General features: G+C 40.2%; 53 protein-coding genes and 4 pseudogenes. 26 read left to right on the top strand and 31 right to left on the bottom strand.

The features are described 5' to 3' along the window. Nucleotides 1–107 (top strand): annotated as a pseudogene (locus tag FTV04_RS14160) (IS5/IS1182 family transposase); the annotation flags it as partial. 129 nt (nt 108–236) lie between these two features. Here FTV04_RS14160 and FTV04_RS14155 read toward each other — a convergent pair. Beyond that, the gene (locus FTV04_RS14155) at nt 237–1,145 is read right to left on the bottom strand and encodes an alpha/beta fold hydrolase (RefSeq protein ID WP_180090067.1); all 909 of its coding nucleotides are present in this window, start codon (nt 1,143–1,145) and stop codon (nt 237–239) included. 24 nt (nt 1,146–1,169) lie between these two features. Then, complete coding sequence (locus FTV04_RS14150) at nt 1,170–1,709, bottom strand: PadR family transcriptional regulator (protein WP_180005106.1); 540 nt, start codon at nt 1,707–1,709, stop codon at nt 1,170–1,172. Nucleotides 1,710–1,890: 181 nt separating this feature from the next. Here FTV04_RS14150 and FTV04_RS14145 point away from each other — a divergent pair, with 181 nt between their 5' ends. From FTV04_RS14145 to FTV04_RS14135, 3 genes are all read left to right on the top strand, one after another. Beyond that, on the top strand, nt 1,891–3,915 hold the full coding sequence (locus FTV04_RS14145; RefSeq protein WP_180090066.1) for an NADPH-dependent 2,4-dienoyl-CoA reductase: 2,025 nt from the start codon (nt 1,891–1,893) through the stop codon (nt 3,913–3,915). Nucleotides 3,916–4,036: 121 nt separating this feature from the next. Continuing rightward, the gene (locus FTV04_RS14140; protein ID WP_078189187.1) at nt 4,037–4,441 is read left to right on the top strand and encodes a nuclear transport factor 2 family protein; all 405 of its coding nucleotides are present in this window, start codon (nt 4,037–4,039) and stop codon (nt 4,439–4,441) included. A gap of 203 nt (nt 4,442–4,644) precedes the next feature. Further along, the gene (locus FTV04_RS14135; protein WP_180090064.1) at nt 4,645–5,736 is read left to right on the top strand and encodes a YheT family hydrolase; all 1,092 of its coding nucleotides are present in this window, start codon (nt 4,645–4,647) and stop codon (nt 5,734–5,736) included. A gap of 38 nt (nt 5,737–5,774) precedes the next feature. On the opposite strand, the gene FTV04_RS14130 is transcribed toward FTV04_RS14135, so the two are convergent. Beyond that, nucleotides 5,775–6,950 (bottom strand): MFS transporter, encoded by a 1,176-nt coding sequence (locus tag FTV04_RS14130; RefSeq protein WP_180090062.1) that lies wholly within the window; start codon nt 6,948–6,950, stop codon nt 5,775–5,777. Between the two features lies 1 nt (nt 6,951). Then, nucleotides 6,952–7,758, bottom strand: a complete 807-nt coding sequence (gene dkgB, locus FTV04_RS14125) for a 2,5-didehydrogluconate reductase DkgB (protein ID WP_218945807.1) — start codon at nt 7,756–7,758, stop codon at nt 6,952–6,954. Between the two features lie 110 nt (nt 7,759–7,868). Between dkgB and FTV04_RS14120 the strand changes: the two genes are divergently transcribed. Continuing rightward, on the top strand, nt 7,869–8,753 hold the full coding sequence (locus FTV04_RS14120; protein ID WP_180090073.1) for a LysR family transcriptional regulator: 885 nt from the start codon (nt 7,869–7,871) through the stop codon (nt 8,751–8,753). Nucleotides 8,754–8,864: 111 nt separating this feature from the next. On the opposite strand, the gene FTV04_RS14115 is transcribed toward FTV04_RS14120, so the two are convergent. After that, nucleotides 8,865–9,278 carry an internalin gene (locus FTV04_RS14115; protein ID WP_180090060.1) on the bottom strand — a complete coding sequence of 138 codons (414 nt, stop codon included), beginning with the start codon at nt 9,276–9,278 and terminating at the stop codon, nt 8,865–8,867. Nucleotides 9,279–9,507: 229 nt separating this feature from the next. On the opposite strand from FTV04_RS14115, the gene FTV04_RS14110 reads away from it, so the two are divergent. From FTV04_RS14110 to rodA, 6 genes are all read left to right on the top strand, one after another. Next, on the top strand, nt 9,508–11,148 hold the full coding sequence (locus FTV04_RS14110; RefSeq protein ID WP_180022127.1) for a CTP synthase: 1,641 nt from the start codon (nt 9,508–9,510) through the stop codon (nt 11,146–11,148). A gap of 31 nt (nt 11,149–11,179) precedes the next feature. Next, on the top strand, nt 11,180–12,037 hold the full coding sequence (kdsA, locus tag FTV04_RS14105; RefSeq protein ID WP_078188522.1) for a 3-deoxy-8-phosphooctulonate synthase: 858 nt from the start codon (nt 11,180–11,182) through the stop codon (nt 12,035–12,037). Between the two features lie 64 nt (nt 12,038–12,101). Next, nucleotides 12,102–13,391, top strand: coding sequence for a phosphopyruvate hydratase (gene eno, locus FTV04_RS14100; RefSeq protein ID WP_078188521.1), 1,290 nt, complete (start codon nt 12,102–12,104; stop codon nt 13,389–13,391). A 16-nt stretch (nt 13,392–13,407) separates the two neighbouring features. After that, complete coding sequence (locus tag FTV04_RS14095; RefSeq protein WP_078188520.1) at nt 13,408–13,800, top strand: septum formation initiator family protein; 393 nt, start codon at nt 13,408–13,410, stop codon at nt 13,798–13,800. Beyond that, entirely contained in the window at nt 13,763–14,488 is a 726-nt protein-coding gene (ispD, locus tag FTV04_RS14090) for a 2-C-methyl-D-erythritol 4-phosphate cytidylyltransferase (protein ID WP_180090058.1), read from the top strand. Before FTV04_RS14095 ends, ispD begins: the two co-directional genes overlap by 38 nt. A gap of 85 nt (nt 14,489–14,573) precedes the next feature. Beyond that, nucleotides 14,574–15,710 (top strand): rod shape-determining protein RodA, encoded by a 1,137-nt coding sequence (rodA, locus tag FTV04_RS14085; protein ID WP_180007840.1) that lies wholly within the window; start codon nt 14,574–14,576, stop codon nt 15,708–15,710. 192 nt (nt 15,711–15,902) lie between these two features. Here rodA and FTV04_RS14080 read toward each other — a convergent pair whose 3' ends face one another. The 8 genes and pseudogenes from FTV04_RS14080 to FTV04_RS14045 form a co-directional block, all read right to left on the bottom strand. Then, on the bottom strand, nt 15,903–16,349 hold the full coding sequence (locus FTV04_RS14080) for a hypothetical protein (RefSeq protein ID WP_180090056.1): 447 nt from the start codon (nt 16,347–16,349) through the stop codon (nt 15,903–15,905). A 221-nt stretch (nt 16,350–16,570) separates the two neighbouring features. Continuing rightward, nucleotides 16,571–16,873, bottom strand: coding sequence for a cyd operon YbgE family protein (locus FTV04_RS14075; protein WP_078188516.1), 303 nt, complete (start codon nt 16,871–16,873; stop codon nt 16,571–16,573). A 3-nt stretch (nt 16,874–16,876) separates the two neighbouring features. Further along, nucleotides 16,877–16,978 carry a cytochrome bd-I oxidase subunit CydX gene (cydX, locus tag FTV04_RS14070; protein ID WP_002120988.1) on the bottom strand — a complete coding sequence of 34 codons (102 nt, stop codon included), beginning with the start codon at nt 16,976–16,978 and terminating at the stop codon, nt 16,877–16,879. Nucleotides 16,979–17,002: 24 nt separating this feature from the next. Continuing rightward, nucleotides 17,003–18,148, bottom strand: a complete 1,146-nt coding sequence (gene cydB / locus FTV04_RS14065) for a cytochrome d ubiquinol oxidase subunit II (RefSeq protein ID WP_168378622.1) — start codon at nt 18,146–18,148, stop codon at nt 17,003–17,005. Further along, nucleotides 18,145–19,731: a cytochrome ubiquinol oxidase subunit I gene (locus FTV04_RS14060; protein WP_168378621.1), complete on the bottom strand. Its 1,587-nt coding sequence runs from the start codon at nt 19,729–19,731 to the stop codon at nt 18,145–18,147. The genes cydB and FTV04_RS14060 overlap by 4 nt, the downstream gene beginning before the upstream one ends. After that, nucleotides 19,731–19,922 carry a cytochrome oxidase putative small subunit CydP gene (gene cydP / locus FTV04_RS14055; protein ID WP_078188513.1) on the bottom strand — a complete coding sequence of 64 codons (192 nt, stop codon included), beginning with the start codon at nt 19,920–19,922 and terminating at the stop codon, nt 19,731–19,733. The genes FTV04_RS14060 and cydP overlap by 1 nt, the downstream gene beginning before the upstream one ends. 915 nt (nt 19,923–20,837) lie before the next feature. Further along, nucleotides 20,838–20,906: pseudogene (locus FTV04_RS16865) on the bottom strand (hypothetical protein); the annotation flags it as partial. A gap of 56 nt (nt 20,907–20,962) precedes the next feature. Next, nucleotides 20,963–21,112 (bottom strand): hypothetical protein, encoded by a 150-nt coding sequence (locus tag FTV04_RS14045; protein WP_168378620.1) that lies wholly within the window; start codon nt 21,110–21,112, stop codon nt 20,963–20,965. A 308-nt stretch (nt 21,113–21,420) separates the two neighbouring features. Between FTV04_RS14045 and FTV04_RS14040 the strand changes: the two genes are divergently transcribed. After that, nucleotides 21,421–21,639 carry a transposase gene (locus tag FTV04_RS14040; RefSeq protein WP_168378619.1) on the top strand — a complete coding sequence of 73 codons (219 nt, stop codon included), beginning with the start codon at nt 21,421–21,423 and terminating at the stop codon, nt 21,637–21,639. A gap of 138 nt (nt 21,640–21,777) precedes the next feature. Here FTV04_RS14040 and FTV04_RS14035 read toward each other — a convergent pair whose 3' ends face one another. Together FTV04_RS14035 and FTV04_RS14030 are read right to left on the bottom strand one after the other, a co-directional pair. Continuing rightward, nucleotides 21,778–22,497 (bottom strand): UDP-2,3-diacylglucosamine diphosphatase, encoded by a 720-nt coding sequence (locus FTV04_RS14035; protein WP_180090054.1) that lies wholly within the window; start codon nt 22,495–22,497, stop codon nt 21,778–21,780. Between the two features lie 87 nt (nt 22,498–22,584). Continuing rightward, nucleotides 22,585–23,094: a peptidylprolyl isomerase gene (locus tag FTV04_RS14030; RefSeq protein ID WP_078188687.1), complete on the bottom strand. Its 510-nt coding sequence runs from the start codon at nt 23,092–23,094 to the stop codon at nt 22,585–22,587. 168 nt (nt 23,095–23,262) lie between these two features. On the opposite strand from FTV04_RS14030, the gene FTV04_RS14025 reads away from it, so the two are divergent. Next, complete coding sequence (locus FTV04_RS14025; protein ID WP_180090052.1) at nt 23,263–24,990, top strand: glutamine--tRNA ligase/YqeY domain fusion protein; 1,728 nt, start codon at nt 23,263–23,265, stop codon at nt 24,988–24,990. Nucleotides 24,991–25,125: 135 nt separating this feature from the next. After that, nucleotides 25,126–26,037 (top strand): bestrophin family protein, encoded by a 912-nt coding sequence (locus tag FTV04_RS14020; protein WP_180059086.1) that lies wholly within the window; start codon nt 25,126–25,128, stop codon nt 26,035–26,037. A 9-nt stretch (nt 26,038–26,046) separates the two neighbouring features. Here FTV04_RS14020 and FTV04_RS14015 read toward each other — a convergent pair. Continuing rightward, nucleotides 26,047–26,971, bottom strand: a pseudogene (locus FTV04_RS14015) (LysR family transcriptional regulator). 96 nt (nt 26,972–27,067) lie between these two features. On the opposite strand from FTV04_RS14015, the gene FTV04_RS14010 reads away from it, so the two are divergent. Then, nucleotides 27,068–28,129, top strand: a complete 1,062-nt coding sequence (locus tag FTV04_RS14010; RefSeq protein WP_180090050.1) for an aldo/keto reductase — start codon at nt 27,068–27,070, stop codon at nt 28,127–28,129. 83 nt (nt 28,130–28,212) lie between these two features. Beyond that, the gene (locus FTV04_RS14005; protein ID WP_372491103.1) at nt 28,213–28,671 is read left to right on the top strand and encodes an SRPBCC domain-containing protein; all 459 of its coding nucleotides are present in this window, start codon (nt 28,213–28,215) and stop codon (nt 28,669–28,671) included. Nucleotides 28,672–28,810: 139 nt separating this feature from the next. Here FTV04_RS14005 and FTV04_RS14000 read toward each other — a convergent pair whose 3' ends face one another. Next, nucleotides 28,811–29,347 (bottom strand): lecithin retinol acyltransferase family protein, encoded by a 537-nt coding sequence (locus tag FTV04_RS14000; protein ID WP_111883727.1) that lies wholly within the window; start codon nt 29,345–29,347, stop codon nt 28,811–28,813. Between the two features lie 135 nt (nt 29,348–29,482). Between FTV04_RS14000 and FTV04_RS13995 the strand changes: the two genes are divergently transcribed. Next, complete coding sequence (locus FTV04_RS13995) at nt 29,483–30,259, top strand: phosphodiester glycosidase family protein (protein ID WP_257221059.1); 777 nt, start codon at nt 29,483–29,485, stop codon at nt 30,257–30,259. Nucleotides 30,260–30,315: 56 nt separating this feature from the next. On the opposite strand, the gene FTV04_RS13990 is transcribed toward FTV04_RS13995, so the two are convergent. From FTV04_RS13990 to putA, 4 genes are all read right to left on the bottom strand, one after another. Further along, nucleotides 30,316–30,564 carry a hypothetical protein gene (locus FTV04_RS13990; protein WP_180041590.1) on the bottom strand — a complete coding sequence of 83 codons (249 nt, stop codon included), beginning with the start codon at nt 30,562–30,564 and terminating at the stop codon, nt 30,316–30,318. Between the two features lie 263 nt (nt 30,565–30,827). Continuing rightward, nucleotides 30,828–31,052 carry a hypothetical protein gene (locus tag FTV04_RS13985; RefSeq protein WP_168378613.1) on the bottom strand — a complete coding sequence of 75 codons (225 nt, stop codon included), beginning with the start codon at nt 31,050–31,052 and terminating at the stop codon, nt 30,828–30,830. A gap of 252 nt (nt 31,053–31,304) precedes the next feature. Further along, on the bottom strand, nt 31,305–32,387 hold the full coding sequence (gene trmA / locus FTV04_RS13980) for a tRNA (uridine(54)-C5)-methyltransferase TrmA (protein ID WP_180090048.1): 1,083 nt from the start codon (nt 32,385–32,387) through the stop codon (nt 31,305–31,307). 229 nt (nt 32,388–32,616) lie between these two features. After that, nucleotides 32,617–36,348, bottom strand: coding sequence for a trifunctional transcriptional regulator/proline dehydrogenase/L-glutamate gamma-semialdehyde dehydrogenase (putA, locus tag FTV04_RS13975; RefSeq protein WP_180090046.1), 3,732 nt, complete (start codon nt 36,346–36,348; stop codon nt 32,617–32,619). A 133-nt stretch (nt 36,349–36,481) separates the two neighbouring features. On the opposite strand from putA, the gene FTV04_RS13970 reads away from it, so the two are divergent. After that, a complete protein-coding gene (locus FTV04_RS13970; RefSeq protein ID WP_180090044.1) occupies nt 36,482–36,979 on the top strand; it encodes an Lrp/AsnC ligand binding domain-containing protein in 498 nt (165 codons plus the stop codon). Between the two features lie 415 nt (nt 36,980–37,394). Here the strand turns inward: FTV04_RS13970 and putP are convergent, their stop codons facing one another. Beyond that, entirely contained in the window at nt 37,395–38,897 is a 1,503-nt protein-coding gene (putP, locus tag FTV04_RS13965; protein ID WP_180090042.1) for a sodium/proline symporter PutP, read from the bottom strand. 423 nt (nt 38,898–39,320) lie between these two features. Here putP and FTV04_RS13960 point away from each other — a divergent pair, with 423 nt between their 5' ends. The 5 genes from FTV04_RS13960 (at nt 39,321) to FTV04_RS13940 (ending at nt 47,294) form a co-directional block, all read left to right on the top strand. Further along, entirely contained in the window at nt 39,321–40,769 is a 1,449-nt protein-coding gene (locus FTV04_RS13960; RefSeq protein WP_180090040.1) for an aspartate ammonia-lyase, read from the top strand. A 335-nt stretch (nt 40,770–41,104) separates the two neighbouring features. Further along, nucleotides 41,105–41,461: a hypothetical protein gene (locus FTV04_RS13955; protein ID WP_078193486.1), complete on the top strand. Its 357-nt coding sequence runs from the start codon at nt 41,105–41,107 to the stop codon at nt 41,459–41,461. A gap of 179 nt (nt 41,462–41,640) precedes the next feature. Continuing rightward, on the top strand, nt 41,641–45,108 hold the full coding sequence (gene mfd / locus FTV04_RS13950) for a transcription-repair coupling factor (RefSeq protein WP_180090069.1): 3,468 nt from the start codon (nt 41,641–41,643) through the stop codon (nt 45,106–45,108). Nucleotides 45,109–45,331: 223 nt separating this feature from the next. Beyond that, nucleotides 45,332–45,766 carry an HIT domain-containing protein gene (locus tag FTV04_RS13945; RefSeq protein WP_067762788.1) on the top strand — a complete coding sequence of 145 codons (435 nt, stop codon included), beginning with the start codon at nt 45,332–45,334 and terminating at the stop codon, nt 45,764–45,766. 61 nt (nt 45,767–45,827) lie between these two features. Then, nucleotides 45,828–47,294 carry an adenylate/guanylate cyclase domain-containing protein gene (locus FTV04_RS13940; protein ID WP_180090038.1) on the top strand — a complete coding sequence of 489 codons (1,467 nt, stop codon included), beginning with the start codon at nt 45,828–45,830 and terminating at the stop codon, nt 47,292–47,294. 172 nt (nt 47,295–47,466) lie between these two features. On the opposite strand, the gene fdx is transcribed toward FTV04_RS13940, so the two are convergent. From fdx to FTV04_RS13900, 8 genes are all read right to left on the bottom strand, one after another. Continuing rightward, nucleotides 47,467–47,805 (bottom strand): ISC system 2Fe-2S type ferredoxin, encoded by a 339-nt coding sequence (gene fdx, locus FTV04_RS13935; RefSeq protein WP_078188671.1) that lies wholly within the window; start codon nt 47,803–47,805, stop codon nt 47,467–47,469. Between the two features lie 16 nt (nt 47,806–47,821). Further along, complete coding sequence (gene hscA, locus FTV04_RS13930; RefSeq protein ID WP_180090036.1) at nt 47,822–49,681, bottom strand: Fe-S protein assembly chaperone HscA; 1,860 nt, start codon at nt 49,679–49,681, stop codon at nt 47,822–47,824. A gap of 39 nt (nt 49,682–49,720) precedes the next feature. Next, the gene (gene hscB / locus FTV04_RS13925) at nt 49,721–50,236 is read right to left on the bottom strand and encodes a Fe-S protein assembly co-chaperone HscB (protein ID WP_180090034.1); all 516 of its coding nucleotides are present in this window, start codon (nt 50,234–50,236) and stop codon (nt 49,721–49,723) included. Between the two features lie 104 nt (nt 50,237–50,340). Beyond that, the gene (gene iscA / locus FTV04_RS13920; protein WP_078188668.1) at nt 50,341–50,661 is read right to left on the bottom strand and encodes an iron-sulfur cluster assembly protein IscA; all 321 of its coding nucleotides are present in this window, start codon (nt 50,659–50,661) and stop codon (nt 50,341–50,343) included. Between the two features lie 37 nt (nt 50,662–50,698). Further along, nucleotides 50,699–51,085: a Fe-S cluster assembly scaffold IscU gene (iscU, locus tag FTV04_RS13915; RefSeq protein ID WP_078188667.1), complete on the bottom strand. Its 387-nt coding sequence runs from the start codon at nt 51,083–51,085 to the stop codon at nt 50,699–50,701. Nucleotides 51,086–51,189: 104 nt separating this feature from the next. Continuing rightward, the gene (locus tag FTV04_RS13910) at nt 51,190–52,407 is read right to left on the bottom strand and encodes an IscS subfamily cysteine desulfurase (protein ID WP_078188666.1); all 1,218 of its coding nucleotides are present in this window, start codon (nt 52,405–52,407) and stop codon (nt 51,190–51,192) included. Between the two features lies 1 nt (nt 52,408). Further along, nucleotides 52,409–52,882: an Rrf2 family transcriptional regulator gene (locus FTV04_RS13905; protein ID WP_078188665.1), complete on the bottom strand. Its 474-nt coding sequence runs from the start codon at nt 52,880–52,882 to the stop codon at nt 52,409–52,411. Between the two features lie 112 nt (nt 52,883–52,994). Next, on the bottom strand, nt 52,995–53,642 hold the full coding sequence (locus FTV04_RS13900; protein ID WP_180004651.1) for a hypothetical protein: 648 nt from the start codon (nt 53,640–53,642) through the stop codon (nt 52,995–52,997). Nucleotides 53,643–53,849: 207 nt separating this feature from the next. Here FTV04_RS13900 and FTV04_RS13895 point away from each other — a divergent pair, with 207 nt between their 5' ends. From FTV04_RS13895 to FTV04_RS13885, 3 genes are all read left to right on the top strand, one after another. Next, complete coding sequence (locus FTV04_RS13895) at nt 53,850–54,320, top strand: phasin family protein (protein WP_180007822.1); 471 nt, start codon at nt 53,850–53,852, stop codon at nt 54,318–54,320. A gap of 166 nt (nt 54,321–54,486) precedes the next feature. Then, nucleotides 54,487–54,759, top strand: a complete 273-nt coding sequence (locus FTV04_RS13890; protein WP_078188662.1) for an HU family DNA-binding protein — start codon at nt 54,487–54,489, stop codon at nt 54,757–54,759. Between the two features lie 132 nt (nt 54,760–54,891). After that, complete coding sequence (locus FTV04_RS13885) at nt 54,892–56,757, top strand: SurA N-terminal domain-containing protein (protein WP_180090032.1); 1,866 nt, start codon at nt 54,892–54,894, stop codon at nt 56,755–56,757. A gap of 145 nt (nt 56,758–56,902) precedes the next feature. On the opposite strand, the pseudogene FTV04_RS13880 reads toward FTV04_RS13885, so the two are convergent. Further along, nucleotides 56,903–56,989: pseudogene (locus FTV04_RS13880) on the bottom strand (IS5/IS1182 family transposase); the annotation flags it as partial.

Below are 56,989 nucleotides of genomic sequence, written 5' to 3'. Positions count from 1 at the left end.
AAACCTTCAAAATTCTTGCTGAGCGATATCGCAATCGAGGCAAAAGACTAGCATTAAGATTCAATCTAATTGCTGGAATTTATAACTTGGAGCTGAGTGAAAAATGACTTATGAAAGAAATCTAATAACGTTAAATTTGAAATTCAATTTTGAAGCAAACGTTTAAGTAACACCTTTCTGCATAAAACATAGGCTCATTCTTGAAAGTATTGAGCCTATTTTTTTATTCAGTCTTATTAGAGCGCTTGTTTTAAGAACTTGGTGATTTCACGGCTGAATTTGACCGGTTCACTGAGCAATGGCGTGTGTCCCGATTTTTTAAAAATAATCTGCTCTGCATTGGCTAGGCTGTCAGCAATAATTTTTTGACCTTGAGCAGGATAGAGGATCGATTTTGCCCCTGTGAAAAAAGTTGTTGGTGCGGTGAGTGCTGCAATGGCTTCACGATAATCTTCAGTATGGTTCAAATAGTTTTGAATATACCAATATAAATAGGTCACACTTTGTGAGGGTAACATCATCTTCTGTAAAGTTGGTTGTTGGTATGCAAAACGGAAAGCGGATAAAGCATAAGGATTGCTATTTTGTAAATCTATGAACCTTAACCAAGCGTCGACCAGACCTTGACGGTCATGTTTATTCATCTGCTGTGCAAATGGCACGGAGAGGTTGGTTGCAAGTACCTTCGAGATGTCTTCTAAAATACTTAAAAACTCAGTGTGGCGTTTGCCATATAAACCATATTGCCAATCTGCATCTACTCGTATTTTAGGGGTTTGATCGATGTGTAAATAGCGTTTAATTTTTTCAGCAAACTGACCGTATTTTAAACCGTGCATGGTGGTCGTTGCCCCCATGGAGTAGGCAATCACCGTGATTTTATCGTAACCAAGCTGGGAAACTAAGCTGTCAATATCTCGCCAATGGCTTGAAATGGTGTCCGTATTTGGAATTTGACAATGTTTAGAGCCGCCAAATCCACGCCAGTCTGGAATGATAAATTTAAAATGCTTTCGGTGTTGATATAGAAAAGGGTGCCATTGCCAACTTTGCATGCCCAGTCCAGATAAAACCAGGATGGGTTCTCCTTGACCATATTCACGAACATACAGTTGTTGCTGATCGGGCATTGTATAGTGTGGCATGCGGCTTCCTATTTATTTTTTGTTTTAGCGATTAAACTTATGCAACTGTGGAATGATGGTTTCAAGCCATTTGATCCAACCGATTTCCAAATCAATCCCAAGCTGTAAAATCATTTTATGAATGTACAAAGTACGGTCTTCATCATGCGCATGTGCAAAGTCTTTTGCAAAAATAGACTGGTACACTTTTAGTTTTTCTTTGTGAATTTCTAGGTGACGTTCTAATTCGGGTAATACGCCGTTTGTGCCCAGTTGAGCTTCAGCACGTAAACGAACCATTAACTCTTCACGTAACTGAGCCGGAGGGCTTTGCTCAACCATCCAATTGGCTAATTCAACACGTCCAAGCTGTTCAACTTGGTAGGTTTTTTTACGGGTTGTACTGTGGTCATCTTCAATGGTGCTGATCCAGCCTTTTTGCTGCATACCACTGAGTTCACGGTAGATTTGCTGATGTGTCGCATTCCAAAAAAAGCCCATAGAGCGGTCAAAACGGCGTGCAAGGTCAATTCCTGTACTCGGTTTTTCAAGTAAGCTCGTGAGTAAAACATGGGCTAAAGACATATATGGCTCAGTCAAAATAGTTTTGTACTTTTTATTATGCAACATGTTGCATAAAAATCAAATCTCGCATATAAATTAGTGCAACAAGTTGCAAAAATCTTGTATGCGTAGATGGAAATAGAAAGCTCGTATACAAGCGAAGATAAAAATAGCCAGCTTTTCAGCACGCTAAGGAGAAAAAATGTCAAATTATCCAAATTTATTGGCACCACTAGATTTAGGTTTTACAACGCTAAAGAACCGTGTATTGATGGGTTCTATGCATATCGGCCTTGAAGAAGCACCGGGTGGCTATGAACGCATGGCAGCTTTTTACGCTGAGCGTGCGAAAGGTGGTGTAGGTCTGATTGTAACTGGTGGTATTTCTCCCAATGATGATGGTGTGACATTTGCTGGTGGTTCAAAATTAGACTCTTTAGAAGAAGCAGAAAAACATAAAGTGATTACGCAAGCGGTACATGATGCTGGCGGTAAAATTGCGATGCAGATTTTGCATACAGGTCGCTACTCGTATCAAGCCAATAATGTTGCACCTTCATCTATTCAAGCACCAATTAACCCAGTAAAACCGCAAGCTTTAAGCACAGCAGACGTCGAACGCACGATCAATGACTTTGCTCGATGTGCTCAGTTAGCACAAACAGCGGGTTATGACGGTGTAGAAGTCATGGGGTCAGAAGGTTATTTAATTAATGAGTTTATTGCTGCACGTACCAACCACCGTGATGATGAATGGGGTGGCAGTTATGAAAACCGGATTCGTTTTCCAATTGAGATCGTGCGTCGTACGCGTGAATTAGTCGGTGAAAATTTTATTATTATTTTTCGTCTTTCTATGTTGGATTTGGTTGAAGGCGGTTCGACTTTCGAAGAAGTTGTGCAACTTGCAAAAGCTATTGAAAAAGCCGGTGCAACCATTATCAATACCGGTATTGGCTGGCACGAAGCACGTATTCCGACCATTGCAACCAAAGTGCCACGTGCTGCATTTACATGGGTGACCAAGAAATTAAAAGGCATTGTGAATGTTCCTTTAATCACCTCAAACCGTATTAACACTCCTGAAATGGCTGAGCATGTACTTGCTTCTGGTGATGCAGATATGGTGTCTATGGCACGTCCAATGCTGGCTGACCCACGTTTTGTGGAAAAAGCAGAACAAGGTCGTAGTGATGAAATTAATACCTGTATTGGTTGTAACCAAGCCTGCCTAGATCATATTTTCTCGATGAAAATTGCAACATGTTTGGTTAACCCTCAAGCCTGCTATGAAACTGAACTGATTTTTAAAGAATCTGCACAGGTGAAAAATATCGCTGTGATTGGTGCGGGACCTGCGGGTTTAAGCTTTGCAACTTATGCAGCAGAACGTGGTCACAACGTAACGGTTTTTGAAGCTTCAAGCCAAATTGGTGGGCAGTTTAATATTGCGAAAACGATTCCTGGTAAAGAAGAGTTTTATGAAACGCTGCGCTATTTCAAACGCAAAATAGAACTATTGCCTCAGATTAAATTGGTACTGAACCATACGGCAACCTATGAAGAATTAGCTCAGTCTGATTTTGATGACATCGTGGTGGCGACGGGTGTAACACCACGTCAGTTAGATATAGATGGTATTGATCATCCAAAAGTATTGAGTTATTTACAGGTTTTACGTGAACGTCAACCTGTGGGCAAACGTGTAGCGATCATTGGTGCAGGCGGTATTGGTTTTGATACGGCTGAGTATTTAACGCATGAAGGTGAAAGCGGTAGCCTCAATCCAGAGAAATTTTATGATGAATGGGGTATTGATACAACCTATGCACAAGTTGGTGGCTTAAAACATCCAGACGTCGAAGAATCGCCGCGTGAAGTGTATTTATTGCAGCGTAAGGTTAAATCGGTTGGTGCAGGCTTAGGTAAAACCACGGGTTGGATTCACCGTACAGGTTTGAAACACCGCGACGTGAAAATGATTGCGGGTGCAAGCTACGACAAAATTGATGATCAAGGTTTGCATATTACCGTTGATGGTCAACCACGTATTTTAGATGTTGATCATGTGGTGATTTGTGCAGGTCAAGAGCCTTTTACAGCAATGTATGAGCAATTAAAAACTGCGGGTAAATCTGTACATTTAATTGGTGGTGCGAAAGAAGCAGGAGAGCTAGATGCTAAACGTGCAATTCGTCAAGGTGCTGACTTGGCAGCGGTGATTTAATCAGCCTCATACTAAACTATGATGACTATATTCAATTTGATGTGCAGTTGTCGTACTTCCTCTCCCTTTGGGAGAGGATTGGGGAGAGGGAAATGATTCATCAACAAAAAAGGACATAAACATGACTATTGAAATAACAAAAAAATCTGTTGCACGTTGGCACGAAATGCTCGACACACGGGATATGAATATTTTAAATGAACTCTTGGCAGAGGATGTGGTGTTTCGTTCACCTGTCGCGTTTAACCCATATCCAGGTAAGCCTGTAGTAACTTTTATTTTGACCAATGTGATTCAAATTTTTGAAAATTTTACCTATCACCGTGAGTTTTACTCAGAAGATGGTTTAAATGTGGTGCTTGAGTTTTCTGCCAATGTTGGCGAGAAAAAATTAAAAGGGATCGACATGATTCAGTTTAATGAACAAGGACAGATGATTGATTTTGAAGTCATGCTCCGTCCGAAAAGTGGCTTGGAAGCATTGGCGGCGAAAATGGGTGAGCGCATTATGCAATATCAGCCTTGAATCTGCTGATTTTTAAATGCTCATCACAGAATGATAAAAAGCATGATGGATATTGTCATGCTTTTTGCTTATGAGGTTTAAGTAAACAAATATTGCTAGTGAGATATGGTTTTGTAGATACGTTTGTTTAATGGGCCTTGTTGGTCAAAGTGAAAAGATTGAAATGATTTGCTGTAGTGCGAAGCGAGGTGAAGGTAAGGTCAATGAATAATGTGATGCATAAAGGGCGTCAGGCTCTTTTAAATTTTGTAGATCATGCAATCGGTGCAGAATTACCACAGCTTTATTATCATCCTGAAGGGCAAATGAAACATGTGCTGCCGAAGTTAAAGCAACTACATGAAAAATATCGCCCTACGCCTTGGCTGTCGAATACCCACGCACATTTACTATATTTTGATGTCATTAAAAAGCGTCAAGTGAAGCTTAAATATGATGCCATAGAGCAGCTAACCATGGCTGATGGTGGAATCACAGCCATTGCATGGTTAGGTTTAGATTTACCTGCGGCTGTGCCAACTGTGGTGCTCATGCATACGATTACGGGAACGCCTGAAAGTATGCGAGAAGTGGTGAGGGATCTTCATCTATATACAGGTTGGCGCATTGCACTCTGTTTAAGACGCGGTCATGCCAATTTACCTATGCCTGTTGCCAAAATAAATTTATTTGGTTCAACCGATGACCTACGTGAACAGATTGTCTTTATTCAGCAGAAATTTCCTGAATCGAATTTATTTGGCGTTGGTTCATCTGCCGGAACGGGGCTATTGGTCCGCTATTTAGGCGAACAAGGGGAGGAAACACCATTTAAAGCGGCTTTTGCTTTATGTCCGGGCTATGACACAGAGCTTGGCTTTAAAAATGTCCATCCTTTTTACAGTAAAATGATGACCAAGAAGCTCTTTCAGAAATTTGTAGAACCTTATTCTGCAACATGGTCAACAACACCATCTTTAATAGAAGTCCTAAAAAGTAAAGATCTGGCGCAGTTTGAACGTACATATTTTCAAATGGCGGGTTTTACTGATTATGAAAGTTATGCCAAATCCACCAACCCAATTTATGTATTTGAAAATCTTAAAATTCCTTTGATGATTTTAAATGCCGAAGACGATCCTATTTGCCACATTCAAAACTTTGAGCCCTATAAAGAATTAATTCGTTCTTTGCCGAATGTGGTGGTGGTGACCACCAAAAAAGGCAGTCACTGTGGTTATTATGAAGGTCTTGTTGATACCCATTCATGGGCAACCAAATTGATGGCAGATTTTTTAAAGTTATATGCGAACTAAAAAATAGCCTACTTTGGATAGGCTATTTTAAGTGTGTGTTACTCGGCTTGTGCGCAACATGCAGTTGTTTGAGGTTTAAGCTTCATCTGTATCAATACTAAAATCAACGCTATAGCACTCAATGTCGCTCCTGTATAAGATACTGCAGCATAGCTTAGGTTGAGATTGAGCACCGCGGCACCTGCGACTGCACCCAAAGCATTTCCAAGATTAAATGCACCGATGTTCACTGAAGAAGCAAGGCCTGGTGCATCGTGAGCGACTGTCATAACACGCATTTGTAAAGGTGGCACAACGGCAAAGGCTGCTGCTCCCCAGATGATTAATGCAATCGCCGCGCCAATGGTGGTTGTTGCTAAAATTGGAAATAACAGCATCATCAGCATCAGTAAGACTAAAAAGCCAATCAAGGTTTTATCTAAGGATTGATCTGCAAACTTACCACCGTAATGGTTACCGATTGAAAATCCGATCCCGATTAAGACCAACATGAAAGTGATAAGCTCAGGGCTTGCATGGGTAAAGACTTTTAAGCTCGGTGCAATATAGGTATAGAGCGCGAACATAGCTCCAGCACTCATTACCGTGGTGAGCAGTGCTAAAACAACAGGCATGCGTGTTAATACTTTTAACTCTGCTCGTACATCAGGTTTTTCGGTCTGTTGCTGGTGAGGTAGTGCTTTCCATAATGCCAACATGGTGATGATGCCCAGTAAGGTAATAGCGGCAAAAGACATACGCCAACCGATATTTTGCCCCACCCACGTTGCGAGTGGCACGCCGCCAATATTGGCAATGGTCAAGCCCATAAACATCATAGCAACGGCACTGGCTTGTTTATCTTTCGGCACAACACTCGCTGCAACGACAGAACCTAAGCCAAAAAATGCCCCATGATTTAAGCTAGTCACCAAACGTGCCGCCATTAAACCGAGATAATTGGGTGCAATCGTTGCCAAAATATTACCGATGGTAAAGATTGCCATTAGTAAAATAAGGGCAGTACGTTTAGGAAAACGTGCTAACCATAAGGTCATTAATGGGGCACCAATCATGACGCCAACGGCATAGGCACTAATCAGTAAGCCCGCTTGAGGAATGGAAACCGATAAATCTGCTGCGATTTCAGGCAAAAAACCCATCGGTGAAAATTCTGTTGTGCCAATTGCAAAAGCACCTACGGCTAATGCAATTAATGGAAGATTGAATTTCATATTAAATATCCCACACTGGAGCAAGTTCAGGTGGGTTCACTTCACGTGCATTTCTGTCTAGTGTGGCAATGGCCTGCATCTGTTCTGATGTTAAATGAATGTCTTGAGCTTTTAAGTTACTGGTTAAATGTTCACGTTGGGTTGACGATGGAATTACGGCATAACCCTTTTGCAGCGCCCAAGCGAGTGTCACTTGTGCAACTGAAGCTTGGTGTTGTGCTGCAATATCAGAAAGTATTGGGTCATTTAGCACTTTGCCATAAGCCAAGGTCATATAAGAGGTGACATCAATATTTTGCTGTTTTAAGTAAGTCGCAAGTCGTTCATTTTGAAGATAAGGACTCAGTTCAATTTGATTGGTTGCAATCTGCTCAGCACCTATACTGTCAATAGCTTGTTGAGTAAGCTCAATATTAAAATTAGATACACCAATATATTCAGTCAAACCTTGTTTTTTTGCCTCAAGTAAATGTCCCATTAATTCTGGAATATTGACTCCAAGTGCAGGTGCAGGCCAATGAATAAGTGTGAGGTTAACTGCATCCGTCCTTAATTTAATTAAGCTGTCTTTTAGACTGGGTATCAGTTTGTCGGCAGCATAATTTTCAGTCCAAATTTTCGTGGTTAAGAAAATATCAGCTCGATTGACCTGACTTTCATCGATTGCTTGGCCTACTTCTGCTTCATTACCGTAGATTTGTGCGGTGTCTACAGCACGATATCCAACTTCTAAGGCAGTTTTAACAGAATGAATGACAGTGTCACCTGTCAAACGGAAGGTGCCGACACCAAATTGAGGAACAATCATCAGGAATTCTCTTTTTTTGAGTTGATGCTATTGTGCTGCTAATTTTAATGAAGAAAAATGCATGAGTTTGGAATATATTATTGATTAAAAATCACGAATTAGAATATGCAATGAAATCGACCATTGAGGAGCTGCAGGCTTTTACTGTTATTGTAGATAGCGGCTCTATTATCAAAGCAGCAGAAAGACTGGATCAAACAGCATCTGGTGTCAGCCGTGCATTACAGCGTCTGGAATCTAAATTAAATGTAACCCTGTTGGAACGAACAACCCGCAAAATTAAGCTGACGCAAGAGGGGCAATTATTTTTAGCTAAAACACGGCGGATATTGAATGATTTGAGTGAAGCGGAAGATTCTCTGCTGAAATTAGATGCAGATACTTCGGGGTTGGTGCGGGTCGATTCTGCGATTTCGTTTATTCTGCATATGATCGTTCCCTTGATACCAGAATTTAATGCACGTTATCCGCATATACAGATTGAATTGGTGAATCATGATCAAGTGATTGACTTATTAGAGCATAAAGCAGATGTCGCAATTCGCTTTGGAAAATTAAGCGACTCCAGTTTGCATGCAAAACTTATCTACAAGAGTCGACTGTGTTTGGTGGCGAGTCCTGAATACCTTCAGCAGCATGGACGTCCGCAAAATGCTGAAGAGCTAACCGCACATGCTTTACTTGGATTTAGTCAAATTACCCATATGAATACTTGGCCGATCCAAGTCGCAGGGAAGCCCCTGACGATCCGCCCGAACATCAAGGCGTCAAATGGTGAAACGATACGCGAGCTTGCGATTCATGGGATGGGCATCGCTTGTCTTTCGATTTTTATGTTAGAAAAAGATATTGCAGAAGGACGATTGGTACAACTTTTAGACGATCAAATTCAGCCACATGAACAGCTTATTCATGCTGTCTATTATCAACAAGAGCATTTACCGAAACGTGTTCGTTTATTTATTGAATATTTAGCTGAAAAATTACAAGAATAGTTGTGAGAAAAACAGTGCATCGTCGGGTACAGATTTTTATTTACATAGAAACAATAAAAAACCCGACTTTTGCCGGGTTTTTTTGATCATTTGTTTGATAAAACTTCGATCTTAGTTCTCTAAAGCTGGTGTTGCAGCAGCAATGGCAGCAGCTACGGCGTCATCTTCAGACTGTGCAGAACCTGAGTTTTGTTTAGGTTGAGCAGCTTGCGCAGGTTTTTCTGCTGCTTTAGGTGCTTCTGCTTTTGGAGCAGGAGCTTCTGCAGGAGGAGTAGGTTCACGACGAATTTCAGTTGTTGTATTCGGTGTCTCTTCACGAATCACTTCAACATGCTGTTGAGTCGGTTCTTCAACAACTGGTTGTTCTTCAACTGGTTCTAATTGTGTAGGTACAGATGCTGTTGGTTCAGATGCTGCAACTTCAACCTGTTCCTGTTCTTCTTCTTTTGGTGCTTCTTTTTTTACACATGCTGTAAGAAGTAGACCTGTTGCGATTGCACCGCAGATTAAAAGTTTCTTATTCATAATTACACAAAACAAAAAAGTGTGGATTGGATAACTGCATTATAACAGCAAATAAGAATATAGAAATGATAAGAACTTACTCTAAATTTTTATGATAATTGCTGTTACAATAGCCAATTGTTAATTGTTCTATGAATTGATGCGGAATGACTTTGCTTTCTTGGTACAGAGTAAAGTAAAATCGCACAACATTGTAGGCCAATTTAGGCTCCATTGTACGAGAAACTTAATGACCCATTTTATTTTCGTTACTGGTGGTGTTGTATCATCACTAGGTAAAGGTATTTCAGCTGCATCAGTGGCTGCGCTTTTAGAAGCCCGTGGTTTAAAAGTAACCATGGTAAAAATGGATCCATACATTAATGTCGATCCAGGGACTATGAGTCCATTCCAACACGGTGAAGTTTTTGTCACAGAGGATGGTGCTGAAACTGACTTAGACTTGGGTTATTACGAACGTTTCTTGCGTCGTGCGAAAATGACCAAACTGAACAACTTTACTTCAGGACGAGTGTACCAAGATGTCTTGAATAAAGAACGTCGTGGTGACTACCTCGGTGGTACAGTTCAAGTTATTCCACATATTACTGACAATATTAAAGAACGTGTTCTTCGCGCAGGTGAAGGCTATGACGTTGCGATCGTAGAGATTGGCGGTACAGTAGGTGACATTGAATCTCTCCCATTCATGGAATCTGTACGTCAACTTATGGTCGAACTAGGTCATAAGCGCACAATGTTAATGCACTTAACTTTACTTCCATACATTAAGTCAGCTGCTGAATTAAAAACCAAACCAACTCAACACTCTGTAAAAGAGCTTTTGTCGATTGGTATTCAACCAGACATCCTGATCTGCCGTACAGAGCATGATGTTGATGCTGACACTACACGTAAAATCGCGTTATTTACGAACGTTGAAGCACGTGCAGTTGTGGTATGTAAAGATGCGCGTTCAATTTACCAAATTCCACGTACTTTCTATGAGCAAAACGTTGATGATTTAATCTGTGAACGTTTTGGTTATAACGATCTTCCAGAAGCTGACCTTACAGACTGGGATAACGTTGTAGATGCATTACTGAACCCTGAATACACAGTTCGTGTAGCGATGGTTGGTAAATACGTTGAACTTCCAGATGCATACAAATCTGTTAACGAAGCGCTTTTACATGCGGGTATTCAAAACCGTGTGAAAGTTCAAATCGACTACGTCAATGCAGAAGAGCTTGAAAGCCAAGATGTAAACGACGTATTAAAAGACGCAGATGCAATCTTAGTTCCGGGTGGTTTCGGTGAACGTGGTACAGAAGGCAAAATGAAAGCGATTCGTTTTGCACGTGAAAACGGTGTACCGTTCCTCGGCATCTGTTTAGGTATGCAGTTGGCTGTGATCGAATATGCGCGCAACGTTGCGGGTATTAGCGATGCAACTTCAACTGAATTTAACCGTTCTACAAAATCACCATTGATTGGTCTAATCACTGAATGGTTAGATGAGCGCGGCGAAGTTCAACAACGTAATGCAGATTCTGACTTAGGCGGCACAATGCGTCTGGGTGCTCAAAAATCTGAATTGGTTGCGGGAACAAAAACTGCACAAGTGTACGGTTCTGAAGAGATCGTTGAACGTCATCGTCACCGTTATGAAATGAACAACCGTTATATCCCAGTGCTTGAAGAAAAAGGCATGAAGATTTCAGGTTATTCTCCGGTACAACGTCTCGTTGAAACTGTTGAAATTCCTGCACATCCTTGGTTTGTTGCGGTACAATTCCACCCAGAATTTACCAGCTCACCACGTGATGGTCACCCATTATTTGCTGGCTTTATTGATGCTGCTAAAAAACAGTATCAAAAAACCAAGTAATGGCATTGTAGGACTAAACTAGGAAGTTTAAATGTCACAATTAAAACCACAGGAAATTGTACGTTTAGGCGATATACAAATGGCAAATCATTTGCCATTTGTACTATTCGGCGGCATGAACGTACTTGAGTCAAAAGACCTTGCTTTTGAAATTGCTGAAACGTATGTGGATATCTGCAAACGCTTGGATATTCCCTATGTGTTTAAAGCAAGTTTTGATAAAGCCAATCGTTCAAGCTTGAACTCTTTCCGTGGCCCAGGCCTGGAAAAAGGAATCGAGTGGTTAGCTGACATTAAAAAACACTTTAATGTGCCGATTATTACTGACGTACATGAACCATACCAAGCTGCGCCTGTTGCTGAAGTTGCGGATATTATCCAACTTCCTGCATTTTTAAGCCGTCAGACTGACCTTGTTGAAGCGATGGCGAAAACTGATGCCATCATCAACATCAAAAAAGCACAGTTCCTTGCGCCACACGAAATGCGTCATATTTTACATAAGTGTTTGGAAGCAGGAAATGACAAACTGATTCTTTGTGAACGTGGTTCAGCATTTGGTTACAACAACTTAGTTGTCGATATGTTGGGCTTTGACATCATGAAAGAAATGAATGTCCCTGTGTTCTTTGATGTTACACATGCGCTTCAAACGCCGGGTGGACGTGCGGATTCTGCAGGTGGTCGTCGTGCGCAAATTACGACATTGGCACGTGCAGGTATGGCGACTGGTTTAGCAGGGTTGTTCTTAGAAGCTCATCCAGATCCAGAAAATGCCAAATGTGACGGTCCATGTGCGCTACGCATGTCACAGTTGGAACCTTTCTTGGCACAGTTAAAAGAACTCGATACCTTGGTTAAAGGTTTCGCAAAGTTAGACACACACTAATTCGATACACATTGATGCGTCACTTTTGACGCATCATTTTTATTAATCAACTGAGGAATTGTTCATGAGCCAAATCGTTGACATTCGTGCACGTGAAATTTTGGACTCTCGTGGTAACCCTACCATCGAAGCAGACGTAATCTTAGCCTCTGGCGTTGTAGGCCGTGCATGTGCACCATCTGGTGCTTCAACTGGTTCTCGTGAAGCTTTAGAACTTCGTGACGGCGACAAAGCTCGTTACTTAGGTAAAGGCGTTAAAACTGCGGTTAACAACGTTAACACAGTAATTCGTGATGCATTGTTGGGTAAATCAGTATTCGAACAAAAAGACATTGATAACACAATGATCGCGCTTGACGGTACTGAAAACAAAGAAAAATTAGGTGCGAACGCAACTTTAGCGGTTTCTTTAGCTGCTGCACGCGCTGCTGCTGATGAAAAGAAAATCCCACTTTTCCAATACATCGCAGACCTTCGTAATAACAGCATTTTGACTATGCCTGTTCCAATGATGAACATCCTAAATGGTGGTTCACATGCAGACAACAACGTAGACATTCAAGAATTTATGATTGAGCCAGTTGGCTTCACTTCATTCTCTGAAGCTTTACGCGCTGGTGCTGAAATTTTCCATTCTTTAAAATCAGTTTTAAAGAAACAAGGTCTAAATACTGCCGTTGGTGATGAAGGTGGTTTTGCACCGAACCTTCGTTCTAACGAAGAAGCAATTACAGTAATTCTTGAAGCAATTGAAAAAACTGGCTACAAAGCAGGTTCTGACATTATGCTTGCGCTTGACTGTGCATCTTCAGAATTCTACAAAGATGGTCAATACATCCTTGCAGGTGAAGGCAATAAAGCATTCACAAGCAACCAATTTGCTGACTACCTTGCAGGTTTTGCAAAACAATACCCAATCATTTCAATTGAAGATGGTTTGGACGAGTCTGATTGGGAAGGTTGGTCTTACCTCACTTCAATCCTTGGCGACAAAATCCAATTGGTTGGTGATGACCTATTCGTGACGAATCCTAAGATTCTTCAACGTGGTATCAACGAAAAAGTGGGTAACTCAATTCTGATCAAGTACAACCAAATCGGTACGTTGACTGAAACTCTAGATGCAATCTACCTTGCGAAAGCAAATGGTTACACTACAGTAATTTCACACCGTTCTGGTGAAACTGAAGATTCAACTATTGCGGATCTTGCAGTGGGTACAGCAGCGGGTCAAATCAAAACTGGTTCACTTTGCCGTTCTGACCGTGTAGCGAAATATAACCAATTACTTCGTATTGAAGAATTGACTAATGCAGCATATCGCGGTAAAGCTGAGTTCAAAGGTTTGAACTAAGCAGATCATGCTATCTATGTTAAATGTATTTGACTCCAAAGCGAGTAAAGCATTGTTGGGCCTTGCGATCTTTTTGATCGCAGGGTTTCAATATTTATACTGGTTCGGTGAAGGTGGTTATCATCAACATCAACAACTGAGTCAGAAAATACAACAACAAGTCGAACTCAATGACGAATTAAAAGAACGAAATCGCGTGCTTGCCGCTGAAGTATACGATTTAAAAAATGGCGTTGAAGCTATTGAAGAGCATGCTCGTCTTGATTTAGGTTTAATTAAACCGCATGAAACTTTCGTGCAGATGAGTACGATCAGTACTCAGTACAAACCAATTTATATTGATCCAAACGCAAAAGTAGACCTACGTACCAATGAGTCAGAACCAGCCGAACTTCCACCCGAACCTTAAATTGTGGGCTATTATTCCTGCTGCTGGTTCAGGAAGTCGATTTTCTAAAACTGAACTAAAACAATATCAAAACATTGCGGGTCTAACTGTGCTTGAACACACAGTTGCGCGTCTTAACCAATTACCTTTAACAGGCTATGTATTGGCTATAGGCGAGCAAGATAATATTGCTCAGACTTTGGCACTAGCAAATCAAGATAAGGCACATTTTTGTTTAGGCGGTGCAGAGCGTGTGCATTCTGTACTCAATGCATTGCAATATCTATCTAGGATTGCCAATGATGATGATTGGGTGTTTGTTCATGATGCAGCACGACCATGTGTCTCACAGTTGAGTTTAGAAAATTTAGTTCAATCGGCAGTCGATTCAGAGCTAAGTGCGATTCTCGCCATTCCCGTACGCGATACATTAAAACGAGTTGAAACGGCACCACAAATATCAACTACGGTAGATCGTTCAACTTTATGGCAAGCGCAGACACCACAAATTGCCAAATTGGGTGTGCTTAAAAATGCCATTGAACAAGCGCTTGCCGCTGGTGCGACCATCACAGATGAGGCTAGTGCTTTAGAATTTGTCGGTGAGCATGTCAATGTCGTGCAGGGTCGTTCGGACAATATTAAAATTACCTATCCAGATGACTTGGAATTGGCACGTTTAATTTTAGCGTCTCAAGTTAATAGATGATTATTTCAAGGAATATTTAAGGGACAGTGATTTTTACTGTCGCTTTAATCTATAATTCCCGCATCCTTTTTAGATCTGTTTCGCAATGATCCCTTCTCAACAGTATCGTTTTTTACGTCAGTCATTACGCGATGGCCGCAGTATAAAACACGATTCTTCTCGATGGGCTAAACTTCATTTAGACCCGTGGTTACTTTGCTTCTTGGTACTCAATGCAATATTGGGGCTGATGGTTGTCTATAGTGCGACCGCGGAAGATTCGGGAATGGTACTACGTCAAGCCACAAGTTTTGGTGTAGGCTTTATTGTGATGCTGATCTGCGCGCAAATTCCACCCAAAGTTTACCAATCTATGAGTCCGTACTTATATGCCATCGGTATATTTTTACTGTTGTTGGTTCTGGTTATTGGTGAAAAAAGGATGGGGGCGAAACGCTGGATTAGCTTGCCGGGTATCGGCAGTATGCAGCCGAGTGAGTTTATGAAATTTGCCATGCCACTGATGATGGCGTGGTATTTTGCGCGAAAACCATTTCCACCGAAATTTTTACAAATTGTCGGGGCATTAATTTTATTATTGATTCCATTTGCATTGGTTGCTTTACAGCCCGACTTGAATATTGGTTTGATTATTCCAGGTATTTTTGTTTTATTTTTAAGTGGTATGTCTTGGCGTTTAATTGCAGGTGCTTTAACAGCCTTTGCAATTGCAGCACCTGTACTCTGGATGTTTTTTTTGCAGGAATATCAGAAAAAACGTGTACTGACCTTATTTGACCCTGAGTCTGACGCACTTGGTGCAGGTTGGAATATTATTCAGTCTAAAATTGCCATTGGTTCAGGCGGTTTAATGGGTAAGGGGTATACCGAAGGGACGCAGTCGCACTTGGGCTATCTGCCAGAGCATCATACTGACTTTATTATGTCGACCTATGCAGAAGAATTTGGCTTTATTGGTGTATTTCTTTTATTTAGTTTGTTTACAGCAATTATTGTTCGCTGTCTGATTATTGGACTAAATTCTTTCCATAATTTTGGACGACTTTATGCAGGGGCGATGGGCTTAACTTTCTTCTTCTTTGTATTTTTGAACTCGGGTATGGTTAGTGGTATCTTGCCTGTAACAGGCGATCCATTGCCCTTGATGAGTTATGGGGGGACAGCAGTCATATCCATGCTTGCAGGTATGGGGATTGTGATGTCGATTCATACGCATCGTTAAGTGTAATAGACAACATTAAGCCGGATTTATATCCGGTTTTTTTTGCTTGAGATTTAAAATAGACGAGATAAAACTGCGAAAAATTGACTATTGAAATAGGCATGAAAGGTTCTAATAAATTAAAAAGCTTCATCCGGTGATGTGGTGCTTTAATCTATAGTTAAAGTTAAGGCATCATAAAAGAAATAAAATTTAATCTACTAATGTTTGGACCCAATGCAAGCTTCCGCTCATAGATATTTCAACACCACAATTTGCTATATCTAAGTATTCTTTTGGAATATAAGCAAATAACTTATCGTCAATATAAGCAATCCAAAATTCTGGCGGCGGACAATCACACTCATCGAAGAATCCATTGGTTTCTTTATATGCCAAACAATCATACATAGAGCATGAAATATCAAATTCTAATATTCCTCCAGAGGATTCAAATGAGTAAGTCTGTTCTTGCACTTTATATTTAGAAAAGACAGATTGAATTACTTTAGCGTAGTTTTTGTTTGCAACATCACTAAAATTTCTATTACACATACTCCAGAGTTTTTCTATCTTTAGCGTAGAAAAGTTCTTGAATATATTTGCATTTCGATCAAAAAAAATTGGTTTTTGGTTTAAAAGAAAACCTTTTATTTTCATAAGACTAGATCCTATATCTAATATATCTATTGATCTAGATATTAAATCCTAATGTCTAGTTTCGATAGTCTAAATACCTTTCATTTACATATTAGTGCTCATACAAACTCTGAAGTGTGCAACTAGGATCGAATTTTTTTATTTATCTGTGGGATTTGAAACTGTTTTGTAGTTTCAATCAAAAATAAAGCCCTCAATTGAGGGCTTTATTTAGATATTAATTAATGTAGGAACCATGTGTAGTAGCCCCACAGCATAAGTGGCCAAGCGAGAAAGGGGCTAAAAAGCCATTTCCAGAACCAATGGTGTGGCGTAAAACCCACACCATGCACAAAACCACCTGAAATACCTATCATGATGAACATCAGCGCTCGATGGCTATATCCACCATTGTCATCCAGCATGGCAGCAGGATGTACAAGTAACACGGCTGCCAAAGGAAAAGCTAACAGGCAGGAAATGACCATTGCAAATTTATTTGGCTTCTTTTCTACAAGTGATTTTTCTACAGCAGCATCAGTCATTTGTTATTCCTCATCTAGATCTTGATGATGTTCGATGTAAAGCGCACTAAGTACACCTGCAAAACATGCCATCAAAATACCGAGAATCCAAGCAAAATACCACATCGTCTTTTCTCCTTAGACACAGTCTTAGTATAGGCTGTGTGAATTCTCTTCAATATGTTTGTTAGTAACCACGCCCCACATTTTGTAGTAACACCAAGTTGTGTAGCACAGGATAAGTGGGACAAAAATACATGCTGCAACTGTCATCACAGTTAGGGTATTTTTACTTGATACCGCATCCCACATAGTCAAACTTACAGTTGGGTTGATGCTCGATGGCATAAGGAAAGGGAACAATGCAAAACCAGCAGTTAAGATTGCACCAATGACTGCCAAGCTTGAACCAAGGAAGCTGAAACCTGCTTTACCTTTACCTGCGGCAAGGATGATGATCAGTGCACCTAAAATAGCCATGATTGGCGCAATCATAGTAATTGGATAAGTACTGTAATTGTTCATCCAACCTGGGTTGGCATTGGTGATCACTTCTTTAGCTAATGGGTTTGCAACGCCATTAGTGTCAAACGGTTGAGCTAATGTGTAGCCTTGGATATTACCGAAGTATAACCATGCGCCTGCCAGTAAGAAGCAAACTAAGAATACGATACCCATAAGCTGAGTTGCTTTTGCAGAGCGTGCGCGTAGATCGCCGTCTGTACGAAGCATGAGCCATGCACCACCGTGTGCGCAAAGCATAGACAAACTCACGATACCGCAAACTAAAGCGAATGGGTTAAGCAGTGCAAAGAAGCTCCCTGTATAAGTCGAGCGAACAGTTTCGTCCATAGTGAATGGAACACCAAGGAACATATTACCAAACGCAACACCAAATACGAGGGCAGGAACGGCACCACCAATTGCTAAACCCCAGTCCCAAGAATTACGCCACTTGGTATTTTCAAGTTTAGAACGGTAGTCAAAACCGACAGGACGTAAGAAGAGAGCGAAGAGTACCAGTAACAGCGCCCAATACATGCCTGAGAATGCAGTTGCATATACCATTGGCCATGCTGCAAACAGTGCACCACCGGCAGTAATAAACCATACTTGGTTACCGTCCCAGTGTGGGGCAATCGTATTGATTGCCGCACGACGTTCTTCGTCTTTTTTACCTACGAATGGCATGATCGCCATTGAGCCCATATCGAAGCCATCGGTGAGGGCGAAGCCGATCAGTAGGACACCGACTAAAACCCACCAAATGATTTTGAGTAATTCATATTCGATCATGCTTGAGCCTCCTCATTTGCCTTTTTTGCAGCTTCAAGTTTCTCGAAGTGGTATTTACCAGTATGTAGAGAACTTGGGCCAAGGCGTGAGAATTTAATCATTAAGTACATTTCAATGATCAGCAGTACAGTGTAGAACGCTGCCAATGCAAGGATAGAACCCCATACATCACCTGTACTTAAGCTAGAAGCTGAAAGATGTGTAGGTAGAACTTCACCGATAGTCCATGGTTGACGACCAACTTCGGCAACATACCAACCTGTTTGTGCAGCAATCCAAGGTAATGGTAGAGCAAACAAAGCAAATTTTAATAACCAAGGTTTGTTTTCTGCATTACGTTTACCGACAGCAAAGGTAGCAAGTACGAACAGAAGGAGCATTAAGAAACCAGAAGCAACCATTGCACGGAATGCCCAGAACAAGCTTGGAACATGTGGAATAGTGTCTTTTGCAGCAGCTTTGATTTGATCATCAGAAGCATCGACCACTTTGTCTGTGTATTTTTTCAGAAGCAGACCATAACCCAAGTCTTTTTGAGACTCAGCAAATGCTGCTTTAAGTTCAGGAGACGTATCGCCTGCACGAAGTTGTTCTAACTGTGAGTAAGCCACCATACCGTTACGAATACGCGCTTCGTGTTGTACGATCAGGTCTTTAATACCTGTCACTTCTTTATCAGTTGAACGTGTTGCGATAATCCCCATGACATAAGGAATTTTGATCGCGTAGTCAGTAGACATGGTTTCTTTATTTGGAATACCGAACAAAGTAAATGGCGCTGGAGCTGGGTGAGTGTCCCATTCAGCTTCAATCGCAGCTAGTTTAGTTTTTTGTACGTCACCAATTTCATAACCAGATTCATCACCCAGTAAGATCACCGAAAGTGTAGACGCTAAACCAAAGATAGCAGCGATGGCGAATGAGCGACGCGCAAATGGCAAGTCACGCTTTTTCAATAAGTAGTAACTTGAAATTGCCAGTACGAAAATAGCACCAGTCACATAACCTGCAGATACGGTATGCACGAATTTAACCTGAGCCACGGGGTTGAAAATCAGCGCACCGAAGTCCACCATTTCCATACGCATGGTTTCATAGTTAAAAGCAGAACCAACAGGGTTTTGCATCCAACCATTGGCCACTAAAATCCATAGTGCAGACATGTTCGAGCCAAGCGCAACTAACCAAGTGACAGCCAAATGCTGAACTTTGGATAGGCGATCCCAGCCGAAGAAGAATAAACCAATAAATGTTGATTCAAGGAAGAATGCCATCAGACCTTCAATGGCTAATGGTGCACCGAAAATATCACCGACATAGTGCGAGTAATACGCCCAGTTAGTACCGAACTGAAACTCCATGGTCAAACCAGTAGTAACACCTAAAGCGAAGTTAATACCGAAGAGTTTTCCCCAGAATTTAGTCATGTCTTTATAAATTTCTTTGCCAGAAATCACATAGGTGGTTTCCATAATGGCAAGAATAAAAGCCAGACCTAAAGTCAGCGGAACAAAAATAAAGTGATACATCGCGGTCATTGCAAATTGGAACCGCGAAAGATCGACCACGCTTTCAGAAATCATCAACGTGTCTCCTTGATTTGGGAAGGACTGCCAGCAATATGCTCGGCAACTTGATTGTCAAAGTTTTTAGGGATGGTAGGGGCGTCGAACCAGATGTTCTTAATGATCATTAAAATAATCACTTTAATTATTAGTATTGCGGTTATTTCTCTGACCACACGACGATTTAAATCTTTGAATTTTAAGCTCATGGAGATAAGCCTATTCTTTAAACTTGTACTATATTATTAACAAATATACACAAAAAGCAAATAGGTTGAACAGTTAAAATAAAAATATATTATTAAAGTGTTTTAATACAATAACTTAATCGTTTTAATGATTTAAAAATAAACTAATTCTGTTATTATAAATACCTGACTAAAATACTTATATTTAAACTTTTTAAACCCGACTAAATTGCTTATGTATCTAATTTAAATTCTGACTAATTTACTATATTTACTAAAATTTACATTGTGAATAATGAGAATCTTTACTAATTAAATATAAGTAGGTTAAGTCTTGAAGTGCGACACCACCTCGCTATTAAATAACCCGAATCATGAATAAGCCCAGATATATCATGATAAATTGAGGCTTGTTTTGATGTGGGCCGCATTCTTCAGTGTATAAACTTCTGTCTGCGGACATATCGCAGCAATTGCCTCAGAAAGCTTTTACGTCCATCAATGCAGGCGATCAGAATGTCTGTCACTATTCTGCAAATCTGTGAATACGCTGAACATTCATTAGCACCTTCACTTTTTGAAAGGTAAAGACCTAGCCGTTCTTTATGGTCCTCGGCATGTAATCCCAGAATGGTAAAACGGCTTTGTTGACAGAAATACCTTCATTCTTGATCTTTTTTGTTAAAAACACAACATTTTAATTGGTGAATAATACTTGTAATGAATGGTATTGAGCCACACAAATGGATATACGGCAATATCGAGAAGACGCCGTTACCAAGCATGTAATTCAGGGATTAACTTGTCTGTAATATTGGTAATGCCACCCGTGGAAAGAACCAGTGCATACATATCGGTAATTTGTTTCTGAATATTGCGGTAGCCCGTACGGAGTGCATATAGCGAAATGACTTTGTTGTCGATCTATTTATGGAGTTAGGTTTGATTTTTCTTGACGAGTTGAGGCTCAAAATCGTCAGCACGATCCCGAGGTATTTCCAGTTCAAATGAACCGTAAGATGATTTTACAGTCTTACGAGAATAGCTATTCCTACAATTGGCTAGTGGGGGCTTCTAAATTCAATTTCAGCATTTAAAGCTGCTTCTGTCAGTTGTTTGAGGGGTGGGGTTAAGATACCGTTTTCACCAGTGAGGAGGGCTTGACTGTAATTGTTTTTAAAAACAGCTTTGAAATCAAAGTTGCTTGCCATGATGTGTCATTTCTTGTTTGATTCAGTTTATTGAAATGACACAGATTTTTGAATACTATTGAAAAGGCAGGTATTTATAACGTATATAAGTCCTACTTTTGCTAATCAAAGCGCAATATTGTATACTTCTGCTTAACTCGAAGCGGGTAATGTTCCTGCTTATCTTTTTTTATTTAGCTGATTGTGATTTATCTGTATTCAAGCTTCTGACTTGAATCATATCTTTGTAACTACAGAATTATTATTCCAAACCCGATTGATTAATCTCTTTGTTCTGTCACAAAAAGCTCACATGTTGAGTAAATCTTTTGAATATTTTAAATACTTGGCAAACTGCCAAAGCCGTAAATGGCGACGAAATTAATGTAAAAATGGTGCCTTTAAAACGTCAACAAAATACCAATGCTGGTTTAATTTGGGTTGATGTTGGGCAAATGGTTGAATTAGAAACAGGCGAGACATTTAACCTGAATCTAGATGGCAAAAGCTTCTATACTGGCCCAAACCAGCTATATCGCTTAGCCTAAAAGCAAAAAAAAAAACAGCAGATCATCTGCTGTTTTTTTTTGCTTAATTAAAAGTCTACGTTTGCATGGTCTGGAGGCATATATTAATCAGATATGATGGTAAGTTTTTCTAAAGGCTAACGATTAGAAAGCTATGGACTAGTAAGACCAAATTTTTAATTTTAAATCACTCACAGATGGGTTTTCACCAATCTCTAATATTTGAGCTTGTTCTGCACGCCAGTCCCCTAAAACGATACGTGATTTGCCGTGCACATCATGTATTTGGGGGCGGTGGGTATGTCCATGAATCAGTAGATCGGCTTGCTCTAAAGCCTTTTCTACAGCTTCGGCATTTACATCCATAATGTCATAGGATTTAACTTGCTTGGTTTCAGTACTTTTTTTGCGGAAACCATTGGCGATTTTTTGTCGAATGCTAAGCGGTAAGCTTTTTAAGAAACCTAAAAGGAAAGGATTACGAATCACTTTACGAAACTTTTGGTAAGACACATCATCGGTGCAAAGTAAATCGCCATGTTCGAGACGAATTTTATAGTTGCCAATGTGGAGATAATCCACGTCTTGTAATAATTGACCGTGAAATTTATCTAAAAACTTTTGACCCAATGCAAAATCACGATTACCTACTTGGAAATAAATTTGATTTCCCAAAGCAGTGAAATCTTTTAGTGCTGTAATGATTTCGTCTAACCATGGGGCAGTGAAGTCATCACCAATCCAAGCATTAAACCAATCACCTAAAATATACAGCTGGGTATTTTGAGTTTTGTATTGTTCTAACAAAGCTAAAAACCCCCGAACGAGTCGAGGGTGTTCAGGTGACAAATGTAAATCAGCGATAAACAGATAGGTCACGAATCTTTTCCTTTGAATCTCCCTAAATCCCTCTTTAAAAAAGAGGGACTTTTCCTCCCTTTTATAAAGGGAGGTTAGGAGGGATTCTTATTCAGAAATGATTTTAGCTGATTCGATTACAACGTTCTCTAGAGGAACGTCTGCGTGGTAGCCACGGTTACCAGTACGAACGCCTTTGATTGCGTCAACAACGTCAAGACCTTCAGTTACTTTACCGAATACTGCATAGCCCCAACCTTGAGCTGTTTTACCAGTGTGATTAAGGAAAGAGTTGTTTTTCACGTTAATGAAGAATTGAGCTGAAGCAGAGTGAGGTGCTTGAGTACGTGCCATAGCGATCGTACCAACATCATTGCTTAAACCGTTGTCAGCTTCGTTTTCAATAGAATCACGAGTTGTTTTTTCTTTGAAGTTTTCATCCATGCCGCCGCCTTGGATCATGAAACCATCAATAACACGGTGGAAAATCACGCCGTCATAGAAACCATCGCGAACATACTGTAAGAAGTTTTCAGCAGTTTTAGGTGCTTTTTCAGTGTTAAGCTCAAGAACAATACGACCTTTATTGGTGTTTAATTCGACTTGAGGAAAACTCATTGTGTAATCTCCTGTACATGGACATGAAAGCCATGGGTTTTTTGGTTGTGAGAAGCATAAGCAAACTGTAAACTACAAGGCAAGTAAAAACGTTACTTTCTTTGTTAAAAATAAAGAAAAGCGTTTTAATTATCCTAATTTTATCTTTATAGAAGTGATTTTATTACCATGAAGCCAAACGATGTTGTTTCATCCCTGCCTAACAATCCGACAACCAAGAACAATGCCCCTGTCGAAGCTGCGCAGCAGGAACAACAGCCAGGCTTAGATTTTGTACGTCAAGTCATTACAGATGATTTATCTGCAGGTCGTACCGAACAAGTTGTAACACGTTTTCCACCAGAGCCAAATGGCTACCTACATATTGGTCATGTAAAAGCTATTTGCCTAAACTTTGGTATTGCTCAAGAATTCGCAGGTCTATGTAACCTCCGTTTTGACGATACAAACCCGGATGCCGAAGAGCAAGAGTATGTAGACGGTATTGCCAATGACGTCAAATGGCTAGGTTTTGAGTGGAATGGCGAGCCACGTTATGCATCGAGCTATTTTGATCAGCTTTACGCTTGGGCAGTTCAATTGATTGAACAAGGTGATGCTTATGTGGATTTGCAAAGCCCTGAAGAAATCAAACTGAACCGCGGTAATTTTGTTGAGCCGGGTAAAAACTCGCCGCAACGTGATGCTAGCGTAGAAGAAAACTTAGCGCGTTTTGAACAAATGCGTAATGGTGAGTTGGGAGAAGGTCAGGCAGTACTACGTGCCAAAATTGACATGACTTCACCTAACATTCATATGCGTGATCCTATTTTGTATCGTATTTTGCATTCTGAACATCACCAAACTGGTGATAAATGGAAAATGTACCCAATGTACGATTATGCGCATCCATTATCAGATGCCATTGAAGGAGTTACGCATTCACTGTGTACACTTGAGTTTGTTGATCACCGTCCATTCTATGACTGGGTTGTAGAGAAAGTTAAATCACCATCTGTACCACGTCAGTACGAATCAAGCCGCTTAAATGTGGATTACACCATTACCTCTAAGCGTAAATTACGTAAATTGGTTGAAGGTGGTTTTGTGAATGGTTGGGATGACCCGCGTATGCCGACCGTTGTAGGTATGCGCCGTCGCGGCTTTACTCCAGAAGGTCTGCGTGACTTCTGTAAACGTGTCGGTGTAACAAAAGTCGATGGCAGTATCGTGGATGTTGCAATGCTTGAATACTGCATCCGTCAGTCTTTAGAAAATACTGCTTCGCGTGGTATGGCAGTGTTGAATCCACTCAAAATGACTTTAACTAACTTGCCTGAAGCAATGGATTTGGTACATGCACGTCATCCAAACGTTGACATGGGTGACCGTATCATTCCGTTGACTCAAGACATTTACATCGACCGTAAAGACTTTGAAGAAGTTGCACCTAAAGGCTTTAAACGTCTGATTCCGGGCGGTGAAGTGCGTTTACGTCATGCGTATGTCATTAAGTGTGATGAAGTGATTAAAGACGAGAACGGTGAAGTGATTGAATTGAAATGTTCAATCGACCCTGAAACTTTAGGTAAAAACCCTGAAGGCCGTAAAGTGAAAGGTGTTGTACATTGGGTTTCTGCAAGCAAGGGTATTGCAGCGGAAGTTCGTATCTACGACCGTTTATTCACTGAATCAGACCCTGAAGTGGGTGATGACTTCCTTGCAAACTTAAATCCAGAATCACTTAAAGTGGTTCAAGCGGTCATTGAGCCTGCATTGGCAGAAGCAAAACCTGAAGATCGTTTCCAATTTGAACGTGAAGGTTACTTTGTTGCAGATCAGTTTGATCATACAGCTGAAAAACCAGTGTTTAACCGCATCTTAGATTTGAAAGACAGTTTTAAACCGGGTAAATAAAATCTTAGTTTTTAAAGGGATTCATCTTTGAATCCCCAATAGGTTAAGATCAAGTAGGTTAAGATTAAGCTCAACTTCGGTTGGGCTTTTTTCATTGTTGAGATGGTTCATTAAGGCAGTACAGAGGGGAAATAAGTGATCATTCGAAATAAAAATAATAGCTTTAAACTTTTATTTGCATGGCATGGCACGATACTCCCAAAAGTCATGCCTGCGTTGGCTGTCGTCGTGAGTTTGTCGGCGATTTTGGTGTATCTTAGCGCTGCACATTACCTGAATACGCCCGAAGTTCCAGCCATCGGGTTTACTATCTTTGGGGTAATTCTGTCGATTTTTTTGAGCTTTCGAAATACTGCCTGTTATGACCGTTGGTGGGAAGGTCGCAAGCTTTGGGGCACATTGATTGCCAATACACGCCACATGATTCGGGATAGTCATGTACTTGAAGATGAGCAAAGAACCGTGTTGATGTACCGCATCATGCTGTTTTGCAATTTGTTACGTGATCGCTTACGCTATGAATCACAAGATATTGTACATTTTAAAGACGGTGTAGATTTAACGGAGCAGCAATGGCAGCAATGCCGAGACAATATCAATGCACCACAGTATTTACTTGAAATTATTCAAAAAGATTTAGTCAAAGCCTATAAGCAAGGTCAGATTACAGACATTATCTACAGCACGCTTACACGTCATACCGTAGCGATGGGTGATATCCATGCAGGCTGTGACCGTATTATGACCACGCCATTGCCATTTTCCTATTCGGTGCTTTTACATCGCGCGGTGTATTCATTTTGTCTGATTTTGCCGTTTAGCCTAGAGGCCAGTTTAGGGATTTGGACACCTGTAATTGTGGCTTTGATTGCATATTTATTTTTAGGTTTGGATGCGTTAAGTGCAGAACTGGAAGAGCCTTTTGGCTTGCAGGAAAATGATTTGCCGCTGGACTCGATTGTACGAAACATTGAGCGTGAAATGTATAGCAGCTTAGAAGTTGAACTTCCGCCGCTGATTAAGACTTTTAACAGTAATTTAAGATAAATTCTTGGCCTAATTTTCAGATAAATTAGGCGATACATACCACGCATATTGATGCTGAAAAAAATCGTCCAAGTGTTGCATAAAGGCCTGTACTTTAGGCGGAACAAAATGTCGATGCGGAATTACCACATAGATTGCTGTGCTTTGAACAGGGATTGCTGGTAGAACTTGGACAAGTCGGCCAGAGAGTAGATCGTCCTCCACATGCCAAATAGAGTGGTTTGAGATGCCTAAACCTGCAAGTGCTGCTTGGTGTACGCCTTCACCTGAGTTGATATGAACTTGTCCTGAAACAGGTATATTTATGTTGTGTTGATCTTGGACGAATGTCCAAAGCTGCGAAACACCCTTAGGGTATTTCTGTAAAATGCATTGGTGTATAGAGAGCTCTTCTAGGGAGTGAGGTTCGCCATGTTGTTCGATATAGCTAGGCGAGGCACACAAAATACGACGGTTTAAGCTGAGCGGTTTAGCAATCAGTGATGAGTCTTCTAACTATCCAATACGTATCGCAACGTCGATACCTGCGGAGACCAAATCTAAATTTTGATCGGTCTGTTCAATATCCAAAGTCAATGTTGGATGCAACTTGGCAAAGGCTGCAAATACTGGCCCTAAAAATACGATTTCCAAAAACTTCTGAACAGGTGATTTTTAATACGCCGCTGAGTTGTTGTGGTTCAGGCTGAAATTGGCTCAGGAGAGAATTAAATTGTTCGAATAAGGAAAAACCTTGCTGCAATAAAACAGCACCTTCCTGTGTTAAATGTAGCTGCCGTATAGTGCGATGAAATAAGCGCAGCCCTAAACTTTGTTCAAGTCTGTGTAGACGGCTACTAGCGACAGAAACAGAGAGATTGGCTTCTTTAGCGGCTTGACTGATTGAACCCAGTATCGCCATTCGTGTGAATAAGTCGAAATCTTCAGTTAGCATTATCAATATAATCAAGAAAGTCTTTCTTGATATTCAGGGTTTTTCTGATAAACATCTGTGCCTATTCTGTGTATAAATCAAACACAGGAATTCACCATGAACTATCACAACCTAGGGCAATCTGGCTTACAAGTTTCAGAGTTCGGCTTTGGTGCAGGTACATTTGGCGGGCAAGGCCCTATTTTCTCTGCATGGGGGCAAGCGAGCTTAAATGATGCTCAGCGCATGATTGATCTCTGTATTGATCAAGGCGTGAATTATTTCGATACCGCAGATGCTTATTCAAATGGTGCCTCAGAGCAGATGCTAGGTGCATTACTTCATTCAAAACGCCAAGAGGTGATTATTTCCAGCAAAGTGGGTATCCGATTGAATGATGGAATCAATCAAGGTGGATATTCTAGAAGCTATTTAATACAAGCCGTGGAGGCGAGTTTAAAACGGTTAGGCACAGATTATATTGATGTGCTGCAGCTGCATCAGTTTGATAGCACGACGCCACTTGAGCAGCTGATGCGCAGTTTAGATGACTTGGTACGTAGTGGAAAAGTTCGCTATATCGGTACGTCGAATTTTTCAGGCTGGCAGCTTATGAAAGCACAATCGATTGCCCAACAGCAGGGCTATGAAAAGCTAAGTGTGCATCAAGTCTATTATTCTTTGATTGGACGTGACTATGAATGGGAGTTGATGCCTGCGCAGCATGATCAACAGATTGGTGCAGTGGTTTGGAGTCCGCTGGGCTGGGGGAGATTAACAGGGAAATTTGATCGTGAGCACGCGATTCCAAAGCAAAGCCGGCTGCATGAAACAGCACAATTCGCACCGCCAGTTCAACACGAGAAGTTATATGCGGTGTTAGATGTAATGCAAGAAATAGCCATGGAAACAGGGCACTCTATCCCGCAGATTGCATTGAATTGGCTGAAAACCAGACCGACAGTTTCTAGCATTTTGATAGGCGCACGTAATGAACAGCAACTGTTGGATAACCTTGCGGCGAAAGATTGGTCGTTAAGCGTAGAGCAGTTAGCCCGATTAGACGCAGTCAGTGCAGTGTATCCACCTTATCCATACTATCCCTATTGGAATGGGCAATTTACAGAGAAGAATCCCACGCTAGTGACATCAGCATTTATTACAGAACATACAGCATAATAGGGCAATAACAATTCAGTGGTAGGCAATGATCAGTTCTCTGTGCTATCACTGAATAAAATTAAAATACTGTAGGAATGCTGATGAGTGTCGTGATTGAAACCCAGATGTTAATTCGTAAGTCCATCAATATCGTATTTAATGCTTTTGTTGATCCTTTAATAACACAGCATTTTTGGTTTAGTGCATCGAGTGGCTATCTAGAAGAAGGTAAAACCGTGCAATGGACTTGGCAGAAATATAATGCAGTCGCCGATGTAGACGTGCTGAGTATTAAGGAAAACAAATTAATTCAAATACAGTGGGGAGAACCAAAAACTCAAGTCGATTTTATTTTTGAGCAGATTAGCCCGATGGAAACCTACGTTCGTATCAAAAATTCAAAGATTCCTCTGCAAGGTCAGGCATTAATTGATTTTATTATCGATAGTACAGGTGGTTTTACAACGGTTTTGGATGCAGCCAAAATTTATTTAGAACATGGCCTGCAAAGCAATTTGGTTGAAGATAAATTTCCACCTTTTAGCAATGCGAACTTTTAGCAATGTGAAGAGTGACCAAAATTAAGCATGACATCTGATACGCCGTAAGGAAAAGCTTGTGTATTAGCGCAGTATTTCTAAGCAATGTGCTGATGTATTGAAATTTGATAAAGCCACGGTTCAATGCTGCTGCAGTGAATTAACGATTTTTATGTTCTTCACGCTTTAAATAGGTATAAACCGGCATCTGCATTTTGGCTTTTTCGCGCAGTTTCTTTTTGATATAGAACACCAGTGCAAAGCAAGTAGTGGTCACGGTCAGCATCATACTGCTCATAAAACTCATCAGAGAACTGACATAGCCAATCGTGGTGAGTCGGTTCATCATACGGAACACTTGAGGACTACTTTCAACGCCGGTAATAGCCCATGTGCATAAGTGTTCACAGTTATTAATAATCAGATGATAGTTGTTTTCATGCATGCGAGAGCGCATACGACGCACCACTTTACGACCTTTAAATTTTGGATTGCTATATGACTGAACGATAATTTTTTTGCCGTGGCTGAAATTTTCGATAGAAGTCATTTCAATTGGATGTTTTTTGAAAAGGTGTGCAAAACCAGAGTAGTGAATGACTCTACCGCGGCCGGCATATATGCCATGATGGCTATAACCGAAGTGTTTAACAATCAGATGTGTTCCAAGAGGAAAACCATCTTTCTGCACGTGCATGAATTTACCAGTCCTACTTTAAATCCGAATTATTTTTAAAGATTAGTCTACTTTTAATCTGTGAATTAATCGACTATTTTAGCGATGATTTAGCTAAAATTTGTTCGATTTTTAACGTGCGCTATGGATAGGGTCATGCTTGGTCTTCAATTAACCTCAATGTTTAAAAAAATGCGCTTTATGATGCTGCTCGGTCTGATTTTCTCACCGAGTATTTCCTATGCCAATATTCAAGCGAAACGTGTCAGTCAGCCTATTGCCGTGGATGTGGTTGAAATTTCCGATCTGAGTCAACTGAAGCTCTATTTATATGATACACAGCAGCAGCCATATCAAGACCTACAGCGACTAAAGCAGGTATTAGCGCGTAAGTGTAATACGATGAACTTCGCAATGAATGCCGGGATGTATCATGCAGACTTAGCACCTGTTGGTCTATACGTTGAAAATGGAGTGCAGAAAAAAGCCTTGAATCGTGCAACACGAGGCTTTGGTAATTTTTTAATTCAGCCGAATGGTGTTCTAGCATGGAATGGCAAGCAAGCGGTGATATCAACCACACAAAAATATGCTTCCACAGATTTTAAGGCACGTTATGCAACGCAGTCAGGTCCAATGCTGGTGGTAGATGGAAAAATCAATCCAAACTTTATCCCACAGTCAGATTCATTGAAAATCCGCAATGGTGTGGGGATCAAAAACGGCAAGTTGTATTTTGTGATCAGTCGTGAAGGCGTGTCGTTTTATGCATTTGCACAATATTTTAAGCAGCAATTATCGATTAACAATGCCTTGTATTTAGATGGATCTGTGTCTAGTGCAGATATCCAAGCGTTGAATAGACATGATTCGAGTTTAAAACCTTTAGGGCCAATTGTAGCGTATACAACAGGATCTCAATGCAAACATTAAAAGCCCGAATAATCGGGCTTCATCTGTACAGTGTTTAGATTGATAGAAACAACTGTTTATTTGCCGACTAAACCTAAAAAGGTACTTTGGGTTTGGCACATTTGAATGGCTTGTTCTTTAGATTGTTGCTTGATACTTTCTTCAAACTGTTTTTTCTGTTCTTTGATTTGCTCTTCGTTTAAGCCCATTTGTTTCGATAAGGCTTCGAGTTTATCCCAAGATTCTTCGCATTCTTTGGGAATTTGGCTACAAGCACTTAGACTAAGTATGCAGCAGGCGATTAGGCAAATTGTTAATTTATTCATGTTCATTCCTTTAGTTTTTATATCAATGCTGTTTAGAGGTCTTCGGCATCATATTTGATGCAATATTAGGTTTTATTGTCGTGTGTTTAAAAATTAGACATCACTGAGTTGCCTTGGAGCATAGCATAAAAGCTGTAAATAGCGATGTGGCCAATCCACAAAACCTAATCTGTAAATAAGCGGCATACTTTTGATTAGACTAAAAAATGAAAAAGGCACTCTGTAAAACAGAATGCCTTGTTTGAACATTGAATGTTCAGACTCTACTGTAGAGGTAGATGCTGGATTTCATTTAATTCCTTACGGCTATAACCGCGCGAAGCGAGCACTTTTTTAATACCGAGGATAACATCTTCATCTGTTGCCTTTGTAAGAGCAGCAATAAGCTGTTCATTGGTTTTACAAGAGCAATCATTTTCAACACAGGCAATTTGATTCTTATGCCCGTTTTGCTGTTCATTAGCGAACAACTTATGCCAAAAACTCATAGAGCCTTCATTTGCGACCTAACATAGGACGAAATATAACCAATCCAATAAATAAAGCAAGACTACTAAAGTGAAATTTTAGCCACTTGAATCATCATTTTTTCGATTGGACTTTTAGAATCTTTGCCTAATTGATATAAAAAGGCATCCATTACACCGCATGTGGCGAGAAAATAAAGCTTTTTTAGTATATAAAAAAGGAGCTTTTAGAAAGCTCCTTTTATGACAACAACATGACTTGAAATAATTTGTTTAAATCTTCTCAAGAAACACACCAGACTCTACATGGTGTGTATAAGGGAATTGATCAAACAAGGCAAATTTACTGATTTTATGCGTTTGTGAAAGCAGTTTAAGATTGTCATGTAAAGTATCTGGGTTGCATGAAATATAGATAATGCGTTCAAAACGTTGCAACAGTTTTAGTGTTTCATCATCGATACCTGCACGCGGTGGATCGACAAATACCGTATCGAAGTTATAGCTTGAAATTTCAATCTCAGCTTCTTCAAGGCGGCGGAATGTACGTTCAGCATTGTAGGCTTGGGTAAACTCTTCAGCTGATAGACGAGCCACTTGGATATTATCAATGCCATTTTGCTCAATATTCCACTGTGCTGCATAAACTGAAGACTTGGCTAATTCTGTTGCCAAAACGCGATTAAAGCGTGTAGAAAGTGGCAGCGTGAAATTACCATTACCACAGTAGAGCTCAAGTAAGTCTTTGTCTGAGTGATCCGCAACCTGACACGCCCATTCCAGCATTTTTTGACATACGCCGGCATTTGGCTGTGTGAAGCTACTTTCAATTTGTTTGTACTGATATTTACGGTCAAACACTTGGAGTTCTTCAACCACATAGTCATCAGTTAAAATCACGCGCTGACCACGGCTACGACCATAAATCTTGATATTGAGTTTTTCAGATAGGGCTTTGGCAGCAACTTCCCATTCAGCATTGAGTGGGCAACGGTAAACCAATGAAACCAGCATTTCACCTTTCAGCGTTGCTAAGAAATGAACCTCAAATAAACGGCTCGATAAGATCTCTTGCGCCTTGAGTTCATTTAATAATATTGGCATTAAATCATTAATGCTTTTATCTGCAATCGGGAAATCTTTAATTTCGACAACTTGTTTTTCATTGTCTGCATTGCGTTCAAACATTGCATAGAACATATCATTTTCAGTATGCCAAATTCGGAATTCCGCTCGCATACGAAAGTTTTGTTCAGCAGAAGGAAAAACTTCTAAAGAGGGAGGGTTGTATTCTGAAAATTGAGCCGTAATGCGGGCAACTTTGGCATCAAGTTGTTGCTGATAAGTTGAAGTCATATGCAGTAAAAAATCGCAAACATATTAAAAAAAGTCATGTTAGCAAAATTCACCTTATAAGACTAAATTAATTCCACTTTTGGCTGTATTTATCTGTAGAGAAGATGAATCTGAATACGCTAAACAGAACTTTTATCGAGGGGAAGTTAAAAAAACGCTCAATCTTTATGGAACATTCATAAAGATTGAGCTAAGTGAGGAACTGATTAGTTGGAGTTCAATTCAGTGTTTAATTCATTGTCATTAAGCTAGCATTACCACCGGCTGCCGCTGTATTGACACTGATTGCCCGCTCAATCACGAAACGCTCTACAGGGATGTCATATTGGCCTGAAGCTAAATGCGTAATGCCAATAATTGCACCTTCACGAGACGCGATGACTTGTTGAATTTTTAATAACTCAGTTTGTTCACCATGGTGTAAAACCGCATCAAAATTGCCATGATAAATATCCGTGATCACTTTAAATTGGTCCACGAGGATTTTCGGCATGCTATTTAAGTGTTTTAACACAAAGGTATTGTCTGCAAGTACCACGGGTTGACTACCCACCGATAAAATCGCAGCAATTTGATTCAGTTGATCTGCATCATTATTGGCTAGTGAAAGTACACCTTTACGTGCCAAAATGGCATATTGGTTGTTTTCACCGGTTGGGCCTTGTAGCTCAAAACTTTGTCCAGCGGCTATGGCCTGCGGTGCTTGAATCGCAATGCCTGAAAAATGCTGCTTCGCCCAAGTGTTAAAAGCTTCATATGCAGGGAAGTGTGTAGCTTGCGTTTCTGCCTGAGCCGCATAAGGTGTAGCCAGTTTTTTCACAGACACTTGATGCATTAAACGGTAGAGATATAAAGGACCGCCCGCTTTTGGACCTGTACCTGATAAGCCTTCGCCGCCAAAGGGTTGTACACCAACCACAGCACCTACAATATTACGGTTAATGTACAGGTTGCCGACTTCTGCATGACCGATGACTTTTTGAATCGTGTCATCAATACGTGTATGCAAGCCCATGGTCAAGCCATAACCTTTGGCATTAATTTGTGTTAATAGGTTTTCAATCTCACCATATTTGTAGGTGATTAAATGCAATACTGGCCCAAAAACTTCGCGTTCTAAATCATTTAAATTTGGCAGTTCAATCAAAGTTGGTGCAACGAAAGTTCCCGTACTTAAGGCATTGCCATCAGCATTAAACATGATTTGATGTACTGGATAGCCTTTGCTACGCATCTTCTCAATATGTTTTTCAATATTTTGCTGTGCTTCAAGGTCGATCACTGGGCCAATGTCAGTTGCTAAAAGTGCAGGATTTCCGACACGAAGTTGCTTCATCGCACCTTGTAACATGGTACGGACAACGTCCACATTATCTTCTTGTACACAGAGAATACGTAGGGCAGAACAGCGTTGACCTGCACTGTCATAGGCAGAGTTAACGATATCCAATACCACTTGTTCTGTCAATGCAGATGAGTCAACAATCATGGCATTTTGACCGCCAGTTTCAGCAATCAATACCACGCTTTCGCCAAATTGGTTTAAGCGCTGTGCCACGGTTTTTTGCAAGATACGTGCGACTTCCGTTGAGCCAGTAAACATGATGCCTTGGACACGTGAGTCCGCGCTGAGTTTGGCACCAATGGTTTCGCCACGGCCAGGAAGGAGTTGCAATACATCGAAGGGAACACCTGCTTCCCATAAAATATGTACAGCTTGAGCAGCAATCAGTGGCGTTTGTTCAGCAGGCTTGGCAATCACGGTATTACCTGCAACCAAGGCTGCAGCAATTTGACCTGTGAAAATAGCAAGCGGGAAGTTCCATGGGCTAATGCACAGCACAGTGCCAAGAGGTTCAATTTGCGTATTTTCTGCTAGATCAATCATTTGAGCTGCATAATAACGTAGGAAATCTACAGCTTCACGGACTTCAGCAATAGCATTGGCATAAGTTTTACCACTTTCACGTGACAACAACACCATGAGAGATTGCAATTGTGCTTCCATCAAATCTGCCGCACGATTTAAGCATGCTGCACGCTGATCTTTGTCTAAAGTTTTCCATGAAGCTTGGGCATTTACAGCATTATTGAGAGCGATTTCCGCTTGCTCTAGACTAGCTTCACTGACACTGCCGACCACATCACTACGGTTTGCAGGGTTTGTAATGTTGATACTTGCAGTATGAATTTCTTCTAAATTAGCGCCCATTGCACTAGCATGCCACTGGGTATGTGCATGCTGTACTGCCGTGGTATTGAGCTGAGATAAGTCGCGATCATTGGCTAAATCGAGTCCTTTTGAGTTGCGACGTTCTGTGCCATACAAATCTTGCGGAAATGGGATAGAAGGATGCTTAGCTCCAGTGATACCTTCTTTTTCAGCCGTCGCTAATATCGTCTGTCTTGGATTTTCAATTAAATCTTCAATTTTTAAATTTTTATCTGCAATACGGTTGACGAAAGAGGTATTCGCACCATTTTCCAGTAAACGTCGAACCAAATAGGCCAATAAGGTTTCATGGTTACCCACTGGTGCATAAATACGACAAGGCACACCCAGTTTGTTGTCAGACTTCGAACCCACCACTTGTTCATAGAGGGGTTCACCCATGCCGTGAAGGCACTGAAATTCATACTGGCCTGGATAGTAAAGCTCTGGCTGTGCTAATTGGTAGATCGTAGCAACGGTTTGCGCATTGTGTGTTGCAAACTGAGGATAAATTTGCTCAGGTGCTGCCAAGAGTTTTTTAGCACATGCAATATAAGACAGGTCGGTATGAACTTTGCGCGTAAATACAGGATAGTCACTCATACCTTCAATTTGCGCTTTCTTAATTTCGCTGTCCCAGTATGCACCTTTCACTAAGCGGATCATTAAACGTTTTTGGCTACGCTTAGCGAGGTCAATAATATGGTCGACCACATAGAAACAGCGTTTTTGGTAGGCTTGAATCACAAATCCAATACCTTTCCAATCCGCTAATTTAGGCTCAAAACATAGGCGCTCAAGTAGTTCCAAAGAAATTTCAAGGCGGTCAGTTTCTTCAGCATCAATGTTTAGACCAATATTGTAATGCTTGGCTAATACTGCAAGTTCAAGCACTTTGCCATAAAGCTCGTTATGTACACGGTCGATCTGTGAACGTTGGTAGCGTGGGTGTAGGGCAGATAATTTGATCGAAATGCCTGCTCCGTTATAAACATCCTTACCTTCAGAAGCTTGACCAATCGCGTGGATCGCATCGGTATAGTCTTGATAATAACGTTCTGCATCAGGTTCAGTTAATGCTGCTTCACCTAACATGTCATATGAATAACGGAAGCCTTTGTCTTCTAATACTTCTGCATGTTTAAGCGCTTCATTGATGGTCTCGCCTGTGACAAACTGTTCGCCCATCATACGCATAGCCACGTCGACAGCTTTACGGATAATGCCACGACCACTGCGTGCTAAAATACCCGTCAATAGAGTAGACAGACTTTTTTGTTGAGGGGTTTCCATCAGTTTGCCCGTCAGCATTAATCCCCAAGCAGCAGCATTAACGAACATGAGGCTACTTTGGCCAACATGATCTTTCCAGTTACCTTGGTTGATTTTATCTTTGATCAGTAAATCACGTGTTGCTTTGTCTGGAATACGAAGTAGCGCTTCAGCTAAACACATGAGCGCGATGCCTTCTTGAGAAGACAATGAAAACTCTTGTAGCAAGCCTTGTACAATGCCTGCTTTACCTGTACCGCTTTTACGTTCACGTAATGAATGGGCTAAGTCAAAAGCCAATTGTTGAATTTGATCGCTGATCGGGGAAGGGATTTCACTGTGTGCTAATAAGTTTTCAATGCACTCAGTTTCAGCACGACGCCATGCTGTATTAATCGATTGTTCAAAGCTATTCTTGTCTTTAAATTCAGTGATGTAGTCATCGCTTCCCGTGACTTCAAATACTTTTCCATTCATGTTTCAATTTTCCGTGTCAAAGTTCTATGACGAGCAAATAAATCTTGAGCTTGATCCTTTATTTAATTTATCATCACAGAATATTTAGCGAATAACTCACTATAGTTTTAATAATATTTAGAGAAAAATTCAGATGACTAGCCCATATTTGAGCTTAGACCGTATAGATATTCGTATTTTAGAGTTGCTGCAAGAAGACGGAAAATTGTCCAATATTAAGCTTGCAGAAATGGTGAATTTATCACCCACTGCGGCGTTGGCACGTGTGCAAAAATTATCGAAAGAGGGCTTTATTTTAGGCTATGAAGCACGTTTAAATCCGGTCTTACTCAACAATGGATTTGTGGTTTTTGTAGAGATTTTACTAGATAAAACCACGCCCAATGTATTGGAAGATTTTTCGGATGCAGTGCGTCAAATTCCAGAAATCGTAGAATGTCACATGATCAGCGGTGGTTTTGATTTTGTGGTGAAAATACGCTGCGCAAATATGGAAGAATTTAGAAAAATTTCAGGGCAGGTGCTTTGGCAATTACCTGGTATCAAGGAAACGCGTAGTTATCCTGTGATGGAAGTGATCAAAGAAAGTATGCAAATTAAGCTGAAACCTGCGGCTCGATCAATTAAGTAACTGCACTTACGAGTATAAATGTAATTGCGCATTTTAAAACGATTTTTAAGTCTATTCGACGGAGTCTTACATCTTGGGTTTGGATAAAGGGTTTAGCCTTCGGCTGGAGGCACTTTTACGAAACGTTGTTTCTCATTTGGCAAAATGAGAAGTGTGCTTCGCAAGGAAATCATCTTGCGGTGCAATGCACCTCACCAACAAAACTCGTTCACTACCGTCAAATTATTAAAAATGTCGCAAAAACATTTTTGATGAAAATTAGTCCTGTCTCAAACACTTGTGGATGACTTTATCGCGTATCGTTTTCTTATTTGAATCAAATTGCGCATCTGATGTTACTGCGTAACATAAATTATGTAATAGAAAATGTGAGTACTAAAAAGGGGCATTTAGCCCCTTTTTAGTGTCAAAAATTTTAGATTTCAGACATTTCTTTTTGATATTGCGCTTCGGCTTTTTCAAAGCGTTCAACAACTTCAGCCTCAGGTGCTTTGCCCAATAAGCTCACGACAACGATACTGATTGCAGAGAAAATAAAGCCTGGAATGATTTCGTATAAACCAAGGTGGCCTAAGTAGTTTTTCCACACGATTACAGTCACAGCACCCACGATCATGCCAATGATTGCTCCGTTAAGCGTCATACGTTTCCACAGCAATGAAAGAATAATCAGTGGGCCAAATGCAGCTCCGAAACCTGCCCATGCATAAGCTACTAAGCCTAAAACTTTACTTGCAGGGTTCATTGCAAAGGTGATTGCAAATACGGCAATTGTCAAGACCATCGCACGTCCAATCCAAACCAATTCTTTTTGCGATGCGTTTTTACGAATAAAACCTTTGTACAAATCTTCCGTCAAGGTGGTTGAACACACCAATAACTGGCAGCTGAGTGTGCTCATCACCGCAGCTAAAATTGCGGCTAAAATAATCCCTGCAATCCACGGATTGAATAGAATTTTAGTCAATTCCATAAATACCGTTTCAGGGTTGGCATTAACGACGCTTGCCAGTTCTGGGTGAACTTGGAAGTAAGCAATACCGATATAACCCGCTGCTACAGCACCGCCTAGACACAGGATCATCCATGTCATACCAATGCGTCGTGCATTTGGAATGGATTTAACAGAATCGGCTGCCATAAAGCGAACCAAAATATGCGGCTGACCAAAATAGCCTAAGCCCCACGCCATGCTGGATAAAATCGCCACTGTACTTAAACCTTCAAATAAATTAGAAGCTTGTGGGCGAGCTGTTTCCAAAATAGCCGCAAGATTTTGACTGTTATCACCTAAAGCAAGGTAGGCGATGATCGGTGTGATCAGCAGTGCAAAGATCATCAGACCCGCTTGGAAAGTATCGGTCCAACTAATCGCTAAAAATCCACCAATGCAGACATAACTGATGGTTGCAATTGCACCAATCCACAGTGCTGTTGTGTAGTTCCAACCGAATAAACTTTCGAAAAGTCGTGCGCCAGCCACCATGCCAGAAGCACAGTAAATCGCAAAGAAAACTAAAATCACTACAGCTGAAATGATACGTAAAATCTTTTTACGGTCTGCAAAACGGCTCGTGAAATAATCGGGCAGGGTCAGGGCATTATTTTGATATTCGGTATGAACACGCAAGCGACCTGCAACGATCAGCCAGTTCAACCAAGCACCAATAATTAAGCCGATTGCAATCCAAGCTTCGGAAAGACCAGATAGATAAATTGCACCAGGGAGACCCATGAGTAGCCAACCACTCATGTCGGATGCACCTGCTGAAAGTGCAGTCACAACACTTCCTAAACTTCGTCCACCTAAAATGTATTCGTCAAAGTTATGCGTAGCTTTGTAGGCATACAAACCAATGGCAAGCATTGCAAGAATATAAAAAATAAAGGTGACTAATGTCGGGTTTAAATGGCTCATAGGCGGTTCATCCTTAATGAAAGCAAATCATCTCTGTCCTAGATGAAAATTTGTACTTCTGTCGTAAGTCGCAGATTCAAGCACGATTTAAAAATTACACTCTGTAACCTTTAAGCATATTTTATGTATGTTTTGCGTAAATGATATTTTTTCTTATTACAAATCGAATTTTTTATTGTGCTGCTGAAATGTTGTACAGAAGGGAATTTAAATTTTGAAATGTAAATCTACTTAAGACTTTTCATCACAAAAAGAGAACTAATGAAATTAGGTAAAAATTACACAATGTTACATGGTGAACAAGAAATGTGCATTTGAAATATTTGGTTGCAAATGTGCATCACATCATCTGTAGTGAGATGATTTGAACAGGTCGAATATGAGGTATGCACAGTCTTGGTGCGTAATTAGAGGGAATGCGCAGTGACAACGGTTCAAATGGAAAAAACGAGAATAGAGCATGATTTATTGGGGGATAAAGCAGTCCCGCAGTCATGTTATTACGGTATACATACATTGCGTGCCATCGAAAACTTTCAAATATCAAAGCAGCATGTCGGACAAAATTTAAACTTTGTACGCGCTATTGCTCGGGTAAAAAAAGCGTCAGCAGAAACCAATTATCAATTTAACTTAATACAAGATGATATTCGCCAAGCGATTCAGCAGGCGTGCGATGCATTGATTGATCATCCTGAACAATGGGCAGATTCATTTCCAATTGATATTTATCAAGGTGGAGCAGGCACTTCTATTAACATGAATGCCAATGAAGTCATTGCCAATATTGCCCTTGAGTTGCTCGGAGATGCTAAAGGCAGTTATCAACGGATTCATCCAAACGATCATGTTAATAAGTCACAATCCACCAATGATGTCTATCCAACAGCGCTGCGTCTAGCAACATTTAGCGCTTTTGATGCTTTATTTGTGGTTTTAAATCAGCTAATTGGAAGCTTACATATTAAAGCCGATGAGTTTAAACATGTCATCAAAATGGGGCGTACACAGTTACAAGATGCTGTTCCGATGACTTTGGGGCAAGAGTTCCGAGCATTTGCAACATTATTAAAAGAAGATTTGAAGTTGATTGAGCAAAATCGACAGCTTCTATTGGAAATTAATTTAGGTGCGACGGCAATTGGCACTGGCGTGAATTCTCCTGCGGGTTATGCAGCGAAGGCCGTTGAAAATCTAGCTCATTTGACCGGTCTAAAATTGCAAGGTGCAGAAGACTATGTCGAAGCAACCAGCGATTGTGGCGTATTTATTTTATTATCAAGTTGCTTAAAACGTTTAGCTGTCAAACTTTCTAAAATCTGTAATGACTTACGTCTTTCAAGTTCGGGGCCACGAACAGGTTTAGCGGAAATTCGTTTACCTGAGTTACAAGCAGGTTCGTCGATCATGCCTGCAAAGGTCAATCCCGTGATCCCAGAAGTGGTCAACCAAATTGCATTTCGAGTGATGGGCAATGATTTAACCATAACTTTAGCCGCAGAAGCAGGGCAATTACAATTAAATGTCATGGAGCCGGTCATTGCATTGTCCATGAATGAATCGATTGAGCTTTTGGTGAATGCCGTAAAAACATTAGATAGCAAATGTATCCAAGGAATTCAGGCAAATGAGCAAGCATGTTTTGACGCTGTTATGCGTAGTGTAGGAATCGTGACCTTACTCGATCCATATTTAGGTCATGCAAAATGTGATGAAATCGGTAAGCAATGTATTGCCGAAAATAAAACTATTCGCCAAGTGGTTTTAGAGCAAGAGCTGTTAACTGTAAGTCAATTGGATGAAATTTTCTCGATTGAAAATTTAGTTTCTGAAGTGACACCATTTAGTATGCCACTCGCTCAAGTGAGTTAAATGCTTATTTAAGACTTTTAAATAGCCCCATGATGAGTAAATGACGAAGGTTAATCCTTCGTTTTTTATTTGAAGAAATTAGTGGTAAATCTAGAAAACTAATCTGATGGCAGTGGCGTTTTAGATTTCTGAAAGTAACTTAATTTCTAAAAGAAAGTATTGGGTTGAAAATAAAACGCTATATTTGCTTAAGATCGTAATTATAGTTCTATATATAGTCATGAAGGTTTGGATGAAAAATTTAGCGCATAGATAAAGTCAGAAATACTTTAACTTGCCCAAAAAAGGATGTAATCGAAGTACAATAGGTTTTTTATCATGTTGTAGATAGTCAGATGTTTAATAAGTTAGTCGATTTATTCAAAGGCGCTAAAGAGTCGCCTGAGCAACTTTACTTAGAACAACACCACATTCAATATGATGAAACACAGGGCTATATCATTGAAGGCGTAGTTTTAAATACATTGTCTGAACGTATGGAATATCTGTCGAATAGAAAAATGACAAATTTCGATGATTTAAAACAGCTCTATGCAACTGCAATGATTATCAATGAAAAAATAGACTTGGAAATTGCAAGTCAACGCTTTGTTGCACGATTAGGCAATACTGAAGAAAATCTGTTGCAGTTTAAACTCTATGTCAAACTATTGAATGATTATTATCGTCAATTCATCCGTGATCGTAAGTAAGTGAATGGACTGCAGTGTTTGAGTTTGATGGGTGCGTTAATGGTACTCATCAATAGAAAATACAATCGCAAATCCATATTGGTTAAAACACTGTATATAGTTGCTTAAATCTCGGAATGTAAAAAGCATCGTGTTAATATGATCACCAAGTGATTAAAACATTAAAAGCTATTTACATCATGTTCCAGCAAGAAATTTCACAACTCAATCTTAAACAGCTCAAAGCTGGCGAAAAGCGGTGGGTCGGAAACTTACAAGGCTCATCTGCTGCATTATTATTTAAAGAAATTAGCAAACAATCGAAACAGTTGTTTGTGATTGTAGCACGTAATAATCAGCATCTCGGGCAGTTAGAAAGTGAGCTGGAATTTTACGGAATTAAGCCGACTATTTTCCCAGATTGGGAAATTTTACCTTATGACCGGCTGTCGCCACATCAAGACATCGTTTCTGAGCGCTTGGCGATTTTGTCCAATATGCCACAGCAAGGTGTGTTGTTGGTTTCAGCAACAACTTTAGCGCAGCGAGTTGCACCGGCATCTTGGGTATTAGGTGAACACTTTGATATTAAAGTAGGTCAAAAATTTGATATCGAACAACAAAAATTAAGATTAGTACAAGCGGGCTATCACTTAGTGGACACCGTTTATGATCATGGTGAATTTGCAGTACGCGGCAGCATCATGGATATTTACGCTTCGGGGCAAAGTTCACCAATTCGTATTGACTTATTTGATGATGAAATCGATACCCTCAAATTCTTTGATCCTGAAACTCAGCGAACCACCCAAAATTTAGATCATTTTACGGTTTTACCTGCAAAAGAATTTCCATTAAAAGAAGCGCGTTCACTGTTTCGTGATCGATATGCGGAAAATTTTCCGACGGCAAATCCAAAGAAAAACCCAATTTATCAGGATGTACAAGACGGTATAGCTTCACCGGGTATTGAGTTTTATTTTCCGTTGTTCTTCTCTGAACAAGCCATGAAAGAGCAAAGTACGCTATTTTCGTACTTACCTAAGAATGGCATTGTCATTACAGATAAATCTATTGATGACACATTGATTCAGTTTTGGTCGGATATTGTGCGTCGTTATGAAGACCGCCGTCATAATGTCGACCAACCGATTTTGCCGCCAGAGCAGATTTTCCTACAACCAAATCAAGTGTTAGAACAATTAAATCTCTGCCGTCGTATCGTGGCTTCGCCTGAGGCTTTTGATGAACGTAATGGCGTGATCAATCTTGCTGCTGAGATTCCACCCCGTTTACCGGTCGATCCAAAACGTGAAAAGCCATTTTCTGCGGTTAAGCAATATATCGATGCGGCAAATTATCCGGTGCTTTTGGTGGCTGAAAGCGCAGGTCGACGTGAAACCTTAAAAGATGCGTTGCGTCCAAGTTTGGGTGATATCCCGACGGTCGAAAGTTTTAATGATTTTATGCATTCTATGCATGCGATTGCGATCACCAATGCGCCCTTAGATCGTGGTTTATTGTTAACTGACAAGCTCAGTGTAATTTCTGAAAATCAGCTTTATGAACACCGTGTGGTTCAACGTCGTCGTAAACGCCAACAGGAAGTATCAGAAGAGTTCCTAGTTCGTAGTTTAACCGAGCTAAGTATTGGCGCACCAGTGGTTCATATTGATTATGGTGTGGGGCGATATGCAGGTTTAATTACCTTGAGTATCGATGAGCAAGACCATGAATTTTTGCAGTTAGACTATGCCGATGCAGCCAAAGTGTATGTCCCTGTGACAAACCTGCATTTAATTAGCCGATATAGCGGTGGTGACCCAGATCTAGCACCATTACATAAATTGGGCACAGATGCATGGTCTAAAGCCAAACGCAAAGCTTTAGAGCAGATCCATGATGTGGCGGCAGAACTTTTACATATTCAAGCCCGTCGTCACTCGAAGCCGGGTTATGGATTTGAACTGGATCAAAGTCTCTATATGCAGTTTGCCAGTGGCTTCGCCTATGAGGAAACCCTAGATCAAGCCAATGCTATTGAAGCGACACTCTATGACATGCAACAAGCGAAGCCGATGGATCGCTTGGTTTGTGGTGATGTCGGTTTTGGTAAAACAGAAGTAGCTATGCGTGCTGCATTTGTGGCAGTACAAAATAACAAACAAGTGGCTGTACTTGTTCCAACCACGTTGTTGGCGCAGCAGCACTACGAGTCTTTCAAAGATCGCTTCGCGGATTGGCCTGTACGTATTGAAGTCCTTTCACGCTTTGGTTCATCAAAATCACATACCAAAACCATTGAAGACCTCGCAGAAGGCAAAGTGGATATTGTGATTGGCACACATAAAATCTTGCAGGAAAGTGTGCAATTTAAAAATCTCGGCCTCATGATCGTGGATGAAGAGCACCGTTTTGGTGTACGTGATAAAGAGCGAATTAAAGCCTTACGTGCCGATGTTGATATGCTAACGCTAACTGCAACGCCTATTCCACGTACGCTGAATATGGCTTTTAGTGGCATGCGTGATCTATCTATTATTGCAACGCCGCCTGCACGTCGACTTGCTGTGAAAACCTTTGTACAAGAGCATACTGGAGATTCGATCAAAGAAGCCATCTTGCGTGAATTGCTACGTGGTGGACAAGTGTATTTCTTACACAACGAAGTCGAGACCATTGAACGTACGGCAGAAACCTTACGGGAATTGGTCCCTGAAGCACGTGTTGCGGTTGCTCATGGTCAAATGCGTGAGCGTGAACTAGAGCAAATCATGCAACAGTTCTATCACAAAGAATATAACGTGCTGGTGTGTTCAACCATTATTGAAACTGGGATTGATGTGCCAAACGCCAATACCATTTTGATTGAACGTGCAGATAAACTGGGGCTTGCGCAGTTGCACCAATTACGTGGTCGTGTTGGTCGATCGCACCATCAAGCATACGCCTATTTACTTGTACCTTCGCTCAAAGGCTTAAAGGGTGATGCTGAAAAACGCCTAGATGCCATTTCGCGTGCATCGACTTTGGGTGCGGGTTTCATGTTGGCTACAGAAGACTTAGAAATTCGTGGTGCAGGTGAGTTGCTGGGTGAACAGCAAAGTGGCTCAATGCAAACCATCGGTTATAGTCTATATATGGAAATGCTTGAAAAAGCCACCAAAGCCATTCAAAAAGGCAAAACACCTAATTTTGACTCACCATTATCATTAACGGCTGAAATTAGCATGCACATGCCAGCCTTAATTCCAGATGATTATTTAGGTGATGTACATCAACGGTTATTGTTCTATAAACGCATTAGTAATACGGATACTCAAGAGAAACTCGATAACATTCGTATGGAGTTGATCGATCGTTTTGGCTTGCCGCCGCAAGCAGTCAAGCAATTATTCTCTGTCCATCAGTTGCGTTTAAAAGCGGAACAATTGGGTATCACAAAAATTGATATCAGTTCACATGGCGGCAGTATTGAGTTCTCACCAGATACACCAGTTCAAGCCATATCGATCATTCAAATGATGCAAAAGCATCCGACTTTCTTCCGAATGGAAGGTGGACAGCGTCTAAAAGTGATGGTCATGCTCGAAGAATATGACAAACGCATTCAATTTATAAATGACTTATTAGACAGTTTGCTGAAGGAATTGGCGCCAAATCAATAGATTTGGCGTATAAATTGCTTGTTTAGAATGAGTAGATTTTCATGAGTGTTTTTTATATAGAAGAAACGCTTGATTTTTTTGAAAAATTTATTAGAGTCATAAGCACGCAACGTTTTATTCAAATGCAGTTTATTTGTAATGAAACGTTCTGTACAGAATATTCACACCCATAAGGATGTGATAGTATTAGCCATCATTCTAATTTTGCATCATTTATAAAGATATGTTTAGTTTACATCCACAACTTGCTCAAGATACGTTTTATGTAGGCGACTTTCCTCTGTCAACATGTCGTTTGATGAATGATATGCAATTCCCGTGGCTTATTTTGATTCCACGTGTTCCGGGAATTACAGAGCTTTATGAATTAAGTCAGGCAGACCAAGAGCAGTTTTTACGTGAATCAAGCTGGTTATCAAGCCAATTGTCACGTGTATTCCGTGCAGACAAAATGAATGTAGCTGCATTGGGTAATATGGTTCCACAATTACATTTTCATCATGTTGTTCGTTATCAAAATGATGTGGCTTGGCCGAAACCAGTTTGGGGTACGCCAGCAGTTCCTTATAACAATGATGTCTTGGCACACATGCGCCAAACACTAATGCTTGCACTACGTGGTCAAGGTGATATGCCTTTCGATTGGCGTATGGACTAATCCCGATTTACGGACAATATCAGGATAGTAGAAGAATGAGTGTCCGTATGGGGGCGATCGAGTGCCGTTAGACAATTTAATCAGCAAAGAGCCTAAACAGTTTGAATATTTTCATCGTTTGATGGGATATATCATGCTGTCTTTGGTGATTATTGTCTATCATTACACTCAGCCAGATACGCAATATCAAATCTATATTCCTGCATTTTTATTTTTTCTGATTTTAGTCGTTCCTAAGTTTTCTCATTGGTTAATTTATCGATATAGCAATCAAGTTAAGCGTAATGTGCTTTTTCTGATCGATATCATAGTAATTGCTGTACTAATGTCTGCAGTACATTTAAGCCTTGTTTTAACTTTTCTTGCGGTCTTTGCGCTGCTATATACAACCATTTATAACAAAATCAATTTCTTAATGATGTCCTTGGCAGGGATTGTAGGCGTCACTGTATTTTATTTATGTAATATTTATGTCTTTGGTTTTCAAGAATATTTTGAGTCAACCAGCAGTGAATTAACCGTTCTTGGCTTTTTATGCCTCATTACCTATTTCAGTGTGGGGACATTTTATCAACACACCCAAGTTCAGTCTTTGAGCAATAAAAAGAACCACTATTATGATCAGATGAATCGTTATATGGAATTCGCCAATCAATTGAGTCGTTATGCGCCTATGCAACTTTGGCAATCGATTATGAAAGGTGAGTCTGAAGCTAAAATCGAATATAAACGTAAAAAACTCACGATTTTCTTTTCAGATATTCAAGGGTTCACAGAACTTTCTGAAACATTAATCCCAGACGATTTAGCATTTCTACTCAATGACTATTTGAGTCATATGACTGAGATTGCCAAACAGTATGAAGCGACTGTCGATAAATTTATGGGTGATGCAATTCTAATCTTCTTTGGTGATCCACATAGCCAAGGCGTAGAGCAAGACGCAAAAACCTGTTTAGAGATGGCAATGGTCATGCGTCAGCAAATGAAGTTGCTGCGTGAACGCTGGATTAAAATGGGTTATCCGCCGCTACACATTCGTATGGGTATTTCTACAGGGTATTGCCACGTTGGGAACTATGGTGCGGCTCACCGTATGGCTTATACCATCGTGGGTCGTGATGCCAACTTGGCTGCAAGATTACAGAGTGCTGCCGAAGTCGATGAAATTTTGATTTCAGACGATACGCATCATTTAGTGAAAAATGACTATTTATGTGCACCCAAAGCGCCGATCTTCTTAAAAGGCATCAAAGGCCCAGTACGTACTTGGCAAGTGATGGAAAAATACACCTCACAGAAAACAGATTATCAACGTTGGTTTGACTACGAATATAAAGGCTTTAATCTATTGTTGAACTTAGATGAAGTACAAAACTTTGAATATCCAGAACTAATACATGTCTTAGAACGCATGATTCAGCGCCTACAAACACAGCAAAAAATGACCAACTCTGCTGGTATTGTTAAACTGAATTTAGAAGACGAAGTGATCGAAGAAGTCAAAAAAACTGAATCTCACTCTTAATTTCACATATACATTGTAAAAATTAGATCTAATCGTATCACGTAAAATTTTAACAATAACTCAGTTCATGCTTTTATAAAAACTTCTTATTTTTGAAATATTAAATAAATTTATCCATAAAAAAGCCAGTTACGATGAACTGGCTTTTTGATTATAGAAAATTATCTATAAATTAATGATTTTCTGAAGCATGGTTGATGGTGTATTTAGGAATTTCAATTTCCAAATCTTCATCTTCAATTTTTACTTGGCATGACAGACGAGAGTCTGGTTCTAATCCCCAAGCACGATCGAGAAGATCTGCTTCGACATCATCCATTTCATCTAGACCATCAAAACCTTTACGTACAACCACATGGCAAGTGGTGCATGCTTTAGACATATCACATGCATGTTCAATTTTGATGCCGTTTTTTAACATGCTTTCGCAAAGGTTAGCATTTGCTTCGACTTCAAACTCAGCGCCGTTTGGGCAGATTGTTGCGTGAGGCAGTACTTTAATACGTGGCATAATCTTGACCTATAAATTAATTTGAGTTTGACCAATCATCGAGTTTTGTGCCTTTCAATGCGGCATCAATGTGCTGATTCATACGAGCTGCAGCAAATGCATCGCTATGTATTTTAAGCTGTTCTACAGCATGTTCAATAGCTTTGATATCTGTCGTTTCAAGTGCAGCATCTAAAACTGTGCGTGCAGCAGTGAGGGAACTATGTTGCTCTTGGCTGAGAAGTTGAGCATCTACTTTAAGTGCTTGATCAAGTGCTTCAAGTTCACGTTTTGCTTCCACTTTGGTTTCTTGAAGATGGCGTAAGTTTTTGTCTTCTTCAGCAAACTTATAACCATCAATCAGTAAGCGTTCAGTGTCGGCATCAGATAAACCATAAGAAGGTTTGATGTCAATTTGAGCATGCACACCAGAAGTGGTTTCTTTGGCTGACACCGTCAATAAACCATCTGCGTCAACTTGGAAAGTCACTTCAATACGTGCTTGACCTGCAGTCATCGGTGGAATACCACGAAGTACAAAACGACCTAGACTACGGCAATGTTCAACCAAATCACGCTCACCTTGTACAACATGAATCAACATCGCTGTTTGACCATCTTGATAGGTTGTGAATTCTTGGCGACGAGCCACTGGAATAGCTGTATTACGCGAAATAAGGCGCTCAACCAAACCGCCCATGGTTTCTAAACCTAAAGAAAGCGGTGTGACGTCTAAAAGTAATGAACCATCTTTAGAGTTACCAATAAGCTGGTTCGCTGTAATCGACGCGCCAATGGCCACAACTTCATCAGGGTTAATAGTGCAGAGTGGTTCTTGATTGAAGACATCTTGAACAGCTTTTTGTACAGCATACGAGCGGGTAGAACCACCGACCAATACCACATTTTGAATATCGCTGAGTTCAAGCTTGGCATCACGCATGACACGTTTACAAACGCTGATAGTTTTATCCAAAGCAACTTTGATGATGGATTCAAAAGTAGGGCGGTCTAAAGTCAATGATTGATCAAGAACTTTAAGCTCTACAGATTCAGCCTCAGTTAGGGCCTCTTTTACTTTTCGAGCAGAAACGATGAAATGTGCATATTCAGCATCATCTAAAGTTTCAATATTCAGTTGTTTTTTCGCCCATTTTACAATCAGACGGTCTAAATCATCACCACCAAGCGCTGTGTGGCCACCCGTTGCTAGAACTTCAAAAACACCTTGAGAGAAACGTAAAATTGAAACGTCAAAAGTACCGCCACCCAGATCATAGATCACATAGTTCTGATCGTGTGCCAGATTGGTGTCTTGGTCTAAGCCATAAGCCACTGCAGCAGCAGTCGGTTCATTTAAAAGACGCAGTACATTTAAGCCTGCAAGCTGTGCTGCATCACGCGTTGCTTGACGCTGTGCTTCATCAAAATAGGCAGGCACAGTAATGACAGCACCATTTACTGGATTGTTTAAGCTGATTTCTGCACGGTCTTTGAGTTGTTTTAAAATTTCAGCAGAAATTTCAACGGGTGTTTTACGACCTTGTGCAGTTTCAAAAGCAGGCATTTCATTCCCTTCACCGACTAAGTTGTACGGGTGTTGGAATTTAATATCTGCCTTAGAGCGACCCATAAAGCGTTTTACAGAAACGATAGTATTTTTAGGATCAGTCGTTAAGAATGCCTTTGCGTCGTCACCATATTGCGCAGTGGATTCGCCATAGTGTGCAATAGAAGGGAGTAACACACGACCATGTTCATCGTTAAGCACTTTCGCTTTACCAGAAAGTACCGTGGCTACTAAAGAGTGTGTAGTCCCAAGATCGATACCAATTGCGATGCGGTGTTCATGCGGCGCACTTGATTGACCAGGTTCTGCAATTTGCAAGAGAGCCATGTGTGTTACATCCTTTGAACGTCAAATATAAAAAATAAATTAAAAATCATCGTCTAAATCAAAGCTATCGTCGTCTAAGAAGCGATCTTCAGCTTTATCGATGTCAGCCATTACTTTTTGGAAAAAGCGTAATTTACGTACGGTATCACGTGCTTCTGCCCAGTCTTCGTCGTCATAATCAATCTTGAATTCACGAACCAAACCGTCTATCCATTGCTGAACTTCAGTTTTAAGTGAAGTGAGGTCATCAGCAGTGCCTGCCTCATCTAACTGTTCACGAATTTCTAAGGCATCTTGTAGGAACTCAAAATCACTAATTGATTGATCAAGGTGATAATCTTGTTTTTTGAGACTTAATAGATATGCAGCGCGGCTATCAACATTGGATAAAGCTTTAAATGCTTGATTAATCTCACTGGATTTAATCAGGGCTAGATCTTTGTCTTCGGCTTTATCTGGATGATATTGTTGCTGCAACTTTAAAAATTCAGATTTTAAAACTGCTAAATCAATATCGAGTGCTACAGGTAAGTTAAACAACTCAAAATGATTCATGGGAGATGGTGTCCGCAATAGAGGTGCAAAAAGTGTTGCTTTAAATGCAATTAAAACAGTGAATTTTACACTGTTTTAATGCGAAAAAGGAGTGTGGAAAAGGCTTAAACCGTAAACGATTCGCCGCAGCCACATTCGCCTTTTTTATTTGGGTTATTAAATTCAAAACCTTCGTTTAATCCATTTTTCACATAGTCCATCTCCATACCTTCGAGATAAACTAAGCTTTTTGGATCAACGAATACTTTTACGCCAAACTGATCGAATACTTGGTCATGCGTGTCAATATCATCGACAAACTCAAGTACATAAGCTAAACCAGAACAGCCAGAAGTTTTCACGCCAACGCGAATGCCTTCACCCTTACCGCGATTCTTGATGTAATTGCTGATATGAGTTGCAGCATTTTCAGTTAAATGAATCATGAAAACTCCGTTAATCTTTTTTAAAACACGTAAACAATTAAGCTTTTACTTTCTTGCTACGGTAGTCTTCTACAGCAGCTTTGATTGCATCTTCAGCAAGTACAGAGCAGTGTACTTTTACTGGTGGAAGTGCAAGTTCAGTTGCAATATCAATGTTCTTAATTGCTTGAGCTTCATCAAGAGTTTTGCCTTTTAGCCACTCTGTTACTAATGAGCTAGATGCAATTGCTGAACCACAACCGTAAGTTTTGAAGCGAGCTTCTTCAATTACGCCGTTGTCATCAACTTGGATCTGTAGACGCATAACATCGCCACAAGCTGGTGCACCGACCATACCTGTACCAACGTTTTCTGCATTTTTGTCTAAAACACCAACATTACGAGGGTTTTCGTAATGATCAATTACTTTTTCGCTATAAGCCATGACGCTTCTCCAAACCTCGGGGTCAGCCTTAAGATTAATATGGGGGTGAAATTACGTTAATCAATGAGATAGCCTTAAAATAAAAGCTATCTCACCGGGATGAATTAGTGTTCAGCCCATTCTACAGAATTAAGGTCGATACCTTCTTTGTACATATCCCAAAGCGGTGAAAGATCACGTAGTTTTTCAACTGCTGCTTTGGTAATTTCAAGTACATGGTCAATATCGGCTTCAGTGGTGTATTTACCAAAGCTGAAACGAATCGAGCTATGAGCCAATTCATCTGAAAGACCCAATGCACGAAGTACATAGGATGGTTCTAAAGTTGCTGATGTACATGCAGAACCAGAAGATACTGCGCAATCTTTAAGTGCCATCATTAACGATTCACCTTCAACGAAGTTAAAGCTGACGTTTAGATAGTTTGCAACGTTGTATTCTGGGTGACCGTTCAGGAAGACTTGTTCAAGACCTTGCAAGCCATTCCAAAGTTTGTCACGAAGTACACGAATACGAGTTTGTTCGGCATGTAAGTTTTTGCCTGCAAGTTCGAACGCTTCGCCCATACCCACGATTTGGTGAGTCGCTAGCGTACCTGAACGCATACCACGTTCATGACCGCCACCGTGCATTTGCGCTTTAATACGTACACGTGGTTGACGACGTACATAAAGAGCACCAATACCTTTAGGACCATAGATTTTGTGGCCAGAGAAGCTCATCAAATCAACTTTCATTGTTGAAAGATCAATTTCTACTTTACCTGCAGCTTGCGCAGCATCTACGTGGAAATAAGTTTTGTTTGCACGAGTCAATTCACCGATTGCAGCTACATCTGTAGTTGTACCGATTTCATTGTTCACCATCATCAAAGATACAAGAATCGTATCTGGACGAAGGGCAGCTTGAACCATTTCAGGTGTAATTAAACCTGTTTTTGCTTCTGGCTCAAGATAAGTAATTTCGAAGCCTTCTTCTTCAAGCTCGCGGCAAGTATCAAGAATTGCTTTATGTTCAATTTTACTTGTAATAATGTGCTTGCCTTTAGATGCATAGAACTGAGCAATACCTTTAAGCGCAAGGTTGTCAGATTCAGTTGCACCAGAAGTCCAAACGATTTCGCGTGGATCAGCTTTTACTAGATTAGCAACTTGTTCACGTGCATATTCTACTTTTTCTTCTGCCTGCCAGCCGTAAGCATGAGAACGAGAAGCTGCATTACCAAAAGTACCGTCAAACGTTAGACATTCCATCATACGTTCTGCGACTTGAGGGTCTACAGGTGTAGTTGCTGCATAGTCAAGATAAATAGGACGCTTCATGTCAAATACCTGTAACCGATAAAAGGGCTGAATCAAAGTTTGCTGAATTTTGACGAATAGATACGGTTTGAACGTTATCGCGTGCTACAAGGTCAGCAAGGGTGATTTTTGCAAGATAATCGGCAATGTGGTGGGAGAGTTCCTGCCATAAATCATGAGTCAAGCACATTGCACCATTTTGGCAGTTGCCTTTGTGGTCACAACGGGTTGCATCAACTGTTTCATTTACAGCTTCAATAATTTCCAAAACAGTGATGTCTTCAGCACTACGAGCAAGGTGATAACCACCGTTTGCTCCACGGATGCTGGAAACTAAGCCGTGACGCTTTAATTTTGCAAATAACTGCTCAAGATAGGCCACTGAAATGGTTTGACGAGCTGCAATTTCTGCAAGAGTGATCGTTTGTTCAGTTGGCTGCAAAGCTAGATCAAGTAGAGCAGTCACTGCGTAGCGACCGCGAGTTGTTAAGCGCATGATTCGATACACATGTTAAGTCTAGATGTGCAGATTTTATGAATCCTGACTAAAATAGTCAAGTTTTTTTGAGATTGTTTATTTGTTTTATTTTGTCTGAAAAATTATGTATTTATTTGAACCACACATTATACACTAATAACGTTATTAAAAGAACAGATATTAGACTAAAAGCGATATTAATCCGCTTTTGACGACGTTCGATACGCTTAATACGGTTTTTATATTGTTTAACTTCAACTTGCAGTGTGTTGATTTTAGAGCGTTGCTGTTCGATTTTTTCTAAAAGTGGGGCAATACGTTTTTTTGACGCAACGATATCGTTTTCTTCGACAGGTTCAGACAGCCAGTGTTTCCAGTCAGATAAAATTTTGGGCACACTAAATAATGAAACCAGATCACGAAATTCATCTTTTAGAACCACATCACCATCGATACGCATGGTTTTGATGCTTTTACGATTACCAAATACAAAAATTTTTACCAAATCTATTAGTGTCGTGCGGACATCAAGGTCGATGGCTTTATCTGGAGATTTCGTGTCGAACAGAATACCGTGCTCAGTAAACTGAACATAAAAATCAAAATAAGGGATGTAGCTATTTATTTTCAGTGCGACTTTTTGATCAACAAATTTTTTAGCTTGTAATGCTACAACACGGTCATGTTTTAAAATGAAAGTAAAAATCGTTTCTAAAACAATCAGGGTCATAGTAAGCAACAAATGTGGTTGAGCTTGTGTTTGTTGCGTATCACTCATAAAAAAAATGTCCTTGTTAAAATCTGAAAGCACTGGAAACTGAGCATCCTGCTCTAGAGGAACTTAGAATATACCAAAAAGTTGGTAATTCACCAGCTTTGTAGAACAGTTTAATCAATCTATCAAGTCATATGTTTGCTATTATGTTGTTAAAATGAAGAATCACATGTTGCTGTGCACATAAAATAATCAGGAGAAGTGCGGATTATGGAAAATACAGAAAGCATAATTGACGATGCACAAGAAACATCAGAAAAGCCGGCTAAAACTCGCGTACGTAGTCATTCTGATCGTCGCTCTAAAATGGATTTTCGCAAATATACCAAACAGATTTGGTTGGCTGGATTAGGTGCTTTTTCACGTGCTGAGGGTGAAGGAAATAAGCTTTTTGACTCTTTAGTCAAAGTTGGAGAGGAGCTTGAGTCCAAAACGATTGATATTGCAGATCAAACTGTCGAAAAAGTTTCAGAAAAAGCCAAAGAATCTGTAACCGATACGAAAGATAAAGTAGAAAAAATTTTAGATAATGGTGTTAATCATTCTTTAAACCGTTTAGGATTGGTGACTGTAAAGGATTTACAGCACTTAGAAAGGCTTATACTTCAATTACATACTAAAGTTGACCAATTGGCCGAAGAAAATGCCCAACTGAGGGCCGAAATACTAAAAAAACACTAACTTTTTTACTATTATCGAATTTTCAAGGTTTTTTTCGTCAAAAAATTCTATAAAAAGAGGTTGAGGAGTATTGCGTTTAACCCTAAAGCATTGCTATAAAGGCGTTATGGCGTTTTATACAAATTTTTGAACCTTAAATAAACGATATTAAGAGGACTTAATTTTCATGAATAAATCAGAATTAATTGATGCAATTGCCGAAAATGGGGGATTATCTAAGGCCGATGCCGGTAAAGCTTTAGATGCTACAATTGCTGCAGTTACCAATGCATTGAAAGCTGGTGATACAGTTACTTTAGTTGGTTTTGGTACTTTCAGCGTTAAAGAACGCGCTGCACGTACTGGTCGTAACCCACAAACTGGTGCGACTTTAGAAATCAAAGCAAGCAAAGTTCCTAGCTTCAAAGCTGGTAAAGGCTTGAAAGATTCTGTAGCTTAAGCTTATTAAGCACATGAGACGCGCCATTATTTGGCGCGTTTTTTATTGGTAAATGTGATTAATTGATATATCGCATTCATTCATCTCGGGTTTTCGGTTAAAATTCACCGCAAATAAAATATTGGAATACTTATGGAATCGTTTCGTAAAGTCATTAAGGGTTGGCTGGGCAAGGTCTTGCTCGTTTTGTTTTTGACCCCTTTAGCACTTGTAGGTATTGAAGGATATTTTAGTGGTGGATCTAAAGATGCGGCAAAGACTGTAAACGGTACTGAAATTTCGCAAAAAGAACTCGAAGCACTGACGAACTCATTAAAAGAACAATATCTGGCATATGCTCAGGGTGATGAAACATTATTGAATCAAAATTTCATTAGCAATAAAGCGATGGATACTTTGGTTTCACGCCAATTGTTATTGCAACAAGCTGATAAATTAGGCATTAGCTTGAGTGATGCACAAATTGTGCAAATGATTCATCAGCAGCCAAGCTTCCAAGTCAATGGTCAATTTTCAGATGAAGCGTTTGGGAGATACCTCGAATCGATTGGTATGACGAACCGCACATTCATTGATAACTTACGTAAAGACCATGCTTTAAAAATGTTGTCTACAACATTTATGGAATATGCATTGGTGAGTAAGCTTGATATCTTGCAAATTGCGAACTTACAAACGGAACAACGTAGTATTCAGTTGGCGAGCATTAATCTTGAAAATTACAAGAAAAATGTAAAAGTATCTGATGCCGAAATTGCCGCTTATTATGAGCAGCATAAAAACAAATTTAAGCAAGCAACCAGTATTGATGCAGATTTTGTCGTATTAACACCTGCCAATATTACTGCACCTGTAGAAGCTGCAACTGATGCTGAATTGAAAGAAGCGTATAACAGCTTTGTTGAGAATGCACAGAAGTCAGTTAAACCACTCGTTAAGCACATCATGATCACTGCAGACAGTCGTTCAGATGCCGAAGCTAAAAAACTGGCTGAAAGTGTTCAAGCTAAAATTAAAGCGGGTTTAAGCTTTGACCAAGCTGCAGCGCAATTCTCTGAAGATCCGGAATCTAAAGCAAAAGGTGGTGAACTGGTTGCTTATGAAAAAGGTGTGTTTGGTGATGCGTTTGATGCTGCAGTTGAAGGTGCTCTAGCTGGTCAAGTGACTGCTCCAGTGAAAACAGACAGTGGTTATCACTTGATCGAAAAAGTGGCGCCAGCTGTAAAAGTGGCTTCATTTGAACAGGAAAAGGCACGTCTACAAGCAGAAGTCGCTGCTTCGAAAAAAGCCAATGTTTTTTCTGACACTGTAAACAGCCTCAATGACATGGTCGTGAGCAGTGATGCCCTTGATGTCGTGGGTCAAGAAGTGAAAGGCGTAAAAGTACAATCATTGAATGGCTTAACATTAGCATCGCAACATCCAGTTTTAAGTGATGCAAACGTCAAAGTTAAATTGTTTAACGATGATGTTAAAAATGGTGAACGTAATGTTTCATCGAGCATTCAGTTGAAAAACGGTGATGTGGTTTGGGTGAAAGTGCGTAACTATCATGCTGCGGGTGTTCAAACTTTAGCTGAAGCGAAAGCGCATGTGAAAACTCAGCTGATTGAAAAGAAAGCGTCTGATGCTGCAAAAGCCCAAATTCAAGCGACATTAAAAGAGTTTGCTGCAAAACCTGCTGCTTCAGTTGCGAAAGGCAGTTTAAACTTTGAAAATGCGGGTACCTTCACTCGTGCGGATGGTTTGTTAAAACGCGAAATTCAACGTGCTGCATTTAGTGTAAAAGCGCCGAAAGCAGGTCATTGGTCTGTTACTACGACTAATCTACCAAATGAATTGGTTGTGGTTGCTGTGACTGCAGTGAACAAACAATCTGATGCGGCATTAACGGGTGAGCAGTTAGATGAGTTAACAAAACTTTATCAACAGCTTCGTGGTCAACAAGAATTTGATGACTATACACGTTATCTAAAAGATCATGCCAAAATTAAATAATTAAGGCAGCTTTAAAAAAAACCAGCTTTCGAGCTGGTTTTTTTATGTTTAAGTTTAATGCATCACACTTTAAGAAAAACTTTTAAAAACAAAAATTAAATAAAATTGACTAGGGTGTGTTGACATTTACAGCCGATAAATTGAGCTAAAGAGGCAACCATATAAATATACAAGCTAAAGCAACAGCGCTTTGATAGTTACGTTTTAGCTTATCGTATCTTGTGGCAATTCC

Source organism: Acinetobacter sp. YH12219, assembly GCF_013417875.1.
In the GTDB taxonomy this organism is placed as follows: Bacteria; Pseudomonadota; Gammaproteobacteria; order Pseudomonadales; family Moraxellaceae; genus Acinetobacter; species Acinetobacter amyesii.
Note: the sequence above shows the minus strand (reverse complement) of the source record. Positions and strands in the feature narration are given on the sequence as shown.

Excerpts from the sequence above, each read along its gene's own strand:
- mfd (WP_180090069.1), top strand. The coding sequence starts at position 41,641 with ATGTTCCAGCAAGAAATTTCACAACTCAATCTTAAACAGCTCAAAGCT.
- FTV04_RS13990 (WP_180041590.1), bottom strand. The coding sequence starts at position 30,564 with ATGAATAAATTAACAATTTGCCTAATCGCCTGCTGCATACTTAGTCTA.
- cydB (WP_168378622.1), bottom strand. The coding sequence starts at position 18,148 with ATGATCGAATATGAATTACTCAAAATCATTTGGTGGGTTTTAGTCGGT.
- FTV04_RS14005 (WP_372491103.1), top strand. The coding sequence starts at position 28,213 with ATGAGTGTCGTGATTGAAACCCAGATGTTAATTCGTAAGTCCATCAAT.
- FTV04_RS13905 (WP_078188665.1), bottom strand. The coding sequence starts at position 52,882 with ATGCGCTTAACAACTCGCGGTCGCTACGCAGTGACTGCTCTACTTGAT.
- FTV04_RS14000 (WP_111883727.1), bottom strand. The coding sequence starts at position 29,347 with ATGCACGTGCAGAAAGATGGTTTTCCTCTTGGAACACATCTGATTGTT.
- putP (WP_180090042.1), bottom strand. The coding sequence starts at position 38,897 with ATGAGCCATTTAAACCCGACATTAGTCACCTTTATTTTTTATATTCTT.
- FTV04_RS14060 (WP_168378621.1), bottom strand. The coding sequence starts at position 19,731 with ATGATTTCTGAAAGCGTGGTCGATCTTTCGCGGTTCCAATTTGCAATG.
- FTV04_RS13985 (WP_168378613.1), bottom strand. The coding sequence starts at position 31,052 with ATGAGTTTTTGGCATAAGTTGTTCGCTAATGAACAGCAAAACGGGCAT.
- FTV04_RS14120 (WP_180090073.1), top strand. The coding sequence starts at position 7,869 with ATGAAATCGACCATTGAGGAGCTGCAGGCTTTTACTGTTATTGTAGAT.
- FTV04_RS13945 (WP_067762788.1), top strand. The coding sequence starts at position 45,332 with ATGTTTAGTTTACATCCACAACTTGCTCAAGATACGTTTTATGTAGGC.
- trmA (WP_180090048.1), bottom strand. The coding sequence starts at position 32,387 with ATGACTTCAACTTATCAGCAACAACTTGATGCCAAAGTTGCCCGCATT.
- hscA (WP_180090036.1), bottom strand. The coding sequence starts at position 49,681 with ATGGCTCTCTTGCAAATTGCAGAACCTGGTCAATCAAGTGCGCCGCAT.
- iscA (WP_078188668.1), bottom strand. The coding sequence starts at position 50,661 with ATGATTCATTTAACTGAAAATGCTGCAACTCATATCAGCAATTACATC.
- FTV04_RS13890 (WP_078188662.1), top strand. The coding sequence starts at position 54,487 with ATGAATAAATCAGAATTAATTGATGCAATTGCCGAAAATGGGGGATTA.
- rodA (WP_180007840.1), top strand. The coding sequence starts at position 14,574 with ATGATCCCTTCTCAACAGTATCGTTTTTTACGTCAGTCATTACGCGAT.
- FTV04_RS13885 (WP_180090032.1), top strand. The coding sequence starts at position 54,892 with ATGGAATCGTTTCGTAAAGTCATTAAGGGTTGGCTGGGCAAGGTCTTG.
- FTV04_RS14145 (WP_180090066.1), top strand. The coding sequence starts at position 1,891 with ATGTCAAATTATCCAAATTTATTGGCACCACTAGATTTAGGTTTTACA.
- dkgB (WP_218945807.1), bottom strand. The coding sequence starts at position 7,758 with ATGATTGTTCCTCAATTTGGTGTCGGCACCTTCCGTTTGACAGGTGAC.
- cydX (WP_002120988.1), bottom strand. The coding sequence starts at position 16,978 with ATGTGGTATTTTGCTTGGATTCTCGGTATTTTGATGGCATGTTTTGCA.
- cydP (WP_078188513.1), bottom strand. The coding sequence starts at position 19,922 with ATGAGCTTAAAATTCAAAGATTTAAATCGTCGTGTGGTCAGAGAAATA.
- iscU (WP_078188667.1), bottom strand. The coding sequence starts at position 51,085 with ATGGCTTATAGCGAAAAAGTAATTGATCATTACGAAAACCCTCGTAAT.
- FTV04_RS14010 (WP_180090050.1), top strand. The coding sequence starts at position 27,068 with ATGAACTATCACAACCTAGGGCAATCTGGCTTACAAGTTTCAGAGTTC.
- FTV04_RS14030 (WP_078188687.1), bottom strand. The coding sequence starts at position 23,094 with ATGAGTTTTCCTCAAGTCGAATTAAACACCAATAAAGGTCGTATTGTT.
- FTV04_RS14115 (WP_180090060.1), bottom strand. The coding sequence starts at position 9,278 with ATGAATAAGAAACTTTTAATCTGCGGTGCAATCGCAACAGGTCTACTT.
- FTV04_RS13910 (WP_078188666.1), bottom strand. The coding sequence starts at position 52,407 with ATGAAGCGTCCTATTTATCTTGACTATGCAGCAACTACACCTGTAGAC.
- FTV04_RS14110 (WP_180022127.1), top strand. The coding sequence starts at position 9,508 with ATGACCCATTTTATTTTCGTTACTGGTGGTGTTGTATCATCACTAGGT.
- fdx (WP_078188671.1), bottom strand. The coding sequence starts at position 47,805 with ATGCCACGTATTAAAGTACTGCCTCACGCAACAATCTGCCCAAACGGC.
- ispD (WP_180090058.1), top strand. The coding sequence starts at position 13,763 with ATGAGTCAGAACCAGCCGAACTTCCACCCGAACCTTAAATTGTGGGCT.
- FTV04_RS14095 (WP_078188520.1), top strand. The coding sequence starts at position 13,408 with ATGTTAAATGTATTTGACTCCAAAGCGAGTAAAGCATTGTTGGGCCTT.
- FTV04_RS14135 (WP_180090064.1), top strand. The coding sequence starts at position 4,645 with ATGAATAATGTGATGCATAAAGGGCGTCAGGCTCTTTTAAATTTTGTA.
- FTV04_RS13895 (WP_180007822.1), top strand. The coding sequence starts at position 53,850 with ATGGAAAATACAGAAAGCATAATTGACGATGCACAAGAAACATCAGAA.
- kdsA (WP_078188522.1), top strand. The coding sequence starts at position 11,180 with ATGTCACAATTAAAACCACAGGAAATTGTACGTTTAGGCGATATACAA.
- FTV04_RS13995 (WP_257221059.1), top strand. The coding sequence starts at position 29,483 with ATGCTTGGTCTTCAATTAACCTCAATGTTTAAAAAAATGCGCTTTATG.
- FTV04_RS13955 (WP_078193486.1), top strand. The coding sequence starts at position 41,105 with ATGTTTAATAAGTTAGTCGATTTATTCAAAGGCGCTAAAGAGTCGCCT.
- FTV04_RS14080 (WP_180090056.1), bottom strand. The coding sequence starts at position 16,349 with ATGAAAATAAAAGGTTTTCTTTTAAACCAAAAACCAATTTTTTTTGAT.
- putA (WP_180090046.1), bottom strand. The coding sequence starts at position 36,348 with ATGAATGGAAAAGTATTTGAAGTCACGGGAAGCGATGACTACATCACT.
- eno (WP_078188521.1), top strand. The coding sequence starts at position 12,102 with ATGAGCCAAATCGTTGACATTCGTGCACGTGAAATTTTGGACTCTCGT.
- FTV04_RS14075 (WP_078188516.1), bottom strand. The coding sequence starts at position 16,873 with ATGACTGATGCTGCTGTAGAAAAATCACTTGTAGAAAAGAAGCCAAAT.
- FTV04_RS13970 (WP_180090044.1), top strand. The coding sequence starts at position 36,482 with ATGACTAGCCCATATTTGAGCTTAGACCGTATAGATATTCGTATTTTA.
- hscB (WP_180090034.1), bottom strand. The coding sequence starts at position 50,236 with ATGAATCATTTTGAGTTGTTTAACTTACCTGTAGCACTCGATATTGAT.
- FTV04_RS13900 (WP_180004651.1), bottom strand. The coding sequence starts at position 53,642 with ATGAGTGATACGCAACAAACACAAGCTCAACCACATTTGTTGCTTACT.
- FTV04_RS14155 (WP_180090067.1), bottom strand. The coding sequence starts at position 1,145 with ATGCCACACTATACAATGCCCGATCAGCAACAACTGTATGTTCGTGAA.
- FTV04_RS14140 (WP_078189187.1), top strand. The coding sequence starts at position 4,037 with ATGACTATTGAAATAACAAAAAAATCTGTTGCACGTTGGCACGAAATG.
- FTV04_RS14025 (WP_180090052.1), top strand. The coding sequence starts at position 23,263 with ATGAAGCCAAACGATGTTGTTTCATCCCTGCCTAACAATCCGACAACC.
- FTV04_RS14045 (WP_168378620.1), bottom strand. The coding sequence starts at position 21,112 with ATGGCAAGCAACTTTGATTTCAAAGCTGTTTTTAAAAACAATTACAGT.
- FTV04_RS14130 (WP_180090062.1), bottom strand. The coding sequence starts at position 6,950 with ATGAAATTCAATCTTCCATTAATTGCATTAGCCGTAGGTGCTTTTGCA.
- FTV04_RS14150 (WP_180005106.1), bottom strand. The coding sequence starts at position 1,709 with ATGTCTTTAGCCCATGTTTTACTCACGAGCTTACTTGAAAAACCGAGT.